Below are 57,671 nucleotides of genomic sequence, written 5' to 3' on the forward strand. Positions count from 1 at the left end.
TTGCCCATCTCTCCAAGGCAGTAGTGGACCGTTTTGGTGAAGAAGGAAAGGACGCGATCCGCGAGGGAGTTCGTACCTTCGGCGAGGAGCGGGGCCGGGATATCGCCCGCCGCGCGGCCGCTGCCGGACAGCCGAACGACATTCACAGCTATTTGCCGAACTATGATATGGGCCGCAGCGATCTGTTTGAATATGAAACGGAGTATCATCCGGTTGAAATCGAGCAGAACTTCACGAGATGCGCGTTCGGGGATCAGTGGAAAAAAGACGGCATGGAGGAATACGGTATCCTCTACTGCCAAATGATCGACCCGGCAATCGCGAAGGGTTACAACCCTAATTTTGAGGTCGTGCACGATAAGTATTTGCTTAAAGATGGAAATTGCCATTTCAGGTTCCAGATGAAATCATCGGAGAAGGAGCCTGGGGGTGAGGAGAATGGAAATCAATAAGGATCGCTTGTGGGCGAGATTGATGGAGCTGGGGGAAATCGGCAAGCAGTCTAGCGGGGGAGTTACTCGCTATTCATTTACTCTCGATGAATCCCGTGCGAAGGATCTTGTTATCGCCTATATGAAGGAAGCCGGGCTAGCCGTACGCGAGGATGCAGCCGGAAACGTCATCGGCCGCCGGGAAGGGACGAATCCCGAAGCCACCGTAGTCCTGACAGGTTCCCATATCGATACAGTTCCCGACGGCGGGATGTTCGACGGGGCGCTTGGCGTCCTCTCGGCCATCGAAGCGCTGCAGTGCATGAATGAGCTGGGAGTCCGGAATGTTCACCCGATCGAAGTCATCGCTTTTACGGATGAGGAAGGTTCCAGGTTCGGGTTCGGGATGATTGGCAGCCGGGCCGTGGCCGGAACGCTGCGGCAGGAGGATTTGGAGCAGCGGGATGAACAAGCCGTGTCGATTGCCGATGCCATGCGGACTACGGGCCTTGCACCTGAGCGCGTGGGGGAAGCGGCTAAGTCCACGGATAAAGTGAAGGCTTATGTAGAACTGCATATTGAGCAGGGGCGGGTGCTGGAAAACTTGCATAAGCCGGTAGGGCTCGTGACAGGCATTGCCGGCCCGCTCTGGCAGCAATTTACGTTGAGCGGCCAGGCCGGCCATGCCGGGGCAACCCCGATGCATCTGCGGAGAGATCCGATGCAGGCGGCCGCAGAAATTCTAACCTACATTTACGCGGAATCAAAGAAATATACAAACGCGGTGGCTACGGTAGGGAAGCTCCGTGCATTGCCTGGCGGAGTAAACGTTATTCCCGGCGAGGTTCAATTCTCGCTTGATTTGCGGGATATCGATGAAGCTGAGCGAGACCGGCTGGAGGCGAGTATTCATGCTTACAGCAAGCAGGTGTGCGAGAAGTTGGGGATCGAGCTGCGGATCGAACTGCTGCAGAGAGTTGCTCCGGCTCCTAGCTCCTCTTTGGTGCAGGAGGCCGTAGCTCAGGCCGGCAAATTAGCGGGACTATCAGACCTGCCGCGATTAGTAAGCGGCGCCGGCCATGACGGAATGCAGTTCAGCTCCCTATGGCCGCTGGGGATGATCTTTGTGCGTTCCCGTGACGGCATCAGTCACAATCCCGAGGAATGGAGCTCTCCCGAGGACTGCGCGGCGGGAACGGAAGTGTTGTATCATACTTTGCTGGAGCTAGCGAGCGAAGGATAAGCTCGGAAGCGGGAAGGACGCCAGTTTAGTATGAGCAAAAGACCGGTGCCTCCGATATTGAGGTGTATACTCGGATATGCTTTAAATAAGGGGCCGGTTGCACCAGGCCCCCTTTGCACAACTTCCGCTATAAGAGCGGTTGGCTGGATGAGGTACAAAAAATAGACCGTCACCCTATCACGGGCGGTCTATTTCTTTGCGTTTTGGTTGACGATTAAACGGATTTGACCGGATATCCGAATTGGCTGGAAATTCCCCCTGCCGCAGCTAGCAATTCCGCGAGAACCTGCTTCTCGTTCTCCTTGATCCGGGACAGCGAACCGATGATGCTGATTGTGCCGATAGTTTGCCCGGCGGCATCCTTTATCGGTGCGGCGATGCTGTAGGCGCCCGCCTCGATCTCCTCGTCCTCAACGCTGTATCCTTGCTCACGGATTTGTTGAAGGTTATGCAGGAGCTTCTTTTTATCAGTTATCGTTTTTTCCGTCAGTTTGGTTAATTTGTAATTTTGCAAAAAGCTTTGCAGCTCGAACTCCGGCATATGGGCCAGAAATATTTTGCCCGAAGCGGAGGCATGCATCGGTAGCTTGCTGCCTGCCCGCGAGCTAACGATGAAATAGTTGTTCGGCGACTCTACCTTGTCCACGCAGAAAATTTGCTCGTGCTGATAGACGTATAGATGAGAAGTCTCGTGAAATTTCTTGGTCAGCTCCGTAAGAAACGAATGGCCGATTTCCTTGAGGTCGAGGCTTTGCGAAACCAGGTTGGCCTTCAACAGAAACTCGAGGCCGAGCCGGTATTTGCCGTTGTTCGGATTTTTATCGATGTATGAGTACGCGCAGAGCGTATTGATAAGACCGTAAACGGTGCTTATGTTCAGATCCAGCTTCTCACTGATTTCAGTGAGTGACAGCTGGGTATGCAGCGAATCGAAGCAATTCACAATATCGAGCGCCCGTTTCACGGATTGAATCAGGCGGGGATTTTTCTCGTTCAACACTATAACCTCCAACGATATAAACAAGTAATTTTTTCCTCTAGTCACTATGTTCGGGGGTTTATCCGACAATGTCAATAGGGATTTGATAATTACAAGGCTGAGCGCTTGCAGCTGGCGAATTTCTAAGGGAAGAGCCTTGGATACATACTTGACCTGTTCTATTGATTCGGTCCATATTATAGACATTAACACTGATCGCCTGAAAAATGAAGGAAAGGAAAATGCTGATGGACTTGTCCGGTTTTTTTCGCATCGAGGATGCTCCAGATTTCGCGGTGTATTCTCTTTCGCATTTGGTAGTCATAGGGATGCTCCTGCTGTTGATCGCCGCGCTGTTTGCATGGAGAAGCCGCATTCGTTCGAGCGTATTTGCCAAGAAGATGACTCGCTATGGGCTGCTTGGCGTGCTGCTGGTGACCGAACTTGCCCTTAACCTGTGGTATGTACTCGAAGGACAGTGGGATATTAGGGATACCCTGCCGCTCGAACTGTGCAGCGTGTCGCTGCTGCTGTCCATCGTGATGCTGCTGACTGGTAATCGGCTGTTGTATCAAATTTTGTTTTTCGCCGGGATTGGCGGGGCGCTGCAGGCCTGGCTGACACCTAGTTTGGATTTCGGGTATCCGCATTTTCGTTTTTTTCACTTTTTCATCGCGCATGGGGCGATCATTCTTGCTTCGCTTTATATGACCTGGATCGAGCAGTACAGGCCGACGTGGAGGTCTATCGGCTGGACCATGCTGTTTCTCAATGTACTGGCCTTGGCGGTTGGTACGCTCAATGTTGCGATTGGCGCGAATTACATGTTCCTGCGCAGCAAGCCGAGCACGCCGTCCATTTTGGATCTGTTCGGGCCTTATCCATATTATTTGCTGGCGGAGGAGATGATAGCGCTCACTATGTTTATAGCTATGTATGTGCTGTTCTTCTGGATTCCGGATCAGCGCAGGAGGGTGCTCGAACAGCTTAAGGACAGGGGAGAGGCCTTGCATGACTAAATCAGGATAAGCGTGAGTAACAGCGAGAGGTTTGTACTGATAAATGCAATCAACTAAAAAAGGAGGCTGAAGTCATGCGCGAAGCAAATGAATCCACGGAGATAAAGGAAATCGCGGATCATTTGGATTACGGGCTGAGCATCGTGTTCATCGGCTTTAATCCCAGCATCCGTTCTGGCCAGGTCGGCCATCATTATGCAAATCCACGCAACAATTTTTGGCGCATACTGCATAGCTCCGGTCTGACGCCAAGGCTGTATGAGGCCTCAGAGGACGGGGAGCTGTTGAAGCTCGGATACGGCTTCACGAATATCGTGGCCCGCCCGACGAAGGGGGCGGAAGACATTACTCGGGAAGAGTATGCGGAGGGTCGGGAAAAATTACGTGCAAAACTGGAGGAATACCGTCCGAGTGTGGCGTGCTTCGTCGGCAAAGGCGTGTATACGGAATACAGCCGCAAAGCCCAGGCAGAATGGGGATTTCAGGAGACCCCTATCGTAGAAGGAATCTATGAATTCGTTGCTCCTTCGTCTAGCGGCCTTGTGCGCATGCCGATGTCTGAAATCGTGGAGATTTATAAGAAGCTGAACGAGTTTATTACCGATATTTAAGTACTCGAATAATAGCAATACTTCCATCGTGGAAGTTTATTACAGACCCTCAATTCTCTCGACTCTTTCATGGTGATATGTTATGATATAACCTTGATAACGTATTAACGAACTAAAGCATTTAGATCGTGCGGATTAGACGGGGAGGGTCAACATGAAGAGAAATAGATTGGTTGTATTAGGGGTAATTATATCGATACTGATGGTTGCTTTAGCAGGGTGTGCCGGTACCAGCAGCAGTAGCAGCGGAGCTAAGGGTAACGGTAAGCTGGTTGTTGGAGTAGACGATAAATTCGCGCCGATGGGATTCCGGGACGAGAAGAACGAATTGGTCGGCTTTGATATTGATTTCGCGAAGGCCGTCGGCGAAGAGATGGGCATGGAAGTAACCTTCCAGCCGATTGACTGGAAAGCGAAGGAATCCGAGCTGAACAGCGGACGGATCGATCTGATCTGGAACGGATATACGATTACCGAAGAACGTAAAGGCAAAGTACTATTCACGAAGCCTTATTTGGAGAACAGCCAGATCATCATTACGCTGGCCGATTCCGATATTCATTCCATCAAGGATTTGGCTGGGAAAAATGTAGGTTTGCAATCTTTGTCTTCGGCGGCGGACGCGCTGAATGCCAATCCAATCAGCGCCGAAGTGAAGAGCGTTACCGAGTTCGCGGATAACGTCCTGGCTCTTACGGATTTGAAGACGAAGCGCCTTGATGCGGTAATCATTGACGAAGTTGTGGCCAGATACTATATGTCCAAGGATGAGGGAACCTTTAGACTGGTCGAGGAAACCCTTGCTCCAGAACAATATGGCATCGGCGTCAAGAAGGGCAACGAAGCTTTACTGGAGAAGCTGCAGCAAGCGATCGATACGCTGAACTCCAACGGCAAAGCCGCTGAAATTTCGACGGAATGGTTTGGCGAAGACAAGGTACTGAAATAGACTATTGATAATGACAAGTCATCATACGATAACCGGATCGCTTATTATCCGGTTTTTGTTTTTGGGGAGACGAATGATATGAGTATAAGTTACTTATGGGACATAACGATACCGATGCTGGAGGGCGCCAAAACGACGATTTTGTTGTTTTTGCTGGTCATCCTGCTCTCGATTCCGCTGGGCTTCCTCGTTACGTTAATGATGAACAGTCGCGTGAAGCCGTTTAGCTGGCTGGCTCACGGTTATGTTTACGTGATGCGCGGAACACCGCTCTTGTTGCAGCTGCTGTTCTTCTGCTTCGGTCTGCCGATGCTCCCGTTCATTGGCGAATATCTCGTACTGGACCGTTTCGTGGCGGCTGGACTTGCTTTTATTCTCAACTATGCCGCATATTTCGCGGAGATTTTCCGCGGAGGCCTGCTGGCTGTGGATAAAGGGCAATACGAAGCGGCGCAGGTGCTGGGATTGAGCCGCTGGCAAACATTAACGCGGATTATTATGCCGCAGATGTTCCGGGTAGCGCTGCCCGCGGTATCCAATGAATCGATTACGCTCGTCAAGGATACGGCCTTGCTCTACGCGGTATCCGTTCCCGAATTGCTTCACTTCGCCTATACGGCGGTTAACCGCGATTTCAAAATCGTTCCGTTCGTCGTTGCCGGGGTTGTTTACTTGCTCATGATTTTATTGCTTACCGTGTTGTTCAAGGCACTTGAGCGAAAGTTCAAATTCGAGTAAAAGGACTGTCTAGCTATGGCAATCATTGAAATTAACAATTTGAAAAAAGTGTTCGGCCAGCTTGAGGTGCTAAAAAACATCTCTTTCAGCGTGAATCCGAGCGAAGTCGTAGCCGTTATCGGCCCTTCCGGCTCGGGAAAATCGACGATGCTGCGCAGCCTGGTTCATTTGGAAGAGGCGAACGGCGGCAGTATCCGGATCGGCGATCAATATCTCGTTCGCGACGGCGTATATTCCAATGCCCAGCAGGTTAAGGCAATTACCTCCCGCATGGGCATGGTGTTCCAGCACTTCAACCTGTTCCCGCACTTGACGGTGAAGGGAAATCTGGAGCTGTCGCCAAAGCTGGTTAAAGCAATGTCCGCAGCCGAAGTGTCCAGGATGAGCCTGGAACTGCTCGACAAGGTCGGCTTGGCCGACAAGGCGGACGTCTACCCGTCCAGTCTCTCCGGAGGTCAGAAGCAGCGGGTAGCCATCGCCCGCGCCCTGATGATGAACCCGGAGATCCTGCTGTTCGATGAGCCGACTTCGGCCCTCGACCCCGAGCTGACGGGGGAAGTGCTGCAGGTGATGAAGCGCTTGGCCGGAGAGCAGATCACGATGATCGTCGTGACGCATGAAATGGCCTTTGCCCGGGAGGTGGCCGACCGCGTCCTGTTTATGGCCGACGGCGAGATCATCGAATCCGGCACGCCTGAGCAAATTTTCGGGAATCCGCAGCTTGAGCGGACGCGTACGTTCCTGAACCGGGTATTGGCTTAATTTAATTGACGACTGCTTTCCATATCCATATTACAGGGCTGTTCCTAAGTCATGGTTGCATGACCCGGGAACAGCCCTGTTTAGATGCGTACAGCAAAGCCTATAATCATTTTGACTCATTACTGCAGAGATACTGGTAAAGGCACTTCTAATACCCACACTACACTAAGATGCAAATACTAAGATGCGTACACTAAATGGAATTAATGTATCTAATTATGCTCTAAACGAATGTTTCAAAAAAACAGATGGATTTTATGCACTTAAAATCAAGAATCCAGGTCATGATTGGGATTTACCCTTCTACTAGCGACATGAAATCCATTTAAATCTACTTTCTCTTGCTTATCGCAGAAACTAACTACTATAAATCCATCTATATAATTCATTATTGAACGTACTAGCTCACCTTAGACCTCAAGTTTGCTCCGGTACGCCTTTGGCGACACGCCTTCCTGTTTCTTGAACACTTTGCTGAAATACTTGACATCGCGAAAGCCGACCATCTCGGCAATCTGCGCAATTTTCATATGGGGATTCTGCATCAGCTGCTTCGCTTTGTCGATTCGGTAAGTGGCCAGATAGTCGGAGAAATTAATGCCGAACTCCTGTTTGAACTTGCGTGAAATATACTCCCGGCTGACAAAAAAAGCGCTGGCGATGTCAAGCAGGGATAAATCGTCCATGTAATGCTGCTCGACGTATTTGACGATGTCGTCGATCGTCCGCTTGTCTTTGGCTTGCCGTTCGTTGATTACCCGGGCCAGCTCGGTCATTAAGCCATAAGACCAGTCCCGCCAAGCATACAGCGTAAAAGCATAGCTGCCCGGGAAGGGAGGCTTATTCTGCTGGTCGCTTTGCTCCAGAGCAGCCAGGGCATTCCCGGCGGCATCACCCAATGTCTCCCGCAGAAGCTGGGCGCGAAACTGCATGGCGGCAGATATCCAGTGCTGAAGCTGCTCCGGCGTAACAACTCCGATTCGGCCAAGCTCGCCGACCCATTTCTGGGCGGCGGTGGAAATTTGCCCGTCGCTTCCGCTCAGGACAGCCATCTTCCAATCCTCTTTTACCGAGCTGAAGGTCAACTGGCCATGCCTTTCAGCTGGATCGTCGCTCTCATCTCTCAGCGAATGTACAAAGCTGCCGCTCCGCAGCAGGTTGCGTCTGGCCAGCGCCGATCTAGCTGCGGCATATTGAGCCGGAAGGCTGTCCGGGAGCCGGCCGGCCGAGCCGATTCCAAAATGCATTCTGCGCTGCAAGGTATGAAACAATCCCTCGTTGATGCGGGAGATCAGCTCCTGGATGTCACAGGGCCACTCCCAGGCTAGAATGATAATTTCCCAGGGAGCTCCCCAATATTTGAAGGCGATGCCGGACTGATCCTTGGCGAGGAACTCATTGCAAATATTGATGATGGCAAAATGCATCAATTCGCTGTCATTGCCGAACCGTTTGATGAGCTGCGCGTCACTGGCATCCAGCTGAAGCAGCGATAGCTGCACGGTATCGGTCTCCGCTGGAACAGCTCCTTCATTGCGCAGACGGCGAACGGTAGCCTCCGCAGCGTTTTGATCATCAATGAGTGAGGAGAACAGTTTCTCTCCGTAGACCGGTTTGATTTCATTCAACTGGATATTTTGCCGCTGCATATCGATTCGTTCCCGTTCCTCCTCGCGCCATTCCGTCACCGCCTTGTGAACCGCGGCATTGATGGCTTCCGCGTCAATCGGTTTAAGGATATAGTCGATTCCCCCGTGCCGGACAGTGTTGCGGACGAAATCAAAATCGTTATGCCCGCTGACCACGATGAATTTAACGGTACCGGCAAACTCGCTGATCCATTCCATCAGTTCCATGCCGTGGCCGGAGGCCATCATCATATCCATGATGACAAGTCCGGGCTTGGACTCGCGGATGAGTTCTATCGCTTCATTGCCGCTTCCGGCCTCCAGTATTTCGTCGATGCCGTGGGCATCCCAATCCACGAGAAGGCGGACGGCCTTACGGACCCTGGCTTCATCGTCTACAATAAGTGCTCTCATCTATCTCGCTCCGCTTCTGTCCTGATCAGGAATGATCAGGGTGATTTGCACGCCGACCGGATCCAGATTGCTGATCGTCAGGGCGGCGCTGTCTCTATTGACAAGCTGCAGCCGGGCCAGAACGTTGGCTAGGCCGATCGAAGGACGGTTTGCCTCATCCCCCTCATCCACTGGATGAGGGATTCTGTCGGCGGATAAATCGCTAAGCTCCTGCTGCAGCTGCGTTAGTCTTCCTTCTGGAATTTGAGCTCCATTGTTCCGCACGACGATCTCGACCTGATCTTCGCGCAGCCTCCTTACGGACAGCGTTAGTTCCCCGTCTGAAGCCGTACGGTCCAAACCGTGTTTAAAATAGTTTTCGACGACCGGCTGCAGAATCATTTTCGGCATAGGAAGATCCAGCAGCGAATCATCCACATCATATTGGAACTGGAAGCGGCTTTCAAAGCGTTCCTTCTGCAGTTCGATATAGGCTTTGACATGTTCAAGCTCGTCCCGCAAGGTGACGTTCTTATCCTCGAAATGCATGCTGTAGTGCATCATCTTCGCCAAGGCCGACAGCAGCGCATAGATGCGCGGCATCTTCAGCTCCAGCGCCAGCGTGCCGATAATTTGCAGCGTATTGTTCAGAAAATGGGGATTGATCTGCGCCTGCATGGCCCGCAATTGATTCGTTTTGTTTGCCAGCTCCAGCTTGTATTCGCGCAAAATCAGGTTGTTGAGCGTGTCCATCATACTGCGGAAACGCAGCATGACCGCACCGATCTCATCATTGCTGGCCGGCTGGATATCAACATTCAAGTTACCGGATTGGATCTGGTTCATATATTTGCCGAGCTGCTTGATCGGGGCTGTGATACGCACCGAGATGATGATGGTCGCCGCAGCGATGACCATTAATGAAACAGCGAGCAGCAGCAGGTTGATTCCGGCGGCATGGTTCGCTTCCCGGACCAAATAAGACACGGGGATCTGTTTTACGATCGTCCAGTTCATGCCTTTTCCTGCCATCCGGTTGTAGATGAACAAGCTGCCGTCCTGCTCGAAGTTTCCGTTCGTTCGGCCCGAGGCAGAGATCACCTCTGAATACCAGCTCTCTTGCAGTGGCTCGCCGAGCATGCTTGGCTCATCGGAATAGATTAAATCCCCGTTCTCGTCAATGATGAAAATTTTCTCTCGATCCTTGTTATACAACTGGTCGACGATGTCGGTCAACGCTGTCAGGCTGACATCGATCGATAAATACCCGATGACCTCGCTCGAGGGTACATTCTCGATCCTCCGATGAAGCGTAAATACCGGCCGTGAAGGGTAGCGCGGCTGCAAAGCCTTGAGTCCGTAGGTATGGCTCATATGGCTTTTTTGCACCCATACGGTAGGATGGTCTTCGGCCAACACATCGGCGTAAACGTCGGTGTTGTAGTTTCTCTGCGGCGTGTTGAGCGTAAGCAGAGTCGCTTTACGGTTGCCGTTCTCATACAGATACACCTGGAAAATATCCGGTACGGAAGTCGCGATATTGGACAAAACAGCGTAAACGCGAGAGTCGCTCTGCACATCCTCGTATCCGGCCTTCAGCTGATTGGAGATCGAGAATACATTGGAGGAACTGCGGTTCAAATCCTCCACCAAATTGACAATATGCCTTCCCCCTTGGTACAGCAGCTTCGTATCCTCTTCAGCGACCCGCGTTCTGAGCGAATGGGCCGTATAGGAATAAGTAACGAACATCGTCGTTACGATCGGTATGACGGTTGCCAGGAGTAGAAAAATGATCAGTTTAGCGCGTATGCTGTTCCACTTCAATATTTTTTCCCCCGATCAATAAATTGCACCTGAGTGTTCACCTCTGTCGGTGTTTATCGTAGCCAATTCAAGTCATAATGACAATACACTAGTTTTTCGGTATAAAGAAAGGGGGCTGCGCCATGAGTAAGAGAAGATTGTCGGGATGGGGGCTGCAGTTGTTTTTTGTAGGACCGGTCCTGCTGTTCTTCACAGTCATCATGGTTATTCCGTTCTTCCTTGGCATGTATTACTCGCTGACGGACTGGAACGGCGTGGCGGGGACAGTCAATTGGGTAGGCTTGGCCAATTTCAAAACGATATTTACGAATGATGCTGATTTCTGGTCATCGTTCTGGTTTACCACAAGATTCACACTGGTTGGTATAGTTTTGACGAACGTTGTCGGATTTTTCCTCGCTTACTTTTTGACAAAGGCATTGAAGCTGCGCAATATTTTGCGAACGATATTTTTTATGCCTAACGTCATCGGCGGTTTGCTGCTTGGATTTATTTGGCAGTTTATTTTTATCAAAGGCTTTAGCACAATGTATGATGTTACGGGTTGGTCGTTCTTCGGCCTTCCGTGGCTGGGAGATTCCGTTACTGGCTTTTGGGGCATTACCATTGTGTTCGTATGGCAAACTGCGGGTTACCTCATGGTCGTCTACATTTCCTCGCTGACGAATGTGCCGACCGAGATTATGGAGGCTGCGGAAATCGATGGGGCGAATCGCTGGCAGATGCTGCGCAGCATCATTGTTCCGCTCATCATGCCTGCCGTTACGATTTGTTTATTCCTGGCGATTTCCTGGGCGTTTAAAATGTTCGACCTTAACCTCTCGCTTACGAAAGGCGGACCATTTAAATCCACGGAATCGGTTGCCATGAACGTTTATGCGGAAGCCTTCCAGAATAACCGGTACGGTCTGGGTACGGCGAAGGCCATGTTGTTCTTCGTGATCGTCGCGGTCATTACGATCGTTCAGGTGGCGCTGACGAAGAAGAAGGAGGTCGAGGCATAATGCAAAAAAGATATTCCGGTCGCCTGTTCGCAACGGAGATTATCATGGTTATCGTTGCTCTGCTCTTCTTATCGCCGTTCTATTTCCTGCTCGTCAACTCCGTCAAGACATTTGGCGAGATTATGTCGAACTCAGCCAGCTGGCCGACGGCGTTTCAATGGAGCAACTTTACGAAAGCATGGCAGCTGACGCGGTTTCCCCAAGCGTTCACGAATTCATTGGTCATCACCGTGATCAGCGTAATTATTCTGGCTTTATTAAGTGCCATGGGCGCTTATCGAATGGTTCGGGCCAACACTTTGTTCAATCGTCTATTGTTCTTTCTGTTCATCGCAGCGATGGTTATCCCGTTCCAATCGATCATGATTCCGCTCATGAGAATCGTGAATGAATTGGGCGTCAATAATAGCAAGCTGGGTCTGATCATCACTTATCTCGGGCTGGGAGCCCCGATGTCGCTATTCCTGTTCCATGGGTTCGTCAAATCGATTCCCCTGGAAATTGAGGAGGCTGCAACGGTAGATGGCTGTACTTCTATAGGTGTATTTTTCCGAATGGTGCTGCCGATGCTGCGGCCAATGATTATGACGGTCGTTGTCCTGAACTGCTTGTGGATCTGGAACGACTATCTCCTTCCGTCGCTTATCCTGCAGCGGCCGCATATGCGGACCATCCCGCTGGCTACCTTCTCCTTCTTTGGGGAATATACCAAGCAATGGGATATCGCGCTGCCGGCGCTTGTGCTGGGGATAACGCCGATTATTGCCTTCTTCTTAATGCTTCAGCGCTACATCGTTGAGGGAATCGCAGCGGGATCCGTCAAAGGCTAGACGACGGCTCCTCTGTTCCAAATATTTATTAAGACTAGATCAAGGGGGAACATGGCAATGAAGATGAAAAAATACGTTGTCTTACTATCCGCGCTTATGATTTTTTCCGTCATTCTGTCGGCTTGCGGCGGAAGCAGCAACAATCCTGCTAACAGTGGCAGTGCCAGCAGCGGCGAAAGCAGCGGCAAGCAGGAGCAAAAAACGGTTACCATTTTCCAATTTAAAACGGAAATCGTAGAAGGACTCAATGAACTGAAGGTCGAATTTGAAAAAGAGTATCCGAACATCAAGCTGGACATCCAGACGGTTGGCGGCGGTGCTGACTATGATGCGGCTCTGAAGACGAAATTCGCTTCCGGCGATGCTCCGGACATTTTCTCTAACAACGGTTATTCGAAACTGGATATGTGGCTAGACAAGGTTGAGGATTTGTCCGACCAGCCATGGGTACAGGATCTGGTTCCACTGGCTGCCGAGCCGATTACGAAGGATGGCAAAGTTTACGGCATGCCGCTGGCTCTCGAAGGCTTTGGATACATCTATAACAAGGATTTGTTCCAACAAGTAGGGATTGCTGTTCCGCCAAGAACATATACTGAGCTTGAGGATGCAGCTAAGAAATTGAAAGCGGCGGGCATTACGCCGTTTGCCAACGCTTATCAGGAATGGTGGCTCGTCGGCAGCCAAGGCATCAGCGTGGCTTTCGCGAACCAAGACGATATCGACGGCTTCATCAATGGACTTAACCAAGGCACGGCTTCTATCGTAGGCAATGAGAAGTTCGAGAACTGGGCGCGTCTGATGCAGCTTACGGTGGACTACGGCAACAAGAATCCGCTGACTACAGACTATAACACGCAAGTCACCATGTTCGCCAACGGCGAAGCAGCGATGATGCAAGAGGGCAACTGGGCGCAAACGATGATCGACGGAATTACTCCGAACATGAACATTGGTGTTTTGCCGATGCCGGTAAGCGATAACGCGGAGCAAACGGGCAAAGTAACGATCGGGGTGCCAGTGAACCTGGTAGTTAACAAGGATTCCGATGCCAAAGAGGAAGCGAAAATTTTCTTGAACTGGCTCGTGACCTCTGACATCGGTAAAGAATACATCGTGAAGAAGTTCAAATTTATTCCGACGATGAAGAGTATCCAATCGACGCCAGAGGATATGGGCGCGATCGCGGCAGATCTGTGGAACTATATCGAAGAAGATAAAATCATTCTGCATCAGGCCGGTAAATATCCGGATGGCGTAGCCCAAGAGTTCGGCAGCGTGATCCAGCAATTCATCGCCGGAAAGAGCGATGTAAAAGCTTGGTCGGAGAACATGCAAGCGGCTTGGGATAAATTGAAATAACTAAGGTAGCCTGAGAATCAGGCCAGACCACAGGAAAGTGAAATAGGCTGCTTCTGAGACTTATTCGATAAGGATGAGCGAAGGAGCAGCCTTTTCGCTTAGGCCACGCTTAATTCAGGGTCAATTCAGGGTCAAAGGAGTCATTGCCATGAACAAGTATGCGAATCACGTGCAAGTCGGCGTCGTTTATTATCCGGAGCATTGGGATCCGTCCTTGTGGGAGCAGGATGTTCAACTGATGAAGGCGACGGGCGTGCGGGTCGTCCGTCTGGCCGAATTCGCCTGGAGCCGGATGGAAAGCAGTTCTGGGGAATATCATTTCGAATGGCTCGATCAGGCGATCGATCTGTTCCATAAATATGATATTCGCGTCGTGCTATGCACGCCGACAAATACGCCGCCCCGCTGGCTGACCGAGCTACGGCCCGACGTGCTCCCGAGGAATGCGGACGGCAGCATTACCTATCCGGGCGTACGGGGCCATCGGTGCTATAACAGCAAATCGCTGCGTGTCTACGGCTCGCGGATTATCGAAGAGATGACGCAGCGTTATGGCCGTCATCCGGCGGTTATTGGCTGGCAGACGGATAACGAGTATTGGGTGATCGATTGCCATTGCGATGCCTGCAATGATAAGTTCCGGGACTGGGTCAAGCGGAAATACGGCACGCTCGAAGCCGTAAACCGGGAATGGGGCACGGTTGTCTGGAGCGGGGAATACAACGACTGGTCGCAGGTCGGCGTCCCATACGGAGGCTCCAGGCATCAGAACCCGTCCTATTTGCTGGATTTTGCCCGGTTTCAGTGGGATTCGATAGAGGAATTCCAGCGCAGTCAGATAGACATTATCCGCAGAAATTGCCCGAATCACTTCGTGACTCATAATTTTCATACGTACCCGCAGAGGCTGGATCTGTACCAGACAGGTGCCGATTTGGACTTTGCTTCCTTTGATTATTATCCGAACACCGCGCCGGACAAGCAGTCGACCGGACCGTACAGCGGAGCGCTGGCCCTTGATGTCACACGCGGTATCAAGCGGCGGAATTTCTGGATCATGGAGCAGCTTAGCGGTTCGCCGGGCTGCTGGTTCCCGACGTGGCGGGCGCCGTATCCGGGATTTATCCGCGCCTTCTCTTGGCAGGCGATCGCCAAAGGTGCCGACACGGTCGTGCATTTCCGGTGGCGCACGGCGGCCATAGGAGCTGAGCAGTTCTGGCACGGCCTCATCGATCCCAGCAATGTTCCCGGGCGGAGGTTCTCCGAATTTGCCGAGCTTTGCGGAGAGGTCAACGATCTATCCGGTAAGCTGCAGGGCACAGCTCCGAAGCATGAAGCAGCGATTCTGCTGTCGCATGAGCAGTTGGAAGCGCTCCGCATCCAGCCTCAGGTCGAGGGCATGGATTACTATGAGAACGTGAAGGATTATCACCGTGCACTGACGAAGCTGGGGATTGGCTGCGATGTTATCGAATGGACCCAGCCTTTGGACGGGTATAAAATTGTCGTTGCTCCGAGCTTCTATCTGCTGAGCGAGGAGGCAGCTGCTTCGCTGGAGCGTTTTGCCGCCGAAGGGGGAACAGTGATCATTACAAGCCGCTCGGGCGTGAAGCATATGAACAATCAAGCGGTCATGCTGCCGCTGCCCGGATTGCTCGTGAACTGCACGGGGGTCAGGGTGGAGGAATACGATCCGGTTGGGCTGGACAAGCATCGGGTCGTGAATAGCGAAGGACGTTCCTTCTCCTGCTCGCAATGGTGCGATATTTTAAGTCTGCAGGGTGCGAAAGCGATCGCCTGGTATGATGAGGATTTCTACAGCGGCATGCCGGCTGTGACGGTGAATAGCTTCGGCGAGGGGAGAGTTTATTACCTCGGTACGCATTTGGAGGAAGACTATTTACAGGAACTGTTCAAGCAAGAGGCGGGAGCACAAGGAATGCTGATGTTTCCGGGTTTGCCGGAGGGTGTGCAGATCGCGATGCGGAGCGGCAAGTCCAATACTTATTTGTTCGTGCTGAACCTGAGCCGTCAGCCGCATCAAGTGACATTGCCGTCATCTTATCACAGCGTCCTCTATGGCAAGAAACGACAGGAGACGCTGAGCATGGAGCCTTACGGCGTCGATATATTGGAGCTGCCGCATTAGCTTAAGAGAATCCTACCTTAATCTTGATTTATTCGCCTTTACGGCCGATCGCGGTTTAATTAGTATAAGTACAGAACTGATCGATAGATGATCGAAGCAGCAGTATATTTAAATACAAATTTTAATCTATTAACTTAACAGGGGGAATTTACGGTGACTATCATACAATTTCCGGAAAACTTCGTCTGGGGCGTATCTACCTCGGCTTATCAAATCGAAGGCTCCTTGGATAAAGACGGCCGCGGCCCGAGCATCTGGGACGTCATGGCGGCAACGCCCGGCAAAATCTATCAAGGTGATGACGCAAGCATTGCCTGCGACAGCTATAATCGTTACGAGGAAGATATTCAGCTTATGAAAGAGCTTGGCGTTAAAGCCTACCGCTTCTCAGTGTCATGGCCGCGGATTTATCCGAATGGCTTCGGCGAGGTGAATCGCCAAGGAATCGAGCATTACAAGCGCATGGTGAAAAAGCTGCTCGAGAACGGAATCGAGCCTTTCTGTACACTGTATCACTGGGAGCTGCCGCAGGCGCTGCAGGAGAAGGGCGGCTGGGAAAACCGGGAGACGATCGACGCCTTCGTCATGTTCGCCGAAACGATGTTCCGCGAGTTCGACGGCTTGATCAAGCATTGGATGACATTCAATGAGCCTTGGTGCACTGCGATTAACGGCCATTTGCTCGGCAGGCATGCGCCCTGCATTATGAATTGGCAGTCCGCCATCCAAGTCGGGCACCACTTGCTGGTAGCCCATGGCAAGACGGTAGCGAAGTTCCGCGAGCTCGGGACAGCGGGCGAGATCGGCTATGCGCCGGATATTTACTGGTACGAGCCGTTCTCCCGCAAGCAGGAGGATATCGACGCGGCTTACCGGGCGTTTTCCATTTACACCTGGTTCGTGACCCCGGTATTTACAGGCAAATACCCAGAGGAGATGGCCGCGTGGATCAAGACGAAGGGCGCCGAACCCGTCATTGAGCCGGGGGACATGGAGATCATTTCACAAAAAATAGATTTCCTTGGCCTGAACTTCTACGGCGGCAATATTGTGCGCCATAAGGAAGGCAACAACTATCTGGACCTGGAGCATGTTGATCTTGGCTACGACAAATCGGATAAGGGCTGGTTTATTTTCCCGGAAGGCCTGTATTTGACCTTAAGCTGGCTAACCGAGCAGTTTGGTCCGATTCCGATTTACATTACCGAGAACGGCGCCTGCTACAATGACGAAGTGGTGGATGGAAAAGTCAACGACGTCCGCCGAATCAAGTTCCTGGAGAGCCATATTGCCGAGCTGGGCAGAGCGATTGAATCCGGCGTGAATTTGAAAGGTTATCTCACCTGGTCGCTGATGGACAACTTCGAGTGGGCGTTCGGATACTCCTGCCGCTTCGGCTTGATCCATGTGGATTACAGAACGCAAGTGCGCACGCCGAAAGAGAGTTATTACTGGTACCAGAAGCTGATCCGCAAAAACTGGTTTGAGCTGGAGAGCCGCTAAATTAGAATTACTATCGCCTGTACGGCAATGCCGCGCGCTCTTAAGGTGCCATTTTTAAACCCGTATTATTATCCGATGAGTATGACTGGGTTGAAAACATCTTGTGGCACTTAGTAAAAAAGCTTGAGAAAGAAGTTATTTATGAACTTAAGGATGAGATCGTTTTACTTAGCCTGACAAAGGATAAAAATTTTGTTGAATATGGAATTCCGGATATAGCCGAAGAGCAGCTGTCAGTAATTAATAATTAAACAGAAACGAATTTTTACAGCTATGATGCTATCAGTCGCTGTCGAAAGTGACGCACAACAAAGGAGCATCAGCTATATCGGACTGAGTTCATACAAGTGTAATCTTTAGAATTATATGGTGAGTGAATAAATGAAGAGCCTCCTGATAGTAACTATCAGGAGGTTTCTTTACGTCGATAACGTTATTCTAGTATTTAAATGGTTTATAATAGTCTGAAGATTTTATGACTGAGGTGACATGATGAGGAGATGGTTGTGGCTCCTGCTAGTGCTGATCATCGTGATGCTGGCAGGCTGCGGGGGAAGCAAGAAGTTTACGATGGAGAATGTGGACGTAGTAGCGAAGATTATGCCGAACGGGGATCTGTTCATTCAGGAGCTGTTCACCTACCGTTTCGAGGGCAGCTGGAACGGCATGACGCGATACGTCGATCCCAAGGGGCACGAGGGGATTGAGTTTTTCGAAGCGTATATTCCACCGGAGGGAAAACATTTCGAAGACTTTACATATGAAGATTTACAGCGGCTGGCCGTAGATTTTAAAAAAGATAACGATACTTACTATATTTATGCGACTTCCGCGGATGAGACGAAGCGGGTCTATTACCGTTACAGGATCAAGGGGGCAGCCGTTCGTTATGCGGACACGGGCGAATTGACGTGGAGCTTCTTCAAGAACAACAATGACGATATCCATAACGTGACGATCGATCTGCAGCTAGGAGAGCCGTTTGATGAGGAGCGCATCCACTATTTCCTGCATGATCGTTCCGGCGGTAAGGTTTCAGCGCAGACAGGAGAAGGTCGGGGAGCTTATATTCATTATTACAATGAGCTTCTTGATCAAGATGGCACAGCACGCTTAAGAGTGTTGTTTCCGGCAGATTGGTTAAGTAAACAAGCTGCACGTTCGGAGTCGCTGCCCTTGGAACAGGCATTGGCCGAGGAGCGAGAACGGGAGCAGCGGCTCGTTAAGCGGCTGGATCAATTAGCGATGATCGATTCCGTGCTGAAGATACTGTCCTATGGAGCCCTGCTGCTCCTGCTGTTCCAAATACTGCCGATGAAAAGAATCGCAGGATGGTTCCTCCGCAGAAATCTGCCGCCCGAGCAGCTGGATCAACTGGATCCTCTGCTTGCAGTATATATTTACCGTAAAGGTCAACTTAAGAAGCGCGATATTTTTGCAGGGGTATTCTCTATGCGGCATAAAGGGCTCGTTTCGATGGAGGAGAAGCCAGCTCCCAAACGTTTCTTGGCCGACGGCAAGGCTCCTGGCATTATGCCGGAATTCTTGTTTACGGGAAGGCGTTCTTCACTGAGCGAAGCGGAGACTTTTTTCCTGAATAAGTTCTTTTATGGCAAGAAGCTGGAGACAGATCGATTTGCCGGGCCTACGCGAAAGGAGAAAAAAGATCCATACGATCAGGGACGTTATCGCCGTCTTTCCGAACGAATCCATACCGATTTTAAACAATGGCGCGAATTACTTGATCGTACGGAGGAATATCATCAGTACGTGTACCCGAACCGTTTCCGCCGGATTTTAAAGCCGGCTATGATCATCATGCATTTCATAATTATACTTACGCTCTTCTATGCTGATGTCTCATCGACCGCGGAAATGGGCTGGGCCTTCCTGATTCTTGGAACGGCAGCCGGATTTGCTCTTGCCTTTCCGAAGCGAAAATGGATTGCGATATTGTATTATTTCGGCTGCTTTGCAGCTGCCGGCTTTCTTTATGAGAGCTCTGCCACAGGTACGTATGCTTTATTGGTCGTGGCGACTTTTTTGCTGGCCATTCTTCTTCGCCCTTATACGTTGACCTTAGAAGGGTGGAAGTATCATTCTGTACTTCGCTATTGGCGCAGGAGGCTTAAACGAGGAAAGACTTACTCTGGTGCGGGCACTTATGACAGTGAATCGAGTCTCAGGCTGGCCGAGTTCGCCCTTGTGCTGGATGCCGGCCGTCAGCTTTTGAAGGCGATGAAGCGCCGTTCCGATGACCAGGCATTGCAATCCATGATTTCGCGTATAAGCCAATCTGCCATAGAAGGTCTTGTCTATACCCAGAGATCGATCTCTTACATGCCCCCGGATCCATCTTCCGGCGGCGGTGGCGGTTTCTCTGGGGGAGGTGGCGGCGGTGGCGGCGGGGGAACCGGAGCTTTTTAGCTGCTGCGATATAAAGAACCTGACAAGCGAGTTGTCAGGTTCTTTGAGTTATTGAAATGATGGGATAAGGACACTACATTTGTTCCAGCAGCACCTTCGCGATTTCTGGATAATCGGTCACTTGATGGTGCGGCTGATGATCTGATTCCGGCTGAACGCTGCGGTGGTTGAACCACAGTACCTTCCAGCCCGCATCGAGCGCGCCGACGACGTCGTTGCGCCAAGAGTCGCCGATGTAGCAGCAGTTCTCGGGAGCCAGGCCGAGCTGATCGGTCACGTGCCGGAAGAGGCGCGCGTCCGGCTTAGTAAAGCCGACGGCTCCTGAGACATAAATCAGTTCTATCGGGATGAGCCTGGTCAGGTTCAAGGCATTGACCTTGTTCATTTGATGATCAGGCGGCCCGTTCGTAATGACGCCGACCACGAAATTTCTGGCTTTCAGCTCCGTGATCAGCTGCTCTGCACCGTCGAACAGACCGATGGTATATTGCAAGCTAAGGTACTCATCCTGAACAGCCTGCGCCTGCTCTGGTGTAAGCGAGAGGCCGAATTCGGCCAAGGCCAGCCGGAAGCGCTGCCGCCGCATTTGGTGCAGCTCCTCGCCATGCGTTGGGGTTCCCCCAAGCTCAGCAGACAGAGCGTCGCTGTAGTAACGCATCCGGTGGTAGGCTTGATCGTACGGAAAATCCTCCGGCGTCGATAGGATGTTGGTCAACGCAGTGCGAAAAGGAATGAGGTGGTCGTATAACGTGTCGTCGAGATCAAAGAACACGGCCCGCTGCCGCGAAATAGATGTCATGAATGCAGTTCTCTCCCTTGTAGTTGATCATTCGTATTAGCTTCTATTATACCGCCTACCGGAAGAGAACTGGGATTAAAATCTTCGGCTGGCTCCGCCCCCGCCGGAAGAGCCTCCGCCACCACCGCGAAATCCCCCTCCGCCCCCGCCGCCGCGGAATCCGCCGCCCCGGCCGAGGATGGACAGAAGAAGCATGGTGAACGTTCCGCGGAAGAACACGATATCAATGATGATGAACCCCACGATGATGATGACCCATAACGGGGACAGACCACCACCCCCTGTAGAAGCGGCCGATTTCGGCAGGGTTACTTCCTGAGGGCTTAGTTCCTGTTCTACGCCGTATTCCTTGGCGACCTCGTTATACAGAACTTTGTATGTTTCGAAGATTCCTTGTCCAGGCTGCTGATTTTCGATATACGGAATCGTGACCTGGTCGAGAATTCGCCCGGTTTTGCCGTCGGGCAGCGCACCCTCCAGACCGTAGCCGACCTCAATGCGGACCTGCCGGTTGCCGGGCTGATTGTCGCCTAAGGAGACGAGCAGCAGGACGCCGTTATTCAGTTTGGTGTCGCCCAGTTTATAGGTTCGCAGCGCCTGAAGCGCATATTCCTCGATGGGCTCATCGCCCAAAGAAGGCACGGTCAGCACGGCGATTTGCGCCTTCGTACGGTCTTCGAGCGTCCTGCCGAGCGCCAGAAGGTACTGGGACTGCTCGGCTGTTAGAAGATGCTCGAAATCTTGCACATAAATATCCCCTCGAGGCCCGGGTATCTTTGGAACAGCAGAGACGCTGGGAGCGAGGGCCGCAAATAAGGCTAAAGTCAGAATGAGAAGCGGGAGCAAGCTCCGGATGGATCGTTGTCGGCAGGCCGTGGGGCTCATGCCCATTCCCCTTCCGGCTGCAGCCAGAGATGCTGAGGACGAGCTATCGGCTGGGTAGGAATCCGTGAAGTCTCATCCGTGCCGAAATCAACCTCCGGGTTCGTTCTGGATTCCGGCGTCGTCTCGAAGTACCGCTTCTCATTGAATCCCATCATCCGTGCGATAAAAACCCCGGGGAAACGCCGGGTCAGCTTGTTGTACTCCGCGACCGCATTGTTATAATCGCTGCGGGCGACGGCGATCCGGTTCTCCGTTCCGGCCAGTTCGTCCATCAGTTGGGTGAACTGGGCATCGGCCTTTAGCGTCGGGTAGTTCTCGACGACAACCAGCAGCCGGCTGAGCGCGCCTTGAAGCTGTTGGTCGGCCGCGGCCAGCTCGTCGGGCGTCCGTGCTCCGCCCAGCGCGGCTCTGGCGTCGGAAACCGCTTTGATCACTTCTTTTTCATGCTTGGCATAGCCTTTGACGGTGTTGACCAGATTGGGAATAAGATCGTATCTCCGCTGCAATTGCACGTCAATTTTGCTCCATTGCTGGTTTACCGTTTCTTCGGAGGTCATGAACTTATTGTAATTTCCCGCGAACAGGGCAATGCCGATAATGACAACCGCCGCAATGATAATGATGGGAATCAGACAGCCTTTTCCCTTTAAATTCATTTGCTGTATACCTCCTGTTCATGTCGCTATTACTTATCTTTATACCCTTTGCTTTATTTCTAAAAACTAAACAAAGCTTTTCAAATTTGCTGCGCATAGCATTGTGGAACGGGATTAAAGCTGGATTTGGCGCGGCAATTCGCTACCGATAAGTATGGTGGTTTACATGAAATGGGAGGAATATCGACGATACGAGAGCATTCGGGAGGATGTTTGCGAGCGCCAGGTACCGGGTTCATGAGCATTGGCGTCATACCCTCTCATCTAGGAGGATACTGACTCTCTGCGGTTTCACTTCGGGCCTCTGCATTCTATAATTAGAGATGTTTTTCAAATAATATCGAGGAGTTGACTTGAACTTGGCTTATGATGAAGTGTTGGAGCGCCGTAATGAGCTATTGAGGAGACAGGTGGGTGAGATGCTCATCAAGGAGAACCAATATGGATTGAAAGATCAAGAGAGTCATTTCCTCCGACGGATGATTAAAGAGCTGCATCAGACGGAATTCGAGCTAAGCGGCAAATCATTGTAATCGTTGAATTGGATATGATCATGGGGAAGTTATGACGACCATAGAGGATATGCATTTTGCATATCCTCTATTGGTTTTTGATGCGGATCATTGATATGATAGCCTGCATGTTGAGTATGGAAGGGTGGGCATGGAAGTGTATGCATGGATTAAACCTGCAAAACCTCACGGCTCCTTAATTGAACTGGAGTCTTTCTTTTCAATAGATAAACTTTTAGATGGTCAGGATAGAGTAACTAGATGTATTTCATGCAGTTAGTTTAGCGGTTTTGGCCGTGTTAGAGGGAATTAACTGCAAAACCTACATTTAGTTTTAAGCGATTTCGGCGAATGAGCTCCATTCAGGCAAACTAACTGCATGTTTTACATTTAGCACATGTATTTTTTATAAAAGAGCTTTACTGCTGTATAAAATACATTTAGTTTTAAATTATAAATGAATGGTTGCGTATTTTTGCGGTATTCCTACCGAGCAAAGTTTCCAGCAGGATCAGTATTGCGTTGCATGATGGGCTTGGGTCGATTACATGGCTCCTGCTTTGCCGGTGCTGCTACTTTCTAGAAATCCTAAGGACCATTTGATTCAGCACTTCGGAGAGGACGAGTCCGATGGCGATGGAGCCCGAGATCAAAAATGCTTTGGCCGCGAGCTGGACGGCAAGGTTGTATTCACTTACGACGAATTGCCGCATGGCATCGTAGGCCAAGCCCCCTGGTACGAGCGGAATGATCCCGGAGACGCTGAATAGGATGACCGGTTTCTTGTACATTCTGGCCAGCATTTGGCTAATGCCCCCGACGATGAAGGTGGCTACGACGGTGGCAAAGACGGTATCAAGACGGGGGGACAGCAGGACATAGGCGATCCAGCCCATCATGCCGGCAAGCCCGCATTGCAGAAGCATCCTTCTCGGGGCATTAAACAGAATGCCGAAGGCGGCGGAAGCGATGAAGCTCGTAATGAGATGCAGACTGAGCGATATCCATTGCGGCGATATCATCTTATGATCAAACCTTCTTTCCGGTTAGAAAAATGTGACGACAACGGCAATTCCCACACCGATGGCAAAGGCAGTCAGGAAAGCTTCGGCACCTCTGGACAAGCCGGAAACCAAATGGCCGGCCATTAAATCGCGGACAGCGTTCGTGATCAGCAGCCCGGGTACGAGCGGCATAACGGAGCCGATAACAATCTTGTCCAGTTCCTGACCGATTCCAAGCGCAACGAAAAAGACGGCTAGCAGCCCGATTACAAACGAAGCGGAGAATTCCGCAAAAAATTTCACCTTGACCAGGCGGTTCAGCGCAAGGAATATGGCGAAGCCAGCCCCGCCGCAGAGGACGCCGGGCAGGATGTCAGCCATGCTGCCCTGGAACATATATGTAAAGCAGCCGCTGGCGGCGGCTGCCGTGACGATCTGCAGCCAGACCGGGTACTCATTCCCGCTTCGCTCAATCTTCGTCAGACGGGCACGGGCATCGGCTGGCGTCATGTCTTTGCTTGCCAGCTTGCGTGATACGTCGTTGACCGCGGCGACTTTTGCTAAATCGGTCGTCCGATCAACGATGCGAATCAGCTTGGCCGACTGCGAGCTGCCTGGCTGGAACATGATTACCGTGGGGGTGACATAGCTGTGGGTGCCTCCCAGGCTCATTGCCTCGGCCATGCGGGTCATCGTATCCTCAACTCTGTACGTCTCCGCTCCGCTCTGCAGCATCATTTTGCCGGCCAGAAGACAAAGCTCGGCAGGGTCGATATGGCCTTGTCCGGCGGCGCCTGCAACAAAAGGATCTGCCGCTTTCTGATTTTCATGCCCATCTGCGTTGTTCATGTTTATTCACCCCTGGTTAATACTGCGTCCATTATACCATGATTGCCTCTGTCGGACGGTGATTCGTCTTACTGCGGCATCAGCAAATCCCTCGCTCCTATGGCCGGATCGTCACTCTCGTTCCTATAGGCACAAGCTTCGACAAGGCCAGCACGTCCTGATTATACATACGTATGCAGCCATGGGACACTTCGTGGCCGATCGTAGAAGGATTGTTAGTCCCGTGAATGCCATAGTGGGGTTTGGACAATCCCATCCAGAATGCTCCGAACGGCCCGCCGGGATTAGGCTGTTTATTAATGATGACGTAATCCCCAGTTGGAGTCTGGGTAAGCATTTTGCCGATTCCCACGGGAAAAGTTCTTACGACAGTATCTCCGTCAAGCAAGTGCAGCTGCCGTTCCGATAAATCTACGATGATCCGGTAATTGGGCATATATTATTCCTCCTGCTCGGATGTATGATGGATTCAACGAAACACAGGATATGTATATTCCGGCTCAGGGCCAAATGTCCAACGACCTGATCATATTCTACCCTACAGCTTATAATTATCCCCTTACGAACTGAAAACGCTGACACTACAATGGGATTATACAAATAAGGGAGGTCATGAAATGAAGAGAATTTTTAAATTTGCAGCATTAGTATCCATTCTAGCGATGGTACTGGCAGGCTGTGGAGCAAATAATGCAGCCAATAACGGGCAGGCTGCGCCGGAGAAAGTGAAACTGACCATCTGGCATAACTGGACTGGACAGGATGCCAAAGCCGTCACGATGAGACAACTGCTGGAAGATTTCAGAGCAGCTCATCCTGAGATCGAAGTGGAGGATGAAGGACTTCCGACGGATGGTTTGAAGACGCGGCTCAGAACGGTAGCGGCAGCGAATGAAATGCCTGACCTGTTCGTCATGTGGCCCGATGCAATGACGAAGGAATTCGTAAAGGGTGATTTACTGCAGCCGATCAATGAATTCATTGACAGCAAGCCAGAGTGGAAGGACAATTTCATTCCAAACGCGCTTGACGGCTTTACAGTAGACGGCGGGGTTTATGCCGTGCCGATGAACCTGGCGCCAACCTCATTCATTTACTACAACCAGGCTATCTTTGACGAGCATGGCGTGAAGGTTCCGACGACGTGGGCGGAATTGGAAACGGCGATCCAGCAATTCAACGAGAAGGGTGTCATCCCGATTGCGCTGGGCAACAAAGCGAACTGGGTAGCACAGTCCACCATTTTCAGTGCAATTGCTGACCGTGTCACTGGAACAGAATGGTTCCTCAAGGCCGTTGAACAAGACGGCGCTAAGTTTACTGATCCCGAATTTGTTGAAGCTCTAAAAGTCCTGCAGAATCTCGGCAACATTGGTGCATTCCAGGAAGGGTTCAACAGTATCGATGAGACGCAAATGATGCAGCTGTATTCTCAAGGCAAATCGGCGATGTTCATTAACGGCGGCTGGGCGCTGGGCAACCTCGTCAACAATACGCCGAAGGAAGTGCTCGATCACACCCATATTACGATCCTGCCAGCAATCGAAGGCGGTAAAGGCGAGCCGAATTCGACATCGGGCGTTGTAGGCACAGGCCTTGGCGTCAGCAAGAAATTGACCGGTGCTAAGAAAGACGCCGCATTGGAATTGTTCTACGCTTTGGGCGGCCCAGAGGGACAAAAAGCGACGCTGGACAGCAGTACGCTGGTCAGCTACAACATCGAGCTGGATACGAGCAAAGCTCATCCGCTGTTCGTAGAACTGCATGAGCTAATGAAGAACGTGAAGATCCACCCGGTTTACGACTCCAAGCTGAGCTCCGCTGCGGTTGAAGTGATCAATAACGGACTGCAGGAGCTGTTGATGGGCGGCAACCCTGAGGATATCGCGAAGAAAATTCAAGATACCCAAGCAGGCGCACTTGGCAAATAAGCGAATAGACGATGTATCGGCCCTCCTATCTAAGGAGGGCTCATATTTACCCTTAAGGAAGTGATACCCGCAATGAATATAAGAACTCACCGGAATTTTATCGTTTTTGCGCTTCTGCCTGCATTACTGATCTATGCCCTATTTGTGTTCGTGCCTGTGATCTGGTCGGCGTACTACGGCTTTTTCAACTGGTCGGGGATCGGAGAGGCGAAGTTCATCGGGATTAAGAATTATATCGAAATCTTGCAAGACCCCGTCTTCTGGCGGTCGCTCAAAAACAACTTCATCTTCGTGCTTGCCGCCGTATTCGGTCAGGTGCCGATCGCTCTCGTGCTTGCGGTTCTGCTGCATAAGAGTAATATGATCCAGCGTTTTTTGCGCTCTGCTATTTTCCTTCCTATGGTGCTATCCACCGTTGTTATCGGGATGATCTGGCAGTACATCTACCATCCGCAAATCGGTATCCTTAATTTTTTGCTGGAATCATTAGGACTAGAGAGCTGGAAGCTGCAATGGCTGTCGGACAATAAAATCGCGATTTACTCGCTTCTTCCGCCGCTGATATGGAGTTTCGTGGGGCTATATCTTATCATCTTCATTTCGGCGCTGCAGAATATTCCGGGCGAAGTGCATGATGCCGCCAAGATCGACGGAGCGTCGGGTCTCAGAAAGCTCGTCAGCATTTCCATTCCTATGATTTGGGGAACGATTCAGGTAGCGATAATTCTATGCATCTCCGGCAGCTTGAAGTCGTTTGACCTCGTATATATTATGACCAAAGGCGGCCCGGCGCACGCAACGGAGCTGCTGGCTACCTATATGTACAACTCTACCTTTACCTCCTATCGATACGGATTCGGAAGTGCCATATCGACGACGATCGTCGTGATTAGCCTGCTGCTCATCGGTACGAGTCAGTGGCTGACCAGCAGAAGAGGCAAAAAATAAGGAGGGGGAGAGAAAATGAGCAGTACCATGCTTAGTATAAGAAAAATAAGATCGTCAATTTTTTGGGCAATTTTGAGTGTATATGGTATCGTTACGATATATCCTTTCTTTTGGCTGATTATTAGCGCATTCAAGACGAATGAAGATTTTTACAGCCGGCCGTTCGGCCTGCCGATGAATTGGCAGTGGGAGAATTTCACCCGGGCCTGGGAGAGCGCCAAATTAGGCACGGCATTCATGAACTCGCTGATCGTATCGCTGGGTTCGCTGGCCGTTACATTATTCATCGCGGCGTTGGCCTCCTTTGTATTGGCCCGGTTCCAGTTCCGCATGAAAGGCATGATCATGGCTTTCTTTGTGGTAGGAATGCTGATCCCGATTCATAGTACGCTAGTTCCGCTATTTATTCTAATGAAGCAAATCAAATTACTGAATACGTATTGGGCTCTGATTTTGCCTTACACGGCCTTTGCATTGCCGACGGCTATTTTTGTGCTGTCCGCGTACTTGATGTCGATACCGAAAGATATTGAGGAGGCTTCTTTCATAGATGGAACTGGGGTATGGGGGCTGTTCCTCAAAGTCATCCTGCCGATGTCTTTGCCGGCCTTGTCCACGGTTACTATATTGAGCTTCCTGCATTCATGGAATGATTTCTCTTTTGCTCTCGTGTTCATTAGCAAGACGAGTCTGAAAACTCTCCCGCTAGGCATCGCGAATTTTGCCGACGGCTATCAGACGGATTATGGGCTGACGCTGGCGGGAATGACCATATCGGTAATTCCAACGGTTATCATGTATTTGATATTCCAGGAGCAAGTTATGAAAGGCATGACGGCGGGAGCCGTTAAAGGATAGATCGAGCGCAGCTTTCATATTTTACAACATGGGAAGGTGGATGGAATGTCATTACGGCGAAAACTTTCAATCTTGATGCTGGTTTCCATCCTGATCCCTTTGCTGTTTTTGGGTTCTTTTGCGTTCGTTACTTCATCCAGAGTTACGGAAGAGAAGACGAAGCTGTCAGGCATCGAAACCTTAAGGCAGATGGACGGGAATCTCAAGTTCATTATTCAGGATGTGGAGAATATATCGCTATTCCTGATCAGCCAAGGCGATGTGCAGCAATTCTTAAGCTCGGCGGGCGAGGATGAGAAGGTGAAGTCGCGCATTGTGGGCATGATGATGAACCTGGCCAGCTCAAAAAATTACATCGCCGATATTTCGATTGTTTCTCAGAAGTTTCCGACAACGATGTCGACGGCGACACTGTATGATTCCGACCTGCCGCAGCAGGTCGATATTCGTAAGGTAACGGATAAGATGTGGACTGGCGTCTACCAGATCAAAGACTATTCGGGCATCAAAAATGTCATCACGTTTATCCGTCCGCTGCGCAGCACCCATCATTATGGTGATCTCGGTTGGTTGGCGATCAGCATCGACGAGAAGGCGATATCCCAATATTGGTCGCAGCCCAAGCTGGGTGAAGGGCACGGACAGGTTGCGCTTGTTAATGAAGAGGGGCATATTTTGTCGGCGACTGAGAAGGATTGGCTGGCGCAGCCGCTCGAGGAACTGTATCCCGAATTGACCCGTGAAATCAGCGCGAGCCTGTACGGGAGTACAACATATGGCCAGGGGGCAGGCAAGCAGACGATGCTGCATTTTCGCGAGCCAAGCGTCGGCTGGATGCTGATCGGAATGATTCCGTATGATCAATACAGTGCGCAGAACCGCTACATCTTGCAGCTGACGATCGCGGCTGTAGCCCTCGCGGTCATGATCAGCATCGGGTTAATCTTGTTTGTCGTGCAGCGCGTGACGAACCCGCTGCGGCTGTTGACCCGATTGCTGGCCAAGATCGATCCGGATGCCCCGCTTCCGCTGTTTCCGACGGAATCGAATGACGAAATCGGCAAGCTGGGAGCGAGCTATAATATGCTTGGCAGGCATATTGAGAAGCTGAAGGCGGAGCTGATTCAAAATGAGGCGAGGAAGAAGGAAGCGGATATTCTGGCGCTGCAGGCCCAGATCAATCCGCATTTCCTCTACAACACCTTATCCTCAATCCATTGGATTGCGCTCATGGCCGATGAGAAGCGCATAGCGGATATGGTGGAGGCGCTGAGTGACTTTTTACGGATCAGTCTTAACCAAGGCAAGGAATTCTATCCCGTGCGGCAGGAAATTGCCCATATTCAGAACTATGCCCAGGTGCAGGCGATCCGTTTTCCTGACAAGTTCAATATCGATTTCATCATCGATGAGAATTTACAGGATAAATATATGCTTAAGCTGCTGCTGCAGCCTTTGGTGGAAAACGCTTTGATCCATGGCATCCAGAAAAAAGAGGGAGCTGGGACGATTACCGTTTATCTGGAGCAAAAGCGCGGAGTAATGAGCTTTCTGGTGCTCGATGACGGCATCGGCATGACCGAGGAGCGGCTTGCCGCCGTGCGGGCCAATCTGCATTCGAATGAGGAGCAGAAGGAGATGCGTGGTTCTACGTCTGCAAGCTACGGGCTCCGTAACGTGAATGACCGGCTGACCCTGCATTATGGCCCGGATGCCGGGCTTGAGATCGAGAGCAGGCTGCATGCCGGAACGAGAATATCCTTTTCTATTCCGATTCTGGAGGAACGCGATGAGAATTATGATAGTTGACGATGAAGTGATCATAAGAACCGGGCTTGCCAAGGTTATAAGATGGCAGGAGATCGGCATCGATTTACTGCCGCCGGCTGCATCGGCGGAAGAGGCGCTGGTGCGCATACCGCAGGAACGGCCGCATATTCTGCTCACCGATATCCGCATGTCGGGCATGACCGGCCTTGAACTTGCGGAGGAGGCGAGAAGAATCAACCCGGATATCGAAGTGATCATCCTGTCCGGGCATGATGATTTTGCTTATACCCAGCAGGCGATCCGCCAGGATGTTTGCGACTATTTATTAAAGACAAGCAGACCCGAGGAAATCATCAAGACGGTGCTTAAGGCGAAGCGGCGCGTACAGGAGAGCTGGGCAGCGGAAAGTCAAAATTATCATTACAAAAAGGAAGAGGTCAGCCGCTCCTTTGGACAGTGGGTCGTTGAGGGGGATCCGGGCGGAGGCAGAGGTTTGTCGTCAGCCCCGCTCTTCCTGCCAACATCGATTCATGAACAGCAGATCGGGGACTGGAAGAAGCAGGTGTTGATCATCGCTGCTGACGGCTGGAACGATTCGCATTCGGAAAGCCTGCTGCTGTTTGCCGTCGAAAATATGCTATGCGATCTGCTGACTTGTACAACGATAATCCAGAAGAAAAGAATCGTGGCTGCAATTTACCTCGACCCGCACAAAAACGACGGGGAGGCCCAATATCGCCAGGCCATTCGCCATATTGAATCGATGATGAAGTGCACGCTCTTCGTAGCTTCCGGCGATCCGGTATTCCAGCTGGAGAAGCTGCATGAGTCATATCTAACCGCCGATGAAGCTTTCGGCTATCAGATGATTATCGACAGTAAGATGTGTAGCTATGAGGAGATCAAGCAGCGCAAGGGCGGCAAAACGGTATGCACGTACGAGGAAGAAATTGAGCTGTCGGCAATACTGCTCGAAGGCGACCCCATTGCTTTGAAAAGCTGGGTGCAGCGATTCATCAAGGAGCAGCGTCAGGATCCGCAGGCTACGCTGGAGTCGCTGTCCGCATGTTTGCATTCGGTAGCGATTGCCGCACATCGTTGGCTTGAACGGGTGCTTACAGCAACCGGAAGGGAGAAGTTGCTGGACGGCACACCGGCACCGTTCCAATGGAGGCGCAGCGATGTCATGATTCCGCAGGATGCGCTGTTCCAGCATTTGTATGCGGTCATGAAAATCTATCATACCCAGCATGCGGACGGGCAGACAGCCCATGTTCATAAGGCTATGGCCTTTATCGAGGAACAGCTTGAGCATGATGTCAGCCTGCAGCAGGTGGCGAAGTATGTGCATTTGCACCCGAATCATTTAAGCGAGGTGTTTAAGAAGTCGACGGGGATGACCTTTGGCGATTTCGTCATTCGCAAGAAGATGAGCCGGGCGATGGAAATTTTATCGGTATCCCCGGCCAAAGTAAGCGAAGTAGCGTCCCAAGTCGGGTATGAGGACGTCAAGTACTTCAGCAAAATTTTTAAAAAGTATACGGGGAAAACCCCTAGCGAATTCCGCGATGAACCAACGCTGGAATTGAAATTATGATATTTTGCCGGAAGGGGAGAGGGAACATGGAGCTTACAGGACTATGGAAACTTCAGCATTTTGACGTAGGCCAAGCGAAGCCAATGGAGATCGCCGCGCCGGGCTTGGATGATCGCTTCTGGATCACGGGACAGGTACCGGGCGACGTTCATTCCGCGTTAATTGAACGGAAGATCATCGAACATCCGTATTTCGGGCATAACGATGCCAAGAGCCGCTGGATCGAGCAAAAGGAATGGTGGTATCGCACCCATTTTGACTACACCTGGCCGGAAGGCGAGGACGATCATCAACTTGAGCTGACGTTCGAGGGATTAGATACGTTTGCGACGATTTACGTCAACGGCCACGAAATCGGGACGACGCGCAATATGCTGATGGCGTATACGTTCAATGTTACTCGCGTCTTACGGCGCGGCTGGAACTGTATTGCGGTGAAGTTCGATCCGCTTTATTTGCATCATACGGACAAGGAACAGTTCCAGTGGTCGTCCTATACGAAAGAGCGCCCGTGGATTCGCAAAGCCGCGATGAATTACGGCTGGGACTGGGGGCCGCGCATGGTTACGGTCGGCATTTGGGGCAAGGTGATGATTGAGCGGAGAGTCCGCGCAAAGATTGACAGCGTATATGCGAGAACGACTGCGGCTGCTCAGGATCAGGCGACTGTGCGGGTCGATGTTGACGTGAAGGCGTATCGTAAAAAGCAGTTGTCCTACGACCGTGAAAGGGAAGAGCCGTTAAACGGCAGCATGCACCGGATGGAATGCGAAGTGCGCTTACTCAGCAAGGAAGGCGAAACCGCTGCCAGTTCGCGTTTTCCCGTGGAAGGCAAGCGTGGGGCGATAGACTTGCTTGTGCCTCAGCCGTGTTACTGGTGGACGCATGATTTGGGTGAACCTTATTTGTATGAGCTGGAAGTGCGGTTATTTGCGGACGGCGAGCAGATTGATCTACACCGGCAGTCGTTTGGAGTACGTACGATTGAGCTGGAATTGCACAACGAGGCGGGGGAGCCGTCCTTTGCATTCCGGCTGAATGGCGTGAAGCTGTTTGCCAAAGGAGCGAACTGGATTCCGGTCGATCATTTTATCGGGTCTGCCCCGGATTTGCGGTACCGTCACCTGATCGAGCTGGCGGTTGAGTGCAATATGAACATGCTTCGCGTATGGGCTGGCGGAATCTATGAGAAGGATGTATTCTACGACGAATGCGACCGGCTCGGGGTGCTGGTCTGGCAAGATTTTGCCTTCGCAAACGCGTTGTTCCCGGATTTCAACCGCGATTTCATGGATAATGTCCGGGCGGAAGTCGTCTATAACGTGAAGCGTCTGCGCAACCGGGCCTCGCTCGCGCTATGGTGCGGCAACAATGAAATCGACTGGCTGTACGACATGAAGTCGTCGGGCGGGGACATTACTTGTCCGTTCTATGGAGAGAGCATCTACCACGAGCTGATACCCGAAGTGCTAGAGGTCCTTGATGATAGCCGAGCGTACTGGCCGTCTTCGCCGTTTGGCGGCAATGATGCCAATGATCCGGATATCGGGGACCGCCATAATTGGCAGGTCTGGCACGGCTCCGTGTACCCGCGTAAATTCGGGGAAGCGCCGCTGCTGGATTACAGCGTGGAAGGTGTTACGTTTAAAAATTACAAGAAGGATTTCACATTGTTCAGCAGCGAGTTCGGCATGCACGCTTCCGCCAATCGCTATACGCTGGAGAAAAATATCCCTGATGGCGAGTTTTATTGGGGCAGTGTGGAAATGGCCTACCGGAACAAGGATACGAACCATCAAAAGGGCATTTTGTTGATGGAAGGATATACGGGTGTTCCTCAGACGATCGAAGAATACATGAAATTTTCGATGCTGACGCAGGCCGAGGGCTTAAAATACGGCATTGAGCATTACCGCCGCAACAAGCATCGCACCAGCGGTTCTTTGGTCTGGCAGCTCAATGACAGCTGGCCGGGGACGAGCTGGTCCGTCATCGATTATGAGCTGCTGCCGAAGGCATCGTATTACTACATGAAGAAGTTCTATCACCCGCTGCTGCTGTCGATCGACCATGACGCAGGGCAGCCGCTTCATGTGTGGGCGGTCAATGACTCACTGCAGGCTTATGAGGGCAAGGTGGCACTGAAGGTGTTCGATTTTGCGGGGGCAGAGGTGTATAGCCGTGTGTTCGCTGCATCGATTCCGGCCAACGCGGCCGTCCAGCTCGGCAGCTTGGCTGAGAGCGAGGTGCTTGGCGGCAAGGGAGCACAGGAGGTCGTTGTACAGTTGTCGTCCGAGGGCTTTGCAGCTCCAAGCAACTTATATTACCTGCGCGATCAGAAGGATTTGGACATGCCGGCTGCTGCTCTGCAGGTGCAGGTTGATGAGCAGGAGCAGACGGTAAGCATCACGGCGCAGAATCATTTGGCGCGGATGGTCGTCCTGGATGTGCCGCAAGGGCATGTGTCTTTCAGCGACAACTTCTTCGATCTGCTGCCAGGCGAGACGCGGACGGTTCGCATTCGTCATCTGGACGGTGAGCCGGTAAAGTTGGATCAGCTGCGGGTCAGTGCGCTGAATGGATGAACAGTAAGGCTGAATAAGCTGCAGTTTTGATTACGGTGAAAAAAACGGATTTGATCTCCATATCCGCAATCCGGTTTGATATTGATGGACAATACTTTCTTATGTCCATTGACTTCTACAGTAACTACGCCGCCGCTAGTACGCCGAATGGGACTGGAACACCGATATTGAATTAACATAGTAGGCCGGGCAAATGCCTCAAATCTAGAGACCGGGAGTCGATCCTGGTCTCTTTTTATTTGGGGATTGTATCCATCGCCATACGAACGGACCGAGGTTCCGCTATTTTCAAAAAAATCAGCAAATTTGGGTGCTAACGGACAGAGTTTCCGTTAATGATGCGAATTAGGCCCAACTTTAGGGTTAAAATGGGTAATAAGGTCCGCTGTGTCCGTAAGGCTTGCGAATAAGGAAGGGAAAGCGAAAATAACGCCTTTGGTGTCCGTTACGCTGTAGAACTTATGATCATGCGATTTTAAGTAAACTATGAGTGTTTTGTCGAATAATATCGATTTTTAGCGAAAATTAATCATTCACACCTTAATAATATGGTATGCTTACATCAATCTAGGGTAGGGTATTTTGCATTGCTCGGGATGTCAATTTCAATCCAGCGAGGGATGTTCGATGTTTGAGAGTTTGTTCAATAATTTCACGACTCTAACGACTTTTTTATTCTTCGGGAATATGTTCCGAACCAAATATTTGCTGAACAGCAGCCTGAACGAAAGAAGCAGACGCGTTGTGCTGGGACTTGCATTAGGTTTATTTGGCGTTGTGCTCATGTATTTTACTTTTCCTATTACGGACAATGTGTTCGCTGATTTTCGCCAGCTTCCGATATTGATCTCGGTATACCTAGGCGGCATAACCTCAGGAGGGATCGCGACCCTGATCATCTCGGTTTATCGGATGTTTTTTCTTCATGGGGTAAGTCATGTATCTATTTTCGGAGGAGGCCTAAATGCCATTGTCACGCTGCTTATCGCTATTTGCCTCCTTCGTATCCCGAGACTTTCATTTACTAGATGGCTAACCGCATTAGGCTTATGTATTTTGGCTTCGGATCTCGTTTATTATTGCACGCTGGAAGGAAATGACCGTATAGAGGCGCTTATGATATTCAGTGTTGTATTTGTCCTTGGCGGGGTCTTCACTTATTCGATGCTGCAATATTTGAAAAAGTCGGGGGATTCCCTCCGCGTCATGAAGGAGGCGGCTCACCGCGATTTTCTTACGGGGCTGTACAATGCCCGGGCCTTCGAAGTGCTGCTGCAGCAAAAAATAGAATCCTTCCAGCGGTATAATATCCCCTTTACTTTGCTTATGGTAGATATCGATCATTTCAAACAGGTGAATGATACCTACGGACATGCAGCAGGCGATGCTGTATTATCCCAATTTGCCGACCTGCTGCGTGATACGTTTCGTCCCGGTGATGGGATTGCCCGCAAAGGCGGAGAGGAGTTCGTCGTTATTGTGGAGGACTGCAATAGGGACAAGATCGCTAATATCGCTGAGCGTTTGCGGACCAATGTGGAGGAACAGCCGTTCCTGCTGCCGCAGGGATTAATTATTCATTTGACGGTTTCCGCGGGCAGCGCGACATACCCTGACATCGGAGAGGAGCAGCTGCTGGATTTGGCGGATCAAGCATTATATAAAGCAAAGGAATCGGGAAGGAATCAGGTCTGGCGTGCTGAACGCTAGGCCTTTTTTTTTGTGGAATACTAAGTTGCTGGAGCCGCCTTCACGTAGAAAGCGAGAAAGACAAATGTATGATTTATCCGTTTCGTTGGAACAATAACGCAGACTGAGTGGAGTTCTGTAAAAGATCTGCAAAGCGAAAGGATAGTATTCGATATGCCAACGAAGCGCAAAGATCAAAGGATGGAAGAATGGTTAGCCGGACAATTGACCGGTTTGATGGATTTCGAGGAGAGATCCTTGGGCAATTCCGACGACATAAAAATGATCTATTTGAAAAGCCTGACCGATTCAGATACGGTTAAACGCTTCATTGTCGTACCCAGCTATGAGATGGATGCCCAAGAGTATGAAAACTACATCTTTTCTTTTCCAGGGTGCGAGAAAACCAAGGATAAACAGCAGGTTATGGAGTTTGTCATGAAAGGCTATATTTTCATTCGAATCAAGGACAGCAGTTATTTGTTTGACGCGATGAAAATAGAGTTTAGCGGGATCTCCTCCAGCATAACGGAGGCAATCGTTCAAGGACCGAACGATGCCCTGACCGAGAATATCGAAATCAACGTCAATTTGATTCGCCGCCGCTACCAATCCAAAGAATTGAAGATCGAGCCGCTAACGATCGGCAAATTGTCCCAAACCACGGTTGTTGTGATGTACGACGATTCCCGGGTGGATAGGGAAGTTTTAGAAGAATTGAGGAAGCGTCTCTCTGATATACAGATTGATATTTTGCAATCGGCGGGTGAGCTGGAGAAGTACCTCAGTGAGCGAAAATATCGTATTTTCCCGACAACGGTCGTAACGGAAAGACCCGACCGGGTCGTATTCAACTTAACTAAAGGCAAGGTTGCTGTGCTTATGAATACGGTGGGTTACGCAGTGATAGCGCCATCTGTGTTCAACGACTTCTTCACGGCGATGGATGACAAAATCCAGCTTCCGTTAGTCGGCTTTTTCTTGAAGCTGATCCGTTACATCGGCCTTCTGATCACAGTTACTCTCCCAGCTTTCTATGTGGCCTTTACATCGTATAACCCGGAAATATTAAAAATTCAAATCACACTTCTAATCGCGGGCAGCCGGGCTGCCGTGCCGTATCCGTCCTTCATCGAAGTCGTATTGATGCTGCTTATGATGGAGTTTCTTATAGAAGCGAGCTTGAGGCTTCCGAAGGCGATCGGACCGACGGCGACGACGGTAGGTGGTCTCATATTAGGGCAAGCGGCAACTCAGGCCGGCCTGGTCAGTAATATCATGATCATTATCGTTTCGGCAGTCGCCATCTCCAATTTTGTCATCCCCTTGAATATGATGGCTTTTACTGTGCGTGTACTTAAATATTTCCTCATTTTCTTCGCGGCAACGTTCGGGCTAGTCGGCATCGTGGTAAGTACGGTGGGAATCGTGATGTATCTGTCGGGTATGCGCAGCTTCGGAAAGCCGTACCTGGAAATATTCCCGGTAAATTCCAATCGCGGTAAGGGAGATAAGCAGCATGGTTAATGAAAGGTATTTCTATTATTTATTTACGAGCCAAGCGTTAATTAACATCATTAATTTCGTGCCCCGCGTCTTGATCGACAACCGGTTCGAGGGGTCGCTGATGTCCATCTTGGTTTCGGTCCTACTGGGGACGACGCTGTTGGTCATATTTACGAAAATCATCAGCCATTTTCCCGGGGAGGGGCTTCCTGAAATTGTTAATGACACCCTCCCCCGGTTTATAGGCATTCCTTTGCTTTGCATTTTCGCCTTCCTTTGGTATGAATCCGGGGCTATCACTCTAGTGTCTTTTGTTGATATTACACTCCGTTTCATAAGCCCCGACGTATCTCCGTTCTTTGCACTCATTGGTTTTCTATTGCTGGTTACTATCAGCAGCCGTCTAAAAACGGAATCTATTTTGTATGCGCTCGAGACAACCTTGATCATTAACTGTCCATTGGTTGCTTATATGCTGTTCAAAGCGCTGATTAATCCGCATTTCAGCTGGGATGCTGTCATGCAGATCATCACCCATCTTTGGACTATGCCGAAATACAACTCTATTGCGGGCGCTTCCTTTATTTTTACCGGTTATGTGAACCTAGCCATTTTCAATCGCTCTTTTAAAAGCTTAAAGCTTAGGCATTTATGGATGATTCCGGTTTCCGGACTAATGGTCCTGCTAATTACGCTGCTTGTTCCCATTGGCTATCACGGAACGATCGGCGTAGAACATCAGGTATATACCTGGTTTTCGACGGCAGATGCTATTCGCAGTGAGTTTTTTATCGTGGAACGCGTGCTGTTCATATTTTATTTCAGCTACTTAGCCTTGTCGCTAGTTACTGCTGTTATTCATTGGCATATCGCTTTAGAATTAGTCAAAGGTTTTTTGATGAAGAAAAAGACGAAGGGATCAAAAGCAGCTTCGAATAAGGATTGGTGGATTCTTGGTCTGATGACGGCAGGAACGCTCTTGATGGGATTCTATTTTGATCAGGTGAAATTGACGATGTATGGACAGTGGTTTCTGAATGTGCGCCTGCCCGGAGAGTTGCTGCTGTTAGCTACGGTCTTTGTCGCATACCGGAGGAGGAAGAAGATAGCATGAGAAAAAACCTGTCGCTTGTATTCCTGTTATGCACGATGTCCCTGCTGCTAACAGGGTGCCTATTCAAGGATGTGGACCGGCGCGCGTTCGTATTGGGCTTCGGTATCGATTCCGTGCAAACGGAGGAAGAGGGCGGGCAAGGCGGAGAGAGAGGAGGAGAAGGAGAGGGAAGCAAAGGCAAAGGCAAGGGTAAGCATTTGGTCGAGGTTTCGCTCAAACTGGCTATTCCCGAAGGAGATCCGACAAAGCGTGATCAGCAAGCCATTGTTATTTCTCAAATTTCAAGCAGTATTCCGGAGGCGGTTCGCATGATGAAATCAAAGGTGGATAAAGAGCTGGATTTCAGCCATTGCAAGACGTTATTGTTCGGAGAGGGTTATGCCCGGGACGATATTTCTGAAATGATCGACTGGATGGTCAGGCGCAGGGATATTCAATTAATCGCTTATAACGGAGTAGCCAGACCTACTGCCAAGGAAGTGCTCGGCGTTCGTCCGAAAAGCGAGCGGGTTCCCGCATATTACCTCATTTTAAGCTTGGGGAAGGAAGGAACTGAATCACCTTTCATCGTCAGCACGTTCTCCTATAATTTACGGCGTCATTTGACGGAGCAAGGTCTGGATCCAATTCTTCCTATCGTGGAGAAGGAAGGGGAGGACACCCTTCTGATTAATAAAGCGGTGCTGCTGGATAATCATAGAATACGCGCCGAATTAACACCCGACGAGACAAGACTGTTTAACTTGCTAACCCAGCGACAACTACGAACCAGCTTCAATGTAGAAATGGATGGCAATATATACAGCTACAATATGGAAACTAACCGATCGAAATTCAAATTGACCAAATCGAATAAGGGCAAAATGGTCGTGCAGTATAAAGTTGGAGGCAGGGCGGTACTGGAGGATAATACCAAAGCTGTTGAAACGACAGGGCCAATTCTCAGAGCCGTTTCCAAAGCGGCCAGCGAGAAGTGGGAACAGGATATTAAGCAGCTTCTTGTCAAAGTCCATGGAACCGGGTTAGATCCGTTCGGATGGGGGTTAAGATACAGCGCTATGAATTGGAACAACGCTACGGAGATTGAGGAATGGAAAAGGATATACCCTGAATTGGAATTCAGCGTCAAGGCAGATGTGCAGGTAAAATTTTCGGGCATGATCCGTTAGAAGCAAGAGGGTTAAGCGGAAGTTACAATGCCAATAAAGAACCTCTTCCCCAGATAATCCGGGGAGAGGTTCTTTTGAGAATGCATCAAACCGGTTTGAGCATGTCATTCATCGTAATCGGCATGAATCACTCTTCCCCATCATAGCCGTTCAGTATGTCGATGCCGGGTACGATATCCGGGTCAGGGGCTGCAGGATCTGCGGGACTGTTCGCGGCGATTTCATCGGCATCGGGCACATCGGGAAAATCGCTGCTATCCCGCATACCTTCTACGTGTTCCCCAGAAGCAGTGTCGTCCTCGCTAAGCGCTTGGGTGATGCGGGTATCATGCGGAAGCAAATCGTCTCCAGGAATGTCGTTCTCCGGCCGGTATTCTCTCAATACCTGATATCGCTTATACTCATGATCAGCAGCCTCGGTCTTCGGATACTCGGAGTGCTCTGAATGTTCTGCCAAGGGGATTCCTCCTCATTATAGTATTCAGCCTTGAAGCTAAGCTCTTAATTGGAGTTTACCCCGAATAGCGATATTCAAACGGAAAGGAATTTTAAAAAATAATTGACACTCTTGGCATGAGTTAGAACATTGGAAAAACGTATTTTACGAGGAAGTACAGAAAGCCGAAGAACAGAATGATATATGCCGCATATTTAATGAACGTCGAAGCAACCCTGCTTGGCTCGGATTTCTGCTGAATGTCTCTTCTTTCTACGTCTACGTTACTCACTTCATTGCGTTCGCGAGGCTCATACATGGACTTTACCTCCTTATCCTCTCAAATTCGAAATCGGAAAGTTTGCTGCTTGTGTAATTTTTAAACGCCATGCCAGAGGTTGAAACAATTGCAAATGTCACATTTGTAGTTGACTTGATGCGGCCGGGACGACTACAATTTGCTTGACCACGTATGAGACCATGCTCGGATGAATGTACCAGGAGATGAGTAAACGCTTTGACTACGATTTATGATATTGCCAAGTTAACTGGCTTCTCGCCGACCACGGTATCCAAGGTGTTCAATGGCTATTCCGACGTTAGCGAGAAGACGCGCCGTAAAATCCTCGAGGCAGCGCAGCAGTTGGATTATGTTCCGAATGCTCATGCCCGGTCGCTGACGACCAAGCGTTCCTGGACGATCGGCGTACTGTTCAATGAATCGTCAGGGGCCGGTATTCTGCACCCTTATTTCGGCGGTGTCATTGAAGGCTTCAAGAAGGTGGCTACCTCGAAAGGCTACGATCTGATGTTCATTACGAAGGATATCGGAGGGAAGCCCAGCGGTTATCTGGAGCATTGCAAAATACGCGGCGTCGATGGTATCGTCGTGATTTTGCCGGACTATACCGACCCATATTTCCATGAGCTGGTTGAGGCGGACATTCCTTGCGTCCTGCTAGATTCCGATTCGGAGCATGCCAGCACGATCTATTCCGACAATATTCAGGGCAGCGAGATTGCCGTTGACTATTTATATTCGCTTGGGCACCGCTCCATCGCTCATATCGGCGGCGGACATTCCTTTGCCGGTGAGAAGCGGATGCAGGGCTTCATCGAAGCGATGCAGCGGCGCGGCCTGCCGTCTAACCCGGAGTTCATTGTGCAAGGCAGTTATGACTTTACCGTCGAGAGCGGACGGAAGGCGATGGAACAGCTGCTTCAACTGCAGGATCGCCCTACGGCCGTATTCGCTGCCGGGGATAATCTGGCTGTCGGCGCGATGATTGCGATGAGGGAGCACGGGGTAACCGTATCCACAGACATCTCCGTCATCGGCTTTGACGATATTGAAATGGCGAAATATTTGACACCCGCCCTGACAACGATCCGCCAGAATACATACGGACTTGGCAGCAGGGCCGCTAACATGTTAATCTATTCGATAGAAGGCCATAAAGAATTACAGCGAGATATGCTTCCGGTCGAACTGGTTGTACGCGATTCATGCCGCCCCTTGTAGTTATAGCCTGCTTGTTGGCCGGCTTGTTTTTTTAAACAAATCGAAACCGGTTTCGACCCTTTGTTAATCGGAGAATATCTTGGAAACAGATGGAATGAGAAACAAAATGATAAATGGAGGTAACAGCATGTCTAACTATTCATTTGACCAGGACGCATTCGTTATTAAGCAGTTCGATAAGGCGAAGCCTTTTTCCAGCTTCTTACCTGGTCTGGCTGGTTTAAAGGGGATTCCGATGTGGACGTTCTACGTCAACCGGGGCCAGGCGGTCTGCAGCTTCGGCATTCGCGACAAGAAGAGCCCGATTATGGAGTTCTCTCCGGCAAGCATCACGTACCAATCGGTATCATCCAAAGGCTTCAGAACCTTCATCAAGCGGGAAGGCGCTAAGGGAATCTATGAACCATTCCAAAGTGCGGCTCCGGATGCAGCGGCTGAGCGAAAAATGGTTATACTTCCGAACGAGATCGGGATTGAGGAAGTGAACAAGGAGCAAGGGATCGGAATCAAGATCACTTACTTCCAAATGCCTAACGACGACTATGCCGCTTTGGTGCGAAAAGTAGAGATTACCAATATTTCTGGGGAGCCCATGAAGCTTGAACTGCTGGACGGTCTGCCGGAAATTCTTCCTTACGGCGTGGAGAATGCCGGGTATAAGGAAGTCGGGAACCTGCTGCGGAGCTGGATGGAAGTATACAATTTGGACAATAACATCCCTTATTACCGCGTTCGCTCCAGCACGAGCGACAGTGCGGAGGTAAGCGAGGTGCAAAGCGGCCATTTCTATCTTTCGTTTGGACAGGACGGAAAGATCGTCAAGCCGATTGTCGATTTCCAGATCATTTTTGGCGATAATACTTCCTTGGCTTACCCGGATCGATTTGCGGAGCGCTCCCTCGCCGAACTGACAGCGGAGCCGGAGTATTGCACGAATAAGGTGCCATGTGGTTTCACGGGGGTATCCGCGCAATTGGCAGCTGGCGAGACGACTACGCTATATACGTTGATCGGGCATATCGAGAGCATTGAGCGCTTGAATGAGAAAGCCCCATCGATCGCTAGTCCTGCGTACATTGCCACGAAGCAGGCGGAGGCCGCCCAATTGACGGAGGAACTGACCGAAGATATCGCGACCCGGACGGCTTCACCGCTATTTGATGCGTACTGCCGTCAAAGCTACATGGACAACTTCCTGCGGGGCGGCTATCCGTTCCTGTTTGAGAACGGCCGGGACGGGTTCGTCATCCATTTGTATTCCCGCAAGCACGGGGATTTGGAGCGGGATTACAATTTCTTCTCGATCGCGCCGGAGTATTACTCCCAAGGGAACGGGAACTTCCGCGATGCCAACCAGAATCGCAGGAATGACATCTATTTCAATCCGCGCGTCGGCACGTTCAATATCGTGACATTCTTCAGTTTGATTCAGGCGGACGGCTACAACCCGCTTGGTGTTGAGGGAACGAGTTTTACCGTGCCGGAGCAGCAAACAGCTGGGCTGCAGGAGTGGCTGGTAACTTCGGTATCGAACCCGCAGATCGCCGAGAAACTGCAGGTCCTTTGCCTGGGCAAATTTACACCGGGCAAAGTTATTTCCACGCTGGCGGACAAGAGCGCAGGCCTAAGACGCAGCGAGGAAGAGATTCTGACGGGGATTCTGTCCTTGTCGGAGCAGAATATCGAAGCCGCCTTCGGCGAAGGGTACTGGTCGGATCACTGGACGTACAATATGGATCTCGTCGAGGGATATCTGGATATTTTTCCGGATCGCAAAGAGAAGCTGCTGTTCGGGGAAGAGGTATATACGTTCTTCGACAGCCCTGCACGGGTGCTCCCTCGAAGCGAGAAATACGTTATCAGCGGAACGAAGGTGCGCCAATACGGAGCATTGGAGCATGATGAGGAGAAAATGCAGAGGTTCGGCCTGTCCCTCAATGATACGAACTGGTTAAAAACGAAGCATGGTGAGGGCGAGATATTCCGCACGAACCTGTTCGTCAAGCTGATCTCGTTATCATTGAACAAATTCGCGACGCTTGACCCTTACGGCATGGGCGTGGAAATGGAAGGCGACAAACCGGGCTGGAACGATGCGATGAACGGCCTGCCAGGATTGTTCGGCTCCGGCATGAGCGAGACATTCGAACTGAAGCGGATCGTGAACCTGGTGATCGAGGCAAGCGGGATGTACGGCGATCGGCAGGTGGGGCTTCCAGAAGAGATGTATCAACTGCTTGAACGGGTAAGCCAGTTAGTGCAGCGTCAATTTGCCGGAGAACTTGAGCAGTTCAATTACTGGGATCAAGTGGCTGTGGCTCGCGAGCAGTACCGCAGTGAGATTCGCTTCGGAATCAGCGGGGAACTGAAGCAGATTTCACTTGCCGAGTTAGGTTCGATTTACAAGCAAATGCTGGGGAAAATCGATCAAGGCATTGAACGGGCCATTGAATTGGGCGATGGCCTGACGCCGACGTATTTCGTCTTCGAAGCGGTGGAATATGAGCATGTTACCGATGCACAGGGCAAGCCTGTCATTAGCGGCTATGGGCTGCCGAAGGCCATCGTGAAGAAGTTCGAAGCGAAGCCTTTGCCGCACTTCCTTGAAGGGCCAGCCCGCTGGCTGAAGACGATCGACGACAAGGCGCAAGCCGAGAAAGCGTATGAGCTGATCCGGCAGAGCGACCTGTTCGATAAGGAGATTCAGATGTACAAAACCTCGGTGAGCCTGAATGGCGAATCCCAGGAGATCGGCCGGATTCGGGCCTTTACGCCAGGCTGGCTGGAGCGGGAGTCTGTGTTCCTCCACATGAGCTATAAATATTTGCTGGCGCTGCTGAAGAGCGGGCTGTATGAGCAGTTTTTTGCCGAAATGAAGACGTCCCTTGTTCCGTTCCTGGATCCTGCGGTCTACGGCCGCAGTACGCTGGAGAACTCGTCGTTTATTGCTACGAGCGTCAACCCTGACCCGCATGTGCATGGCCGCGGTTTTGTAGCACGACTAAGCGGATCGACCGCAGAGTTTATCAGCATGTGGATCAAAATGATGATGGGCAGTCAGGTGTTCAGCGTCAAGGACGGCGGGCTGCAGCTGGCCTTTGAGCCGACTTTGCCGGGATGGTTGTTCGACGAGCAAGGGGAAGTCGCATTTAAATTCCTTGGCAACACTCAGGTGACCTACCATAATCCGCGTAAGGCGGATACGTTCGGCGCAGATAAGTCGGTAGTCGAGCGAATTCAGCTGACGAAGAAGGATGGTTCCACAGCCGACATCGCCGGTGGTGTCATTGGCGGCGAACTGGCGCATGAAGTCCGGAATGGCCAAGTGGCAGCGATCGATATTTACTTGAGCTGATTTTCTCAGCGTACATGTGTTATGTAGTATTTTATTGTTTACCAATGTTTGGCCTGTGTTGACTCGCCTTTTCATTTGAACTATTATATTTTCTATAAACCACGATGTGGTGGCGTGTTACCGTTTGCGGGCATGAGCCAAGGGGAAGCCTCTGTTGTATGGAGGTCTCTTCTTGGCTTTTTCTGTTTTTTTGATAACCCTTTTGCCAAAATAAGATTAAGCTTAGAAGAAGGGGGGATTCGACATGAGTGGGCCGGAGATGTTTAAGGTCATTCGGGTGATCGGCAACAACGTCGTTTTGGTGCACGGCGGCGGGATGAAAGAAATCGAATATGTAATACTTGGCAAAGGAATCGGCTTCGGCACGAAAGTGGGCGGGACGATCGCCTCGGATGATCATCGCATTGAGAAGCTGTTCAAGCTTGAGGACCAGGAGCAGTTAAATGAGTATCGCCTGCTGGAGGAATTTGATCCAAAAGTGCTGGAGATCACCGATGAAATTTTGAACAGTATCAGCAAAGAATTTCCGGGCAAGCTGAATGACAAGGTATATCTTGCGCTTCCGAGCCATATCCAATTTACGATTTACCGGATTCGGAAAGGGATGGATATTATCAACCCGTTCCTCGAAGAGACGAAGATCAGCTTTCCCAGGGAATATGAAATTGCGTTGAAGGCAGCGGACATGATCGGCCAAGCGTTTGGTATCGAAGTACCCGAGGATGAAGTGGGATTTTTGACGTATCACGTTTATTCCGCCGTCAGCCACGTTCCGGTAGGACAATTGGTCAAGGCATCCAATATGGTAGGACGGCTTATCGAAATCATCGAGCGAGAACGCGGCGTTGCCTTTGAAAGCGGTAGCATGGATCATGTCCGGCTGCTGATGCATCTGCGATTTTCGGTGGACCGGATCCTGAATCATTCGGTGAATGTAGACAATCCGTTCGCGGATCAGATTAAAAGCCAATTCATCAGCGAGTACAAGCTTGCGAGACAGCTGGCGGGCGAGATGGAGCAGGATTTGGGCAGGATCGTACCGGAGGCGGAGGTATGCTTCTTGGCTATGCATCTATATCGCCTATTTCGCGGACGCACACAAAATAAATAGTAGTGGATCAAGGAGGAATCATCATGTTTGAACGCTTTAAAAAGAAATCCACAAAAGTGGTAAAGGTTCAATCTCCACTAACAGGTAAAGCCATCCCTCTTTCCGAGGTACCGGATGAGGCATTTGCCGCAGGATATATGGGCCAGGGAATCGCAATTGAGCCATCCGAAGGGCGTCTGACTGCTCCTTTTGACGGCACAGTTGCCCATGTCATTAGAACCAAGCATGCTATTATGTTGGAGGAAACAGCGACCGGTCTCCAATACCTGTTCCATATCGGCATCAACACTGTAGGCTTGAAAGGAGAAGGCTATACAAGCCATGTGGAGGCGGGGGATGCGGTTCGAGCAGGCCAAACGCTAATTGAATTCGATATTGAAGCTATTAAGTCCGCTGGTTATCCCGTCGTCACGCCGGTTATCGTAACCAATGCCGCTGAGTTGGCCTCATCCGTTGAGGGACATACCGGAAATGTGACTGCAGGCAGCGATTACGTTCTAAGTATTACTCTAAGTTCCTAAATAACATTTTTTGTTATTGACAATAGGATAGGGCTGAATTAATATAACAACATCAAATGAATACGTTTTAAGGCGTGTTACCATGAATGTGGGCATGAGCCAAGAAGACATGACTAATGTAGTCATTGTTATTCTTGGCTTTTTTTGTTGAATTCCCCGAAGCGGTTTTTCATTTCTGGCGGCCAGGGAAGAAAAGCAGGTGCCTACCCGGTACATATTGTAAACGTTTTCATGGTTAGGGCTAAGAGCAGTGCTAAATTATTGAGTCGAAAGGATGATTCGAATGCTGGCTAAATTACAAAGGCTGGGCAAGTCTCTTATGCTGCCGGTGGCTACATTGCCTGCGGCAGGTATTCTGCAGGGGCTTGGGATGATCGACTATCAAAATGATATTCCGTTAGGGGTTGTCGGAAGTTTCCTCAATCAGTTTGTTACACCGTTTATGACCTCTGGCGCGCTTGCGATTCTGGACAATTTGCCATTTATCTTTGCGATCGGTGTTGCGATCGGTTTTGCCGGAGATGCTGTTGCTGCTTTATCGGCATTTATCGGGTATATGGTATTCACGAAAGTGCTCGCTCAAGTTCCGCTGCAAATGCCGTTCATACCGGATGACGTGAAGCTGAATATGGGTGTGCTGGGCGGTTTCTTTGTCGGTTTATGGACCGCTTTCCTGTACAACAAATACCACAATATCAAGCTGCCAGATTGGCTCGGTTTCTTCGCTGGTAAGCGATTCGTGCCGATTATCACCGCCGCCTCCACGATGGTGCTTGCGGTTCTGATCGGTATGGTATGGAGTCCAATTCAAGACGTGATTGCCGATTTCGGCAACTGGGTTGTGGGACTAGGCGGCATCGGATCGTTCATATTCGGAACTGCCAACCGCCTGTTGATCCCACTCGGTCTGCATCACGTGCTGAATTCTATCGCCTGGTTCCAGATCGGTGATTACACCAACGCTGCCGGCGAAGTCGTTCACGGTGACCTGTGGCGCTTCTTTGCTGGAGACCCGTCAGCTGGAATGTTCATGTCCGGTTTCTTCCCGATCATGATGTTTGCGATGCCTGCGGCGGCCCTGGCCATTATTCACACGGCTAAGCCGTCCAAGCGCAAGTTCGTTGCTTCCATCTTTTTGGGTTCGGCTCTTGCTTCATTTTTGACGGGGATTACCGAGCCGCTTGAGTTCGCGTTCATGTTCGTCGCCCCGGTATTATATGTGGTTCACGCAGTTCTGACGGGTCTTTCCGGCCTGATCATGTATGTGTTGGACGTACATTTAGGCTTCACGTTCTCTGCCGGCTTGATCGACTATCTGGTGAATATGAAGATGTCCAAGAACGCTTTGCTGCTCATCCCGGTAGGCTTGGCCTTTGCTGTGGTTTACTACTTCCTCTTCCGGATTCTAATCACGAAGTTGAATCTGAAAACCCCGGGACGTGAGGATGAAGATGAGACAGAGGTTTCCCCTGAAACAGGTAACGATACAGCAGTAGCAGTTGAAAGCTCTGGTGGCCCTAAATCATCAAAAGCAGCCAAGGTGCTGGACAATATTGGCGGTGCCGACAACATCGTAAGCATCGACGCATGTATTACCCGCCTGCGCTTAATTGTGAAGGACGAAACTGCGGTCAAGGACTCCGAGCTGAAAAAACTAGGCGCATCAGGAGTTATGCGTCTCGGTCAAGGAGCGGTTCAGGTTGTCTTTGGCCCCCAGGCGGAATCCATTAAAGATGAAATCAAAAAAATGATATAGAAAAGGCGAAAAGCGGGCGTTTGCCCGCTTTTTTGTTCCTTATTCTTTTTATCCCGAAACTTTGGGAGGCGGTCTATGGTGATGATGCTGGAATCCATAGTCTTTTACCTTAAATGTGAAGTTGCATGTAATGTTTAATTTCGAATACTCCTCTCTCCAGTTCATTTCCTTCCAGTCTTTGTAGCTCATGCTGTTTCGAACAAAATTCCCAACGCCGAGGCTATCGGCCTTTAACTCTTGAAGTTTCTTAATAATCTGATTCCCTCGCCGGGTCATTTCTTCAGAAACCTTTCGCTCAAAATCTTGCAAATCTCCATCGTTGCTAAGGTCTAATTCACCCGGATAATCAACTACCGATGCTTTTACTTTAAGATGGAGCCTGATCTCGGGGGAGCCTGGATTTGTACGTACTAATTTAACCTTTCTTTTGCTTTGTAGGGAATCGAAGAAGACCGATACGTTCTTGTCTGATTCTTCAGTTAAATTTACGGTGAACTCACCCCTTTTGAAGCTTCTATAGAGGCAAGTAAATATGGTTCCTTCTTCTGAATTTATTTCACCCACATACTTATCATCACGAAATAGCCCGATCCCCTGAACAGCTATGCTGTCTGTTTCACTTCTGATAGTTGGTGCAATTGGATCCTGTCCGTCATTGTAATAGTCTCTTAAAAAGGAATAAAGCGTAGTTTTCGGGATGATATGCTCGCCTGATTCTCTTGCAATAATCCCGTCGATGTATTTGCCCGTTCGGGGAAAAGACCCGTAATTTTTGCTCAGTAAGCTTGCAGCATCCCCGTCCACGATGACAATTTTCACCGTTTCGGACACGGTAGGGTCTCGGTAAAATGAACCAATACTATCCCAGATCCCTTGCTCTGCTTGTGATCGGCCAAATAGAATGATACGTAATTGTCCTCTGACTAACTTCAGATTCGTCTGTCTGGCCAGTTTCATTTGGCCGACCTTACTGCTGATTGCCTCCGTCTGCAGAAATTCCCGGCCCTCTTTGATTTCAGGGTTAGCAATTGGTACACTGACTGCAATTTTTAGCTGTCCATCGGGTAACAGGTCTTGCGAGGTAGATTGCACAAACCCGATTTTATCAATAATTCGTTCATCGGAGCCACAACCGCAAAGTAGCACTACAGCTACGAGTACCCATAGTTGATGCCTGTTCAAGTAATTTCACCTCTTATTCTTTGTGTCAGCAGCAAGATAATCAAAAGAACAGGTAACACAATAGCGACACCCGTTGACAGATACCCGAAATTGCTGGACCAATGTATAACTTCTATGAGTGTATCTGGAATTAGTGCGATGCCGAAGACCGCTATAACTAAAAATAAAGCCAAGAGATTCTTGGGAGCACGAATCATCGTGTGAGTCGTCGTTTCCAATGCTGCCCATAAATACATACCTGCGGTGATTAAAATGGAGAAAAGGAAGAAACCATAAAATAAATTTTCCGTACCTTGAACAAATATGCAACTGAATATAAGCAAGGATGTTGAGGATTGGAAATTGTAGGGTGCTTAAATGCTTATAACCATAAAATCCGAAAGTGATAAAACAAACATAGATGTATACTATAACAACCATTGAATTGCTAACTAACAGGGATTTAATCAGCTTGGTCTTCCGGTTAATATAAGGAAAAAGCAATAAACCAACCTCAAACCCAATGAAATTAAAGTATAGATTTAACGCACCAGATGCTGACATATGATGATCGCGAAACACAAACGTGGTTAAACGTGCCCATTCGAAATCTTTGAAGTAATATAGCATTAATAAAAGCAACGGAACCGTTAGCCAGTAGAAGATTGTAGCGGCTTTTGCGATATTATATAGCCCTTTAATAATGAGAAAGAAAAGTAATATATCTACAATGAATTTGAAAATTGTCGGATTCGCAGTTGGATAAGCTACCATTTGAAATACAATAATATAATATTTTGCGATCAGGCACCCGGTTACTGACCATATCCCGATCAATACCCAATAGAGGAGATATAGAATGAATTTAGAAAGTGACTGCTCCAGGATTTGGAATATTGATCTCCCTTGTCCAAGACGGTAAACCATCGCAACTAACAATATATTCAAGGTGGAAAGTAAAAAGGCAATAGGCAGCATCAACCATCCGTTGGTACCAAATTGTTCAGCTAACAACCGGGGAAGAGTGAACAAACCCATACCTATTTGGGTCATATAAATTAGGATGGTTGCATGGAATGGTGAAAGTTTTTCTGTCATGTCCGCCTCTCCTTATTTCTTCATTTTATTCCGGACGGGATTAGGCGACTTGCTTTGTGTTGGTCTCTCAACCAAAAATCTGAAAGGAGCGATAATAAATGTGTCCTTCCAATCATTAAGTTTGAATGGGGCGACGGGCGTCAAATAGGATGTGCCTAGACTGGTAAGTCCACTCATGTGAATCACGATAGCCCCAATTCCAGCGACAATTCCAAAATTCCCCCATAATCCTGCCAAAATAATAAGGAAGAAGCGCAGCAGTCGAACTGAAGCGCTCATGATATATACCGGGGTCACGAACGAAGCGATCGCAGAAGACGCCACTGCTATGATGAGAATATTACTGGTCAGACCCGCCTGAACGGCAGCTTGCCCGATTACGATTCCCCCCACGATACCGATAGTTTGACCAATCTTGGTAGGCAGTCGGGCTCCTGCCTCTCGAAGCAACTCAATTGTAATCTCCAGGAAAAGTGCTTCGTAAAGAGGAGGGAAAGGCACCTTATTTCTGGATTCCGTCAAGGTAAGAAGCAAATTCTCCGGTATCATTTCATAATGAAATGTTGTCACAGATACATAGATCGCTGTAAATACAAGGGTAATAACAAGCGCCAAAAATCTTAAAAGTCGAATTGCACTGCCAAGCAGCCAGCGCTGGTAGTAATCATCGGAAGAGGAAACAAACTCGAAGAAGGAGGATGGGGCACTAAAGAGGCTCGGGCTCCCATTCAGCATGCCTACAACTCTACCCGCCACGAGCTTTGAGGCGATCGCATCCGGCCGCTCTGTCGTAAGAAATTGCGGGAAAATGGAGTAAGGGGAGTCATCAATATATTGAAGCAGCATGTTCGTATCGAATACGGAGTCAATTTCAATATTAGATACACGGTACTTGATCTTCTCCACATAATCCATGTTCACCAGATCTTTAATATATAAAAGATAGAAATCTGTTTTGGTTACTTCTCCCACAGATATTTTGACTACTTTTAAATGTGAGCTTTTGATCCTCATTCGGATCAGCGACAAGTTAGTTTCAGCCAATTCAGTAAAAGCATCATGCGGACCTGTAATTACGCTTTCGTTCTCCGATTGAGATACTGATCGAGATTGATATCCAGCAACATTAATAAGGTAAGCATCCCCTTGGAAAAATAGGGCAGCCTGTCCTGATGCGATTTCGATCACCAATAATTTATTGTCTGTGGTTAGGCTGAAGTTGGGTTGATCCAATAAACGCGGCAAATCCCTTACTTGAATATGCTCTAGAGGTTCGACAATATTTCGATAAAGACTGTTCGCATCAATCAGGGAACTACAGTAGAGCAGGTCAATTTGATTGTCTAAATAGGTGTGATGTACAAAATCGACACAGTCTCCAAATTCGGAAATGACATGTTCTAAGGTCGACTCTTTCTTCATGGAAATACTCCTTCATTTGTTACTAGCTCAGGAATTATGTTGCACCTTTTATGGGATTATATACATTTTCTTGAACAGGGTTTTGAGATCGAGGGTTGCTATCTCCAGAAGATTCTAGCACAAGACTTTAAGAATAATTTAAACTTGATCTTGTGATTATTCAGTGATAAAAAGAAGGTACTTGAGTCGCAAGATAATACAATATTATTACAGCTAGAGGGTAGTCTTAATGTTGAATATATTAGGGCTACCCTTATTGTATCTTGGGATGAGATGAATAGAGGTCAGGGGGAATACAGGAATTGGAGGGAAAAGTAAATGTTGTGCTTAGAGAGAGTTCAATATTTTGTCCGAAAAAAAGAGCAGAGTCCGTAATGGCGATCAAAATTCGGTAGAACCAAGTACTGGTATAAACATCCAAATTTCTATCCGAGGGGGTAAAACGCCATGAGGAGCCGAACGATTCTTATCGTCGACGACGAACCAAGATCGAGAGAGGGTATGAAGAAAATACTAAGGGTATGGGCAGCAGGCCAATATGAGATCCTCACGGCAAGCAGCGGGGGGGCCGCTATGCAAATTCTTGAGGAGACTCCCGTGGAACTGATGATAACGGACATACGTATGCCGGAAATTAGTGGTCTTGCTTTAGTTAGCCAACTGAGGAAGAAAAGTATGCAGCGTCAGCCATCTGTTATTCTCGTCTCCGGCTATGCCCAGTTTGAGTACGCCCAGGAAGCGCTTCGTTTGTCCGTAGTGGACTATTTATTGAAGCCGATCGGCCGGGAAAAGCTGATTGCCTCTGTGGAGGATGCCCTGAAGGTCGTGGAAGAGCAGGATGATATCGTCTACATGCGAAAGATGGCCGATCCGAAATTGATGGCTATTAGGGATGAAGAAGCCGTATTAAGCGATCCGATCCGCAAGGCGATACACTATGTGGATATGCATCTAGAGGAGGCGATTAGCCAGCAAGAAGTTGCTGCGCATGTACATTTGAACGGGAGCTATTTCAGTTCGCTTTTCAAAGAACAATGCCAAATGAATTTTAGCGAATACGTTACCCGCAGAAAGTTGCAGAAAGCGAAGGAATTGCTGCTGAAAACGAATCTGACCATAGTAGAAGTCGCATGCCGTACCGGTTATCAGAGAGTCAAATATTTTAATAAGCTGTTCAAGGAATACGAAGGAATGAGTCCGGGCCAGTATCGATCCATGAGGAACGGAATGGAAGCCCAAATTCAATAATGGCTCGACAAGGGGATTTACCATGAGAATCGCATCCAGTTTTGCAACCGCTTGCAAAGGTACCCCCTAAAATGGTGAAGCTATGGTCATGACCGTACCAAAACCCAAAAAAAGGAGGAACCTTTCCTAAAAAGCGATCCCTTATGTCTTAGGACTAGAGGCTCTATAATATGAATGCGGTTACATATAACCGAAGAATAAAAACAAAAGGGGAGGCAAAGTATGAAAAAAATGAAACGTGTTTTAGTGGGACTTTCTTTAATGCTCGTCATGTCGTCTGTTCTCGCTGCATGTGGTAGCGGAAGCTCAAAGGAACCCAACTCACCAAACAATACGGCCCCAACAACTAACAATGGTTCGGCTCCAAAAGGCGGAGACAGTCCGAAAGTCACTATCAATCTCTGGAGCTTCACGGATGAGATTCCAAACATGACTAAGAAATACTTGGAGACTCATCCTGACGCGAATGTGGAATTCAAAACTACGATTATAGCAACTACCGATGGCGCTTATCAGCCGGCTCTTGACCAGGCTTTGGCCGCTGGCGGTAAAGATGCCCCGGACATTTATGCAGCTGAAGCTGCGTTCGTGCTCAAATATACACAAGGCGACGCTTCGACTTACGCCGCCAACTACGCGGACCTGGGCCTGAGTGACCAAATGGTTATGGACGCTGGGATCGCTCAATACTCCGTCGATATCGGCAGCAAAGACGGCGAACTGAAAGGCCTTGGTTATCAAGCAACCGGCGGAGCCTTTATCTATCGTCGCTCCCTTGCAAAAGATACTTTTGGAACAGATGATCCAGCCACAATCAAAAATGAAATTGGCCCTGGTTGGAATAAATTCTTCGAGGCAGCTGCGAAGCTAAAAGCCAAAGGCTACGGTATCGTATCTGGTGACGGCGATATGTGGCATGCGATCGAGAACAGTTCTGACAAGGGTTGGATTGTTGATGGAAAGCTTCATATCGACCCGAAGCGGGAAGAGTTCCTTGATCTTTCCAAGAAGCTGAAAGACAATGGCTATCATAATGATACGCAAGACTGGCAGGAAGCATGGTTTGCGGATATGTCCGGCACTGGTACTCAACCGGTATTTGGTTTCTTCGGTCCAGCATGGCTCATCAACTACGTCATGAACGATCAAGTCAAAGATACTAAGGGCGACTGGGCTGTTACTGAGCCGCCAACAGGTTTCTTCTGGGGTGGTACATGGCTGCTAGCCAACAATGAGGTTACTAAGGACGAGGCCAAGAAGGCAGCAGTTGCAGACTTTATTAAATGGGTTACGCTTGATACATCTGATACAGGCCTTCAACATTTCTGGGCTAACGGTACGATGAAGGACGGTGAGCAAGGTACGAAGGACAGCGTTGCATCCTCCGTCGTCATGTCGAAGTCCAACGGCGAAATTGAACTGCTCGGCGGACAGAACATGTTTGACGTGTTCGTTCCAGCTAACGCTAATGCTTCTGGTAAGAACTTGACTCAATTCGACGAGTCGATCAATATGCTCTGGCGCGACCAAGTACGTGAGTACACCTCAGGCAACAAGGACCGTGAAAGCGCGATTAAAACCTTCAAACAGCAGGTCAAAGACCAGCTTGACATTGATAGCGAATAAGAAGGAGCGGAAGGGGCGGGGGAGTTCCCCCGCCCCTTCATATCAACTAGTGAGGTGAGAGCATGCGCCGGAAAGTTGTCAATTATTCAAAATATGGTTATTATTTTACCTTTCCGTTTGTGGTTGCATTTCTAATTTTCTCTTTGTATCCCATTTTATACACCTTAGTTATCGGGTTCACAGATATGAAAGGATTAGTTCCAAAACCAATCCAAATTCTCGATAATCCATTTCAGAACTTCAAAGATCTTCTTTTTGATAATCCCTCGTTCAGGAAGTCTCTGTTCAATACGGGCCTGCTCTGGATTGTCAACTTCATCCCTCAGATCGGTCTCGCGCTTTTGCTCACGGCATGGTTCACGAACCAGCGCCTTAAAGTGAAGGGGCAAGGCTTATTTAAGGTTCTGTTCTATATGCCTAACATTATTACTGCAAGTACGATCGCCGTACTTTTTAGCACGATGTTCGCCTATCCGATGGGTCCGATCAACAGTTTATTTCAGTCGCTGGGATGGGCCGACGCTCCGATCTATTTCCTCCAGGACAAGACGACAGCACGTGGCATTGTGTCGTTCATCCAGTTCTGGATGTGGTACGGCAACACATTGATCATCCTTATCGCAGGCGTTATGGGTATAAATCCCGCTTTATTCGAGTCTGCGGCGATCGACGGCGCGAGCGGAGTTCAAACCTTTTTCCGCATTACCCTGCCGAGCCTGCGTACAATATTGCTGTTTACGCTGATTACATCCATGGTCGGCGGTTTAACGATGTTCGATATTCCGCAGTTGTTCCTTATGGGTGGACCAGACGATTCCACGCTCACTACAACCATGTTCATCTATGGGCAAGCGTTTAAGGGCAGCTATTTATATAATCGCGCTGCAGCGGCGAGTATGATCCTGTTTGTGATCGCAGCGATCTTGTCTGGATTACTATTCTACTTAATGCGTGACCGTGATGCGGCTAAGTTGAGAAAAGCAGAAAAGAAATATAAACAATCTGCCCGTGCAGCAGTAGAGAGAGAGGTGTAAAACATGGAGAAAACTCAGAAAAGCGGAACTGCCGGTCTAACGATTACCAGGGCAATCATTTATGTTGTCTGTATTTTTCTGGCGATTCTCAGCATCTTTCCGTTTTGGATCATGTTTGTAAACGCCACACGTTCTACAGCTGAAATCCAAAGCGGTCTTTCCCTGCTTCCTTCCACTCATCTTATGACCAACTTGCGAGTGCTGCTCGACAAGAGCTTTGATCCTATTCAAGGATTTCTGAATTCGTTCATCATCTCCAGTTCAGCAACCATCTTGACGGTCTACTTCTCTTCTTTAGCGGCCTATGGGCTAGTGACCTATAATTGGAAGCTGCGCAACGCGTTCTTTACTTTTATCTTGTGCGTGATGATGATTCCTGCTCAGGCAAGCGCGATCGGATTCTATCAGTTCATGTATAAACTGCATTGGACGAACAACTTCCTTCCGCTGATACTGCCTGCGATAGCAGCGCCCGCTGTGGTGTTCTTCATGCGCCAATACTTGCTAGCAACGCTATCGATAGAAATTGTAGAAGCGGCGCGTGTAGACGGATCTGGCGAATTTAAAACATTTAACCGGATCATCATGCCGTTGATGATACCAGCAGTAGCAACGCAGGCTATCTTTGCCTTTGTGGCCAACTGGAACAACCTGTTTATGCCGCTCATTTTGCTGACCAAAAAAGAGATGTATACGATGCCGATCATGGTAAGTTTGCTTCGCGGTGATATTTACAAGACGGAGTTCGGCTCGATCTACCTGGGACTGGCCTTGACAGCATTACCGTTGTTTGTGGTTTACTTCCTGTTATCTCGGTATATTATTGCGGGGGTAGCATTGGGAGGCGTAAAAGAGTAACCCTGTCTATTAGAATCATGATGTTGGCGTGATACTGTTTATGGTGCACAGGCCAAGGGGAAGCCTTTGTTTTGAAGGCCTCTTCTTTGGCTTTTTCTGTTTTGAATACCTTTAGTCAATCTTTGATTGTTATGGATAAAGCTCGCTATTCACTCTCTTGCGTCTACCCCCGGAAGTCAAGTCATGGTATATTAACACTTTGAAGCCATTTTATCCAAAGCTACTGGACAGTCCTATAAAATGATAGCTGCAGAGCTAGCAACTAACCATTCCTTTTTAACTGAATAATGGCGAAAAATGACAAGAAGGAAAAACTGCAAAAGGCAATGTGTAAATGACAATATATGATAAAAAATTTTAGGTGTTTCCAGAATATTGAAGGTTTAAGCGGGATTATATCGAATAATATAATGAAGGATTACAACGAAGTTTTTTTATTTTAATGGCAGGGGTGCTGTAATGAGAAGGTTGTTTAAAGCCATTGTTATTTTTCTAGGATTGATATTTGCAGCCTATTGTGCATATTTGCTTGAAAGCTCTGGAGATAACAATTCATCCGGTCAAATCATTGACCAGTGGGACGTTACCTGGACGGATGAATTTGATTCAAATATGAACGAGGAGAACTTGGAAGTGCTCCAGGGTTGGACACGAATTTCATTAAATGCCCCTACGCCTGGGAGACCTAAAGGAGCAACATCTCAATGGATCAAAATTACGGTTCCAAAGCTTTTGCCGGGCTCCTCTACGATTTTAATCGATAAAATTTATGGTAAACACATCGTTGCTTTTATGA

The 57,671-nt window shown here is 49.5% G+C and carries 49 protein-coding genes and 1 pseudogene (2 of these 50 only partly in view); 35 read left to right on the forward strand and 15 right to left on the reverse strand.

Going from position 1 to position 57,671, the window contains the following annotated elements:
- Positions 1 to 452, forward strand: the 3' portion of a protein-coding gene (locus ACYUJT_RS17255; RefSeq protein WP_460324421.1) for an L-2-amino-thiazoline-4-carboxylic acid hydrolase. 106 nt of this gene lie to the left of the window's left edge; only the last 452 of its 558 coding nucleotides appear in the window; its start codon lies off the left edge, out of view; it ends in the stop codon at positions 450 to 452.
- Positions 439 to 1,674, forward strand: coding sequence for a hydantoinase/carbamoylase family amidase (locus ACYUJT_RS17260; protein ID WP_460324423.1), 1,236 nt, complete (start codon positions 439 to 441; stop codon positions 1,672 to 1,674). The genes ACYUJT_RS17255 and ACYUJT_RS17260 overlap by 14 nt, the downstream gene beginning before the upstream one ends.
- Positions 1,675 to 1,888: 214 nt before the next feature.
- On the opposite strand, the gene ACYUJT_RS17265 is transcribed toward ACYUJT_RS17260, so the two are convergent.
- A complete protein-coding gene (locus ACYUJT_RS17265) occupies positions 1,889 to 2,674 on the reverse strand; it encodes an IclR family transcriptional regulator (protein WP_460324425.1) in 786 nt (261 codons plus the stop codon).
- Between the two features lie 206 nt (positions 2,675 to 2,880).
- Here ACYUJT_RS17265 and ACYUJT_RS17270 point away from each other — a divergent pair, with 206 nt between their 5' ends.
- The 5 genes from ACYUJT_RS17270 to ACYUJT_RS17290 all read left to right on the forward strand — a co-directional run bounded on the left by ACYUJT_RS17270 (position 2,881) and on the right by ACYUJT_RS17290 (position 6,732).
- The gene (locus ACYUJT_RS17270) at positions 2,881 to 3,672 is read left to right on the forward strand and encodes a YwaF family protein (protein WP_460324427.1); all 792 of its coding nucleotides are present in this window, start codon (positions 2,881 to 2,883) and stop codon (positions 3,670 to 3,672) included.
- Positions 3,673 to 3,746: 74 nt separating this feature from the next.
- A complete protein-coding gene (locus tag ACYUJT_RS17275) occupies positions 3,747 to 4,283 on the forward strand; it encodes a mismatch-specific DNA-glycosylase (protein ID WP_460324429.1) in 537 nt (178 codons plus the stop codon).
- Positions 4,284 to 4,437: 154 nt separating this feature from the next.
- Positions 4,438 to 5,232 carry an amino acid ABC transporter substrate-binding protein gene (locus ACYUJT_RS17280; protein WP_460324431.1) on the forward strand — a complete coding sequence of 265 codons (795 nt, stop codon included), beginning with the start codon at positions 4,438 to 4,440 and terminating at the stop codon, positions 5,230 to 5,232.
- A gap of 78 nt (positions 5,233 to 5,310) precedes the next feature.
- On the forward strand, positions 5,311 to 5,970 hold the full coding sequence (locus ACYUJT_RS17285) for an amino acid ABC transporter permease (RefSeq protein WP_460324433.1): 660 nt from the start codon (positions 5,311 to 5,313) through the stop codon (positions 5,968 to 5,970).
- A gap of 15 nt (positions 5,971 to 5,985) precedes the next feature.
- Positions 5,986 to 6,732, forward strand: coding sequence for an amino acid ABC transporter ATP-binding protein (locus ACYUJT_RS17290; RefSeq protein ID WP_460324435.1), 747 nt, complete (start codon positions 5,986 to 5,988; stop codon positions 6,730 to 6,732).
- A 410-nt stretch (positions 6,733 to 7,142) separates the two neighbouring features.
- Here ACYUJT_RS17290 and ACYUJT_RS17295 read toward each other — a convergent pair whose 3' ends face one another.
- Both ACYUJT_RS17295 and ACYUJT_RS17300 read right to left on the reverse strand, forming a co-directional pair.
- Positions 7,143 to 8,774 carry a response regulator transcription factor gene (locus ACYUJT_RS17295; RefSeq protein WP_460324437.1) on the reverse strand — a complete coding sequence of 544 codons (1,632 nt, stop codon included), beginning with the start codon at positions 8,772 to 8,774 and terminating at the stop codon, positions 7,143 to 7,145.
- Positions 8,775 to 10,580 (reverse strand): sensor histidine kinase, encoded by a 1,806-nt coding sequence (locus ACYUJT_RS17300; RefSeq protein WP_460324439.1) that lies wholly within the window; start codon positions 10,578 to 10,580, stop codon positions 8,775 to 8,777.
- A gap of 122 nt (positions 10,581 to 10,702) precedes the next feature.
- Here ACYUJT_RS17300 and ACYUJT_RS17305 point away from each other — a divergent pair, with 122 nt between their 5' ends.
- From ACYUJT_RS17305 to ACYUJT_RS17335, 7 genes are all read left to right on the forward strand, one after another.
- Positions 10,703 to 11,584 (forward strand): carbohydrate ABC transporter permease, encoded by an 882-nt coding sequence (locus tag ACYUJT_RS17305; protein WP_460324441.1) that lies wholly within the window; start codon positions 10,703 to 10,705, stop codon positions 11,582 to 11,584.
- Positions 11,584 to 12,414, forward strand: a complete 831-nt coding sequence (locus ACYUJT_RS17310; RefSeq protein WP_460324443.1) for a carbohydrate ABC transporter permease — start codon at positions 11,584 to 11,586, stop codon at positions 12,412 to 12,414. Before ACYUJT_RS17305 ends, ACYUJT_RS17310 begins: the two co-directional genes overlap by 1 nt.
- 63 nt (positions 12,415 to 12,477) lie before the next feature.
- Complete coding sequence (locus ACYUJT_RS17315) at positions 12,478 to 13,776, forward strand: ABC transporter substrate-binding protein (protein ID WP_460324807.1); 1,299 nt, start codon at positions 12,478 to 12,480, stop codon at positions 13,774 to 13,776.
- 148 nt (positions 13,777 to 13,924) lie between these two features.
- Complete coding sequence (locus ACYUJT_RS17320) at positions 13,925 to 15,925, forward strand: beta-galactosidase (protein WP_460324445.1); 2,001 nt, start codon at positions 13,925 to 13,927, stop codon at positions 15,923 to 15,925.
- Between the two features lie 153 nt (positions 15,926 to 16,078).
- A complete protein-coding gene (locus ACYUJT_RS17325) occupies positions 16,079 to 17,428 on the forward strand; it encodes a GH1 family beta-glucosidase (RefSeq protein WP_460324447.1) in 1,350 nt (449 codons plus the stop codon).
- A gap of 101 nt (positions 17,429 to 17,529) precedes the next feature.
- The gene (locus ACYUJT_RS17330) at positions 17,530 to 17,679 is read left to right on the forward strand and encodes a hypothetical protein (protein WP_460324449.1); all 150 of its coding nucleotides are present in this window, start codon (positions 17,530 to 17,532) and stop codon (positions 17,677 to 17,679) included.
- A 241-nt stretch (positions 17,680 to 17,920) separates the two neighbouring features.
- Positions 17,921 to 19,855 carry a DUF2207 domain-containing protein gene (locus ACYUJT_RS17335; RefSeq protein WP_460324451.1) on the forward strand — a complete coding sequence of 645 codons (1,935 nt, stop codon included), beginning with the start codon at positions 17,921 to 17,923 and terminating at the stop codon, positions 19,853 to 19,855.
- Positions 19,856 to 19,928: 73 nt separating this feature from the next.
- On the opposite strand, the gene ACYUJT_RS17340 is transcribed toward ACYUJT_RS17335, so the two are convergent.
- The 3 genes from ACYUJT_RS17340 to ACYUJT_RS17350 form a co-directional block, all read right to left on the reverse strand.
- Entirely contained in the window at positions 19,929 to 20,654 is a 726-nt protein-coding gene (locus tag ACYUJT_RS17340) for an HAD family hydrolase (protein WP_460324453.1), read from the reverse strand.
- A 75-nt stretch (positions 20,655 to 20,729) separates the two neighbouring features.
- The gene (locus ACYUJT_RS17345; protein WP_460324455.1) at positions 20,730 to 21,539 is read right to left on the reverse strand and encodes a TPM domain-containing protein; all 810 of its coding nucleotides are present in this window, start codon (positions 21,537 to 21,539) and stop codon (positions 20,730 to 20,732) included.
- Entirely contained in the window at positions 21,536 to 22,195 is a 660-nt protein-coding gene (locus ACYUJT_RS17350; protein WP_460324457.1) for a LemA family protein, read from the reverse strand. Before ACYUJT_RS17350 ends, ACYUJT_RS17345 begins: the two co-directional genes overlap by 4 nt.
- Positions 22,196 to 22,554: 359 nt before the next feature.
- Between ACYUJT_RS17350 and ACYUJT_RS17355 the strand changes: the two genes are divergently transcribed.
- Positions 22,555 to 22,728: a hypothetical protein gene (locus ACYUJT_RS17355; protein ID WP_460324459.1), complete on the forward strand. Its 174-nt coding sequence runs from the start codon at positions 22,555 to 22,557 to the stop codon at positions 22,726 to 22,728.
- Positions 22,729 to 23,279: 551 nt separating this feature from the next.
- Here the strand turns inward: ACYUJT_RS17355 and ACYUJT_RS17360 are convergent.
- The 3 genes from ACYUJT_RS17360 to ACYUJT_RS17370 form a co-directional block, all read right to left on the reverse strand.
- Positions 23,280 to 23,729: a threonine/serine exporter family protein gene (locus ACYUJT_RS17360; protein ID WP_460324461.1), complete on the reverse strand. Its 450-nt coding sequence runs from the start codon at positions 23,727 to 23,729 to the stop codon at positions 23,280 to 23,282.
- Positions 23,730 to 23,753: 24 nt separating this feature from the next.
- Entirely contained in the window at positions 23,754 to 24,560 is an 807-nt protein-coding gene (locus ACYUJT_RS17365; protein ID WP_460324463.1) for a threonine/serine exporter family protein, read from the reverse strand.
- Between the two features lie 97 nt (positions 24,561 to 24,657).
- Entirely contained in the window at positions 24,658 to 24,996 is a 339-nt protein-coding gene (locus ACYUJT_RS17370; protein WP_460324465.1) for a L,D-transpeptidase, read from the reverse strand.
- Between the two features lie 181 nt (positions 24,997 to 25,177).
- Here ACYUJT_RS17370 and ACYUJT_RS17375 point away from each other — a divergent pair, with 181 nt between their 5' ends.
- From ACYUJT_RS17375 to ACYUJT_RS17400, 6 genes are all read left to right on the forward strand, one after another.
- Positions 25,178 to 26,491 carry an extracellular solute-binding protein gene (locus tag ACYUJT_RS17375; protein ID WP_460324467.1) on the forward strand — a complete coding sequence of 438 codons (1,314 nt, stop codon included), beginning with the start codon at positions 25,178 to 25,180 and terminating at the stop codon, positions 26,489 to 26,491.
- A gap of 72 nt (positions 26,492 to 26,563) precedes the next feature.
- Positions 26,564 to 27,439, forward strand: coding sequence for a carbohydrate ABC transporter permease (locus tag ACYUJT_RS17380; RefSeq protein WP_460324469.1), 876 nt, complete (start codon positions 26,564 to 26,566; stop codon positions 27,437 to 27,439).
- A gap of 15 nt (positions 27,440 to 27,454) precedes the next feature.
- On the forward strand, positions 27,455 to 28,297 hold the full coding sequence (locus ACYUJT_RS17385) for a carbohydrate ABC transporter permease (protein WP_460324470.1): 843 nt from the start codon (positions 27,455 to 27,457) through the stop codon (positions 28,295 to 28,297).
- A gap of 45 nt (positions 28,298 to 28,342) precedes the next feature.
- Positions 28,343 to 30,106 (forward strand): sensor histidine kinase, encoded by a 1,764-nt coding sequence (locus ACYUJT_RS17390; RefSeq protein ID WP_460324472.1) that lies wholly within the window; start codon positions 28,343 to 28,345, stop codon positions 30,104 to 30,106.
- Positions 30,087 to 31,664, forward strand: a complete 1,578-nt coding sequence (locus tag ACYUJT_RS17395) for a response regulator transcription factor (protein WP_460324474.1) — start codon at positions 30,087 to 30,089, stop codon at positions 31,662 to 31,664. Before ACYUJT_RS17390 ends, ACYUJT_RS17395 begins: the two co-directional genes overlap by 20 nt.
- A gap of 26 nt (positions 31,665 to 31,690) precedes the next feature.
- Complete coding sequence (locus ACYUJT_RS17400; protein ID WP_460324476.1) at positions 31,691 to 34,249, forward strand: beta-mannosidase; 2,559 nt, start codon at positions 31,691 to 31,693, stop codon at positions 34,247 to 34,249.
- A 47-nt stretch (positions 34,250 to 34,296) separates the two neighbouring features.
- Here the strand turns inward: ACYUJT_RS17400 and ACYUJT_RS17405 are convergent.
- A pseudogene (locus ACYUJT_RS17405) lies at positions 34,297 to 34,383 on the reverse strand (YbaB/EbfC family nucleoid-associated protein); the annotation flags it as partial.
- Positions 34,384 to 34,876: 493 nt separating this feature from the next.
- Between ACYUJT_RS17405 and ACYUJT_RS17410 the strand changes: the two are divergent.
- The 4 genes from ACYUJT_RS17410 to ACYUJT_RS17425 all read left to right on the forward strand — a co-directional run bounded on the left by ACYUJT_RS17410 (position 34,877) and on the right by ACYUJT_RS17425 (position 39,727).
- Positions 34,877 to 35,959: a diguanylate cyclase gene (locus ACYUJT_RS17410; protein ID WP_460324478.1), complete on the forward strand. Its 1,083-nt coding sequence runs from the start codon at positions 34,877 to 34,879 to the stop codon at positions 35,957 to 35,959.
- 180 nt (positions 35,960 to 36,139) lie between these two features.
- Complete coding sequence (locus ACYUJT_RS17415; RefSeq protein WP_460324480.1) at positions 36,140 to 37,465, forward strand: spore germination protein; 1,326 nt, start codon at positions 36,140 to 36,142, stop codon at positions 37,463 to 37,465.
- Complete coding sequence (locus tag ACYUJT_RS17420; RefSeq protein ID WP_460324482.1) at positions 37,458 to 38,558, forward strand: SLC5/6 family protein; 1,101 nt, start codon at positions 37,458 to 37,460, stop codon at positions 38,556 to 38,558. The genes ACYUJT_RS17415 and ACYUJT_RS17420 overlap by 8 nt, the downstream gene beginning before the upstream one ends.
- Entirely contained in the window at positions 38,555 to 39,727 is a 1,173-nt protein-coding gene (locus ACYUJT_RS17425; RefSeq protein ID WP_460324484.1) for a Ger(x)C family spore germination protein, read from the forward strand. Before ACYUJT_RS17420 ends, ACYUJT_RS17425 begins: the two co-directional genes overlap by 4 nt.
- A 127-nt stretch (positions 39,728 to 39,854) precedes the next feature.
- On the opposite strand, the gene ACYUJT_RS17430 is transcribed toward ACYUJT_RS17425, so the two are convergent.
- Together ACYUJT_RS17430 and ACYUJT_RS17435 are read right to left on the reverse strand one after the other, a co-directional pair.
- A complete protein-coding gene (locus ACYUJT_RS17430; protein WP_460324486.1) occupies positions 39,855 to 40,184 on the reverse strand; it encodes a hypothetical protein in 330 nt (109 codons plus the stop codon).
- A 121-nt stretch (positions 40,185 to 40,305) separates the two neighbouring features.
- Entirely contained in the window at positions 40,306 to 40,482 is a 177-nt protein-coding gene (locus ACYUJT_RS17435; protein WP_460324488.1) for a hypothetical protein, read from the reverse strand.
- A 198-nt stretch (positions 40,483 to 40,680) separates the two neighbouring features.
- Between ACYUJT_RS17435 and ACYUJT_RS17440 the strand changes: the two genes are divergently transcribed.
- From ACYUJT_RS17440 to ACYUJT_RS17460, 5 genes are all read left to right on the forward strand, one after another.
- Positions 40,681 to 41,685: a LacI family DNA-binding transcriptional regulator gene (locus ACYUJT_RS17440; protein ID WP_460324490.1), complete on the forward strand. Its 1,005-nt coding sequence runs from the start codon at positions 40,681 to 40,683 to the stop codon at positions 41,683 to 41,685.
- 127 nt (positions 41,686 to 41,812) lie between these two features.
- Entirely contained in the window at positions 41,813 to 45,040 is a 3,228-nt protein-coding gene (locus ACYUJT_RS17445) for a cellobiose phosphorylase (RefSeq protein WP_460324492.1), read from the forward strand.
- Between the two features lie 244 nt (positions 45,041 to 45,284).
- The gene (locus ACYUJT_RS17450; protein ID WP_460324494.1) at positions 45,285 to 46,151 is read left to right on the forward strand and encodes a PRD domain-containing protein; all 867 of its coding nucleotides are present in this window, start codon (positions 45,285 to 45,287) and stop codon (positions 46,149 to 46,151) included.
- Positions 46,152 to 46,174: 23 nt separating this feature from the next.
- Positions 46,175 to 46,672, forward strand: coding sequence for a PTS sugar transporter subunit IIA (locus ACYUJT_RS17455; RefSeq protein ID WP_460324496.1), 498 nt, complete (start codon positions 46,175 to 46,177; stop codon positions 46,670 to 46,672).
- Positions 46,673 to 46,955: 283 nt separating this feature from the next.
- Complete coding sequence (locus tag ACYUJT_RS17460; protein ID WP_460324498.1) at positions 46,956 to 48,428, forward strand: PTS transporter subunit EIIC; 1,473 nt, start codon at positions 46,956 to 46,958, stop codon at positions 48,426 to 48,428.
- Positions 48,429 to 48,476: 48 nt separating this feature from the next.
- On the opposite strand, the gene ACYUJT_RS17465 is transcribed toward ACYUJT_RS17460, so the two are convergent.
- Genes ACYUJT_RS17465 through ACYUJT_RS17475 form a run of 3 tightly spaced genes read right to left on the reverse strand, consistent with a single transcriptional unit; the run spans position 48,477 to position 52,109 of the window.
- Positions 48,477 to 49,610, reverse strand: coding sequence for a Ger(x)C family spore germination protein (locus tag ACYUJT_RS17465; protein ID WP_460324500.1), 1,134 nt, complete (start codon positions 49,608 to 49,610; stop codon positions 48,477 to 48,479).
- Positions 49,611 to 49,616: 6 nt separating this feature from the next.
- Positions 49,617 to 50,687, reverse strand: a complete 1,071-nt coding sequence (locus tag ACYUJT_RS17470; protein WP_460324502.1) for a GerAB/ArcD/ProY family transporter — start codon at positions 50,685 to 50,687, stop codon at positions 49,617 to 49,619.
- A 12-nt stretch (positions 50,688 to 50,699) separates the two neighbouring features.
- The gene (locus tag ACYUJT_RS17475; RefSeq protein WP_460324504.1) at positions 50,700 to 52,109 is read right to left on the reverse strand and encodes a spore germination protein; all 1,410 of its coding nucleotides are present in this window, start codon (positions 52,107 to 52,109) and stop codon (positions 50,700 to 50,702) included.
- Positions 52,110 to 52,556: 447 nt separating this feature from the next.
- Here ACYUJT_RS17475 and ACYUJT_RS17480 point away from each other — a divergent pair, with 447 nt between their 5' ends.
- The 5 genes from ACYUJT_RS17480 to ACYUJT_RS17500 form a co-directional block, all read left to right on the forward strand.
- A complete protein-coding gene (locus ACYUJT_RS17480) occupies positions 52,557 to 53,357 on the forward strand; it encodes a response regulator transcription factor (protein WP_460324506.1) in 801 nt (266 codons plus the stop codon).
- 429 nt (positions 53,358 to 53,786) lie between these two features.
- Positions 53,787 to 54,983: a carbohydrate ABC transporter substrate-binding protein gene (locus ACYUJT_RS17485; protein ID WP_460324508.1), complete on the forward strand. Its 1,197-nt coding sequence runs from the start codon at positions 53,787 to 53,789 to the stop codon at positions 54,981 to 54,983.
- Positions 54,984 to 55,168: 185 nt separating this feature from the next.
- Positions 55,169 to 56,017 carry a carbohydrate ABC transporter permease gene (locus ACYUJT_RS17490; RefSeq protein ID WP_460324510.1) on the forward strand — a complete coding sequence of 283 codons (849 nt, stop codon included), beginning with the start codon at positions 55,169 to 55,171 and terminating at the stop codon, positions 56,015 to 56,017.
- Positions 56,018 to 56,020: 3 nt separating this feature from the next.
- Entirely contained in the window at positions 56,021 to 56,875 is an 855-nt protein-coding gene (locus ACYUJT_RS17495; protein WP_460324512.1) for a carbohydrate ABC transporter permease, read from the forward strand.
- A 459-nt stretch (positions 56,876 to 57,334) separates the two neighbouring features.
- Positions 57,335 to 57,671, forward strand: partial view of an ATP-binding protein gene (locus ACYUJT_RS17500; RefSeq protein ID WP_460324514.1) — the 5' portion only. The gene runs 1,556 nt beyond the window's last position; the window shows 337 of its 1,893 coding nt (coding positions 1-337); the start codon lies at positions 57,335 to 57,337; its stop codon lies off the right edge, out of view.

It is taken from the genome of Paenibacillus sp. YSY-4.3, assembly GCF_054767475.1.

Coding starts and splice junctions, on each gene's coding strand:
- ACYUJT_RS17260 (WP_460324423.1), top strand. CDS start 439: ATGGAAATCAATAAGGATCGCTTGTGGGCGAGATTGATGGAGCTGGGG.
- ACYUJT_RS17270 (WP_460324427.1), top strand. CDS start 2,881: ATGAAGGAAAGGAAAATGCTGATGGACTTGTCCGGTTTTTTTCGCATC.
- ACYUJT_RS17275 (WP_460324429.1), top strand. CDS start 3,747: ATGCGCGAAGCAAATGAATCCACGGAGATAAAGGAAATCGCGGATCAT.
- ACYUJT_RS17280 (WP_460324431.1), top strand. CDS start 4,438: ATGAAGAGAAATAGATTGGTTGTATTAGGGGTAATTATATCGATACTG.
- ACYUJT_RS17285 (WP_460324433.1), top strand. CDS start 5,311: ATGAGTATAAGTTACTTATGGGACATAACGATACCGATGCTGGAGGGC.
- ACYUJT_RS17290 (WP_460324435.1), top strand. CDS start 5,986: ATGGCAATCATTGAAATTAACAATTTGAAAAAAGTGTTCGGCCAGCTT.
- ACYUJT_RS17295 (WP_460324437.1), bottom strand. CDS start 8,774: ATGAGAGCACTTATTGTAGACGATGAAGCCAGGGTCCGTAAGGCCGTC.
- ACYUJT_RS17305 (WP_460324441.1), top strand. CDS start 10,703: ATGAGTAAGAGAAGATTGTCGGGATGGGGGCTGCAGTTGTTTTTTGTA.
- ACYUJT_RS17310 (WP_460324443.1), top strand. CDS start 11,584: ATGCAAAAAAGATATTCCGGTCGCCTGTTCGCAACGGAGATTATCATG.
- ACYUJT_RS17315 (WP_460324807.1), top strand. CDS start 12,478: ATGAAAAAATACGTTGTCTTACTATCCGCGCTTATGATTTTTTCCGTC.
- ACYUJT_RS17320 (WP_460324445.1), top strand. CDS start 13,925: ATGAACAAGTATGCGAATCACGTGCAAGTCGGCGTCGTTTATTATCCG.
- ACYUJT_RS17335 (WP_460324451.1), top strand. CDS start 17,921: ATGAGGAGATGGTTGTGGCTCCTGCTAGTGCTGATCATCGTGATGCTG.
- ACYUJT_RS17340 (WP_460324453.1), bottom strand. CDS start 20,654: ATGACATCTATTTCGCGGCAGCGGGCCGTGTTCTTTGATCTCGACGAC.
- ACYUJT_RS17345 (WP_460324455.1), bottom strand. CDS start 21,539: ATGAGCCCCACGGCCTGCCGACAACGATCCATCCGGAGCTTGCTCCCG.
- ACYUJT_RS17350 (WP_460324457.1), bottom strand. CDS start 22,195: ATGAATTTAAAGGGAAAAGGCTGTCTGATTCCCATCATTATCATTGCG.
- ACYUJT_RS17360 (WP_460324461.1), bottom strand. CDS start 23,729: ATGATATCGCCGCAATGGATATCGCTCAGTCTGCATCTCATTACGAGC.
- ACYUJT_RS17365 (WP_460324463.1), bottom strand. CDS start 24,560: ATGAACAACGCAGATGGGCATGAAAATCAGAAAGCGGCAGATCCTTTT.
- ACYUJT_RS17370 (WP_460324465.1), bottom strand. CDS start 24,996: ATGCCCAATTACCGGATCATCGTAGATTTATCGGAACGGCAGCTGCAC.
- ACYUJT_RS17375 (WP_460324467.1), top strand. CDS start 25,178: ATGAAGAGAATTTTTAAATTTGCAGCATTAGTATCCATTCTAGCGATG.
- ACYUJT_RS17380 (WP_460324469.1), top strand. CDS start 26,564: ATGAATATAAGAACTCACCGGAATTTTATCGTTTTTGCGCTTCTGCCT.
- ACYUJT_RS17385 (WP_460324470.1), top strand. CDS start 27,455: ATGAGCAGTACCATGCTTAGTATAAGAAAAATAAGATCGTCAATTTTT.
- ACYUJT_RS17390 (WP_460324472.1), top strand. CDS start 28,343: ATGTCATTACGGCGAAAACTTTCAATCTTGATGCTGGTTTCCATCCTG.
- ACYUJT_RS17395 (WP_460324474.1), top strand. CDS start 30,087: ATGAGAATTATGATAGTTGACGATGAAGTGATCATAAGAACCGGGCTT.
- ACYUJT_RS17400 (WP_460324476.1), top strand. CDS start 31,691: ATGGAGCTTACAGGACTATGGAAACTTCAGCATTTTGACGTAGGCCAA.
- ACYUJT_RS17410 (WP_460324478.1), top strand. CDS start 34,877: ATGTTTGAGAGTTTGTTCAATAATTTCACGACTCTAACGACTTTTTTA.
- ACYUJT_RS17415 (WP_460324480.1), top strand. CDS start 36,140: ATGGAAGAATGGTTAGCCGGACAATTGACCGGTTTGATGGATTTCGAG.
- ACYUJT_RS17420 (WP_460324482.1), top strand. CDS start 37,458: ATGGTTAATGAAAGGTATTTCTATTATTTATTTACGAGCCAAGCGTTA.
- ACYUJT_RS17425 (WP_460324484.1), top strand. CDS start 38,555: ATGAGAAAAAACCTGTCGCTTGTATTCCTGTTATGCACGATGTCCCTG.
- ACYUJT_RS17435 (WP_460324488.1), bottom strand. CDS start 40,482: ATGTATGAGCCTCGCGAACGCAATGAAGTGAGTAACGTAGACGTAGAA.
- ACYUJT_RS17445 (WP_460324492.1), top strand. CDS start 41,813: ATGTCTAACTATTCATTTGACCAGGACGCATTCGTTATTAAGCAGTTC.
- ACYUJT_RS17450 (WP_460324494.1), top strand. CDS start 45,285: ATGAGTGGGCCGGAGATGTTTAAGGTCATTCGGGTGATCGGCAACAAC.
- ACYUJT_RS17455 (WP_460324496.1), top strand. CDS start 46,175: ATGTTTGAACGCTTTAAAAAGAAATCCACAAAAGTGGTAAAGGTTCAA.
- ACYUJT_RS17460 (WP_460324498.1), top strand. CDS start 46,956: ATGCTGGCTAAATTACAAAGGCTGGGCAAGTCTCTTATGCTGCCGGTG.
- ACYUJT_RS17470 (WP_460324502.1), bottom strand. CDS start 50,687: ATGACAGAAAAACTTTCACCATTCCATGCAACCATCCTAATTTATATG.
- ACYUJT_RS17475 (WP_460324504.1), bottom strand. CDS start 52,109: ATGAAGAAAGAGTCGACCTTAGAACATGTCATTTCCGAATTTGGAGAC.
- ACYUJT_RS17480 (WP_460324506.1), top strand. CDS start 52,557: ATGAGGAGCCGAACGATTCTTATCGTCGACGACGAACCAAGATCGAGA.
- ACYUJT_RS17485 (WP_460324508.1), top strand. CDS start 53,787: ATGACTAAGAAATACTTGGAGACTCATCCTGACGCGAATGTGGAATTC.
- ACYUJT_RS17490 (WP_460324510.1), top strand. CDS start 55,169: ATGAAAGGATTAGTTCCAAAACCAATCCAAATTCTCGATAATCCATTT.
- ACYUJT_RS17495 (WP_460324512.1), top strand. CDS start 56,021: ATGGAGAAAACTCAGAAAAGCGGAACTGCCGGTCTAACGATTACCAGG.